The organism is Pseudomonas juntendi (assembly GCF_021560075.1).
Lineage (GTDB): Bacteria > Pseudomonadota > Gammaproteobacteria > Pseudomonadales > Pseudomonadaceae > Aquipseudomonas > Aquipseudomonas juntendi.
The window spans coordinates 508,207-564,028 of the sequence record NZ_CP091088.1; the positions used below are offsets into that span (position 1 = coordinate 508,207).

56 protein-coding genes, 1 tRNA gene, 1 pseudogene and 1 riboswitch (1 of these 59 cut by a window edge) are annotated in these 55,822 nt (G+C 63.1%); of the genes and pseudogenes, 36 read left to right on the forward strand and 22 right to left on the reverse strand.

All coding sequences use genetic code 11. The features are described 5' to 3' along the window. The 9 genes from secY to bfr all read left to right on the forward strand — a co-directional run. Window positions 1-870, forward strand: partial view of a preprotein translocase subunit SecY gene (secY, locus tag L1P09_RS02290; protein WP_003257108.1) — the 3' portion only. Its footprint begins 462 nt before the window's first position; only the last 870 of its 1,332 coding nucleotides appear in the window; the start codon falls outside the window, past its left edge; its stop codon occupies window positions 868-870. 28 nt (window positions 871-898) lie between these two features. Next, on the forward strand, window positions 899-1,015 hold the full coding sequence (gene rpmJ / locus L1P09_RS02295; protein WP_002555468.1) for a 50S ribosomal protein L36: 117 nt from the start codon (window positions 899-901) through the stop codon (window positions 1,013-1,015). A gap of 131 nt (window positions 1,016-1,146) precedes the next feature. After that, window positions 1,147-1,503 carry a 30S ribosomal protein S13 gene (rpsM, locus tag L1P09_RS02300; RefSeq protein ID WP_009681976.1) on the forward strand — a complete coding sequence of 119 codons (357 nt, stop codon included), beginning with the start codon at window positions 1,147-1,149 and terminating at the stop codon, window positions 1,501-1,503. A gap of 18 nt (window positions 1,504-1,521) precedes the next feature. Further along, window positions 1,522-1,911 (forward strand): 30S ribosomal protein S11, encoded by a 390-nt coding sequence (gene rpsK / locus L1P09_RS02305; protein WP_003255454.1) that lies wholly within the window; start codon window positions 1,522-1,524, stop codon window positions 1,909-1,911. A 15-nt stretch (window positions 1,912-1,926) separates the two neighbouring features. Further along, on the forward strand, window positions 1,927-2,547 hold the full coding sequence (gene rpsD / locus L1P09_RS02310) for a 30S ribosomal protein S4 (RefSeq protein ID WP_009681977.1): 621 nt from the start codon (window positions 1,927-1,929) through the stop codon (window positions 2,545-2,547). Between the two features lie 22 nt (window positions 2,548-2,569). Then, window positions 2,570-3,571, forward strand: a complete 1,002-nt coding sequence (locus tag L1P09_RS02315; RefSeq protein WP_003255452.1) for a DNA-directed RNA polymerase subunit alpha — start codon at window positions 2,570-2,572, stop codon at window positions 3,569-3,571. A 42-nt stretch (window positions 3,572-3,613) separates the two neighbouring features. Then, window positions 3,614-4,000, forward strand: a complete 387-nt coding sequence (gene rplQ, locus L1P09_RS02320; RefSeq protein WP_003255451.1) for a 50S ribosomal protein L17 — start codon at window positions 3,614-3,616, stop codon at window positions 3,998-4,000. A gap of 172 nt (window positions 4,001-4,172) precedes the next feature. Beyond that, entirely contained in the window at window positions 4,173-5,612 is a 1,440-nt protein-coding gene (locus L1P09_RS02325; protein WP_235768401.1) for a catalase, read from the forward strand. Window positions 5,613-5,774: 162 nt separating this feature from the next. After that, window positions 5,775-6,239, forward strand: a complete 465-nt coding sequence (bfr, locus tag L1P09_RS02330) for a bacterioferritin (RefSeq protein WP_009681979.1) — start codon at window positions 5,775-5,777, stop codon at window positions 6,237-6,239. A 135-nt stretch (window positions 6,240-6,374) separates the two neighbouring features. Here bfr and uvrA read toward each other — a convergent pair whose 3' ends face one another. Next, a complete protein-coding gene (gene uvrA, locus L1P09_RS02335) occupies window positions 6,375-9,209 on the reverse strand; it encodes an excinuclease ABC subunit UvrA (protein WP_009681965.1) in 2,835 nt (944 codons plus the stop codon). Between the two features lie 129 nt (window positions 9,210-9,338). Between uvrA and L1P09_RS02340 the strand changes: the two genes are divergently transcribed. From L1P09_RS02340 to L1P09_RS02380, 9 genes are all read left to right on the forward strand, one after another. Continuing rightward, window positions 9,339-10,733, forward strand: coding sequence for an MFS transporter (locus tag L1P09_RS02340; RefSeq protein WP_009681966.1), 1,395 nt, complete (start codon window positions 9,339-9,341; stop codon window positions 10,731-10,733). A 9-nt stretch (window positions 10,734-10,742) separates the two neighbouring features. Next, entirely contained in the window at window positions 10,743-11,291 is a 549-nt protein-coding gene (locus L1P09_RS02345; protein WP_009681967.1) for a single-stranded DNA-binding protein, read from the forward strand. A gap of 382 nt (window positions 11,292-11,673) precedes the next feature. Continuing rightward, window positions 11,674-14,742 carry a formate dehydrogenase-N subunit alpha gene (gene fdnG, locus L1P09_RS02350; RefSeq protein ID WP_235768403.1) on the forward strand — a complete coding sequence of 1,023 codons (3,069 nt, stop codon included), beginning with the start codon at window positions 11,674-11,676 and terminating at the stop codon, window positions 14,740-14,742. After that, window positions 14,742-15,692 (forward strand): formate dehydrogenase subunit beta, encoded by a 951-nt coding sequence (gene fdxH, locus L1P09_RS02355; protein WP_009685687.1) that lies wholly within the window; start codon window positions 14,742-14,744, stop codon window positions 15,690-15,692. Before fdnG ends, fdxH begins: the two co-directional genes overlap by 1 nt. Beyond that, window positions 15,689-16,345, forward strand: a complete 657-nt coding sequence (locus L1P09_RS02360; protein ID WP_009685688.1) for a formate dehydrogenase subunit gamma — start codon at window positions 15,689-15,691, stop codon at window positions 16,343-16,345. Before fdxH ends, L1P09_RS02360 begins: the two co-directional genes overlap by 4 nt. A gap of 4 nt (window positions 16,346-16,349) precedes the next feature. Continuing rightward, window positions 16,350-17,270, forward strand: coding sequence for a formate dehydrogenase accessory protein FdhE (gene fdhE / locus L1P09_RS02365; RefSeq protein ID WP_009685689.1), 921 nt, complete (start codon window positions 16,350-16,352; stop codon window positions 17,268-17,270). Window positions 17,271-17,432: 162 nt separating this feature from the next. Further along, entirely contained in the window at window positions 17,433-18,860 is a 1,428-nt protein-coding gene (selA, locus tag L1P09_RS02370) for an L-seryl-tRNA(Sec) selenium transferase (protein ID WP_009685690.1), read from the forward strand. After that, window positions 18,857-20,779 carry a selenocysteine-specific translation elongation factor gene (selB, locus tag L1P09_RS02375; RefSeq protein WP_235768935.1) on the forward strand — a complete coding sequence of 641 codons (1,923 nt, stop codon included), beginning with the start codon at window positions 18,857-18,859 and terminating at the stop codon, window positions 20,777-20,779. Before selA ends, selB begins: the two co-directional genes overlap by 4 nt. Before the next feature lie 6 nt (window positions 20,780-20,785). Continuing rightward, window positions 20,786-20,881, forward strand: a tRNA-Sec gene (locus L1P09_RS02380). Window positions 20,882-20,916: 35 nt separating this feature from the next. Here L1P09_RS02380 and L1P09_RS02385 read toward each other — a convergent pair. After that, window positions 20,917-21,903, reverse strand: a complete 987-nt coding sequence (locus tag L1P09_RS02385; protein ID WP_390898577.1) for an asparaginase — start codon at window positions 21,901-21,903, stop codon at window positions 20,917-20,919. A 71-nt stretch (window positions 21,904-21,974) separates the two neighbouring features. Beyond that, window positions 21,975-23,417: an alanine/glycine:cation symporter family protein gene (locus L1P09_RS02390; protein ID WP_192441564.1), complete on the reverse strand. Its 1,443-nt coding sequence runs from the start codon at window positions 23,415-23,417 to the stop codon at window positions 21,975-21,977. A 178-nt stretch (window positions 23,418-23,595) separates the two neighbouring features. Between L1P09_RS02390 and L1P09_RS02395 the strand changes: the two genes are divergently transcribed. Continuing rightward, window positions 23,596-24,405, forward strand: coding sequence for a helix-turn-helix domain-containing protein (locus L1P09_RS02395; RefSeq protein WP_029885046.1), 810 nt, complete (start codon window positions 23,596-23,598; stop codon window positions 24,403-24,405). An 82-nt stretch (window positions 24,406-24,487) separates the two neighbouring features. Here the strand turns inward: L1P09_RS02395 and L1P09_RS02400 are convergent, their stop codons facing one another. Both L1P09_RS02400 and L1P09_RS02405 read right to left on the reverse strand, forming a co-directional pair. Then, a complete protein-coding gene (locus L1P09_RS02400) occupies window positions 24,488-25,264 on the reverse strand; it encodes a TSUP family transporter (protein WP_235768405.1) in 777 nt (258 codons plus the stop codon). A 22-nt stretch (window positions 25,265-25,286) separates the two neighbouring features. Then, entirely contained in the window at window positions 25,287-25,769 is a 483-nt protein-coding gene (locus L1P09_RS02405) for a TauD/TfdA family dioxygenase (RefSeq protein ID WP_235768407.1), read from the reverse strand. 364 nt (window positions 25,770-26,133) lie between these two features. On the opposite strand from L1P09_RS02405, the gene L1P09_RS02410 reads away from it, so the two are divergent. Together L1P09_RS02410 and L1P09_RS02415 are read left to right on the forward strand one after the other, a co-directional pair. Beyond that, entirely contained in the window at window positions 26,134-27,018 is an 885-nt protein-coding gene (locus tag L1P09_RS02410) for a sugar nucleotide-binding protein (RefSeq protein WP_080709155.1), read from the forward strand. Continuing rightward, window positions 27,011-27,943, forward strand: coding sequence for an NAD-dependent epimerase/dehydratase family protein (locus L1P09_RS02415; RefSeq protein WP_054913705.1), 933 nt, complete (start codon window positions 27,011-27,013; stop codon window positions 27,941-27,943). The genes L1P09_RS02410 and L1P09_RS02415 overlap by 8 nt, the downstream gene beginning before the upstream one ends. Window positions 27,944-28,244: 301 nt before the next feature. Here the strand turns inward: L1P09_RS02415 and L1P09_RS02420 are convergent, their stop codons facing one another. Beyond that, complete coding sequence (locus L1P09_RS02420; RefSeq protein ID WP_235768408.1) at window positions 28,245-28,469, reverse strand: winged helix-turn-helix transcriptional regulator; 225 nt, start codon at window positions 28,467-28,469, stop codon at window positions 28,245-28,247. Window positions 28,470-28,472: 3 nt separating this feature from the next. On the opposite strand from L1P09_RS02420, the pseudogene L1P09_RS02425 reads away from it, so the two are divergent. Next, window positions 28,473-28,713, forward strand: a pseudogene (locus tag L1P09_RS02425) (MFS transporter); the annotation flags it as partial. Here L1P09_RS02425 and L1P09_RS02430 read toward each other — a convergent pair. From L1P09_RS02430 to L1P09_RS02450, 5 genes are all read right to left on the reverse strand, one after another. Beyond that, window positions 28,701-29,384, reverse strand: a complete 684-nt coding sequence (locus L1P09_RS02430) for an OmpW/AlkL family protein (protein ID WP_009685701.1) — start codon at window positions 29,382-29,384, stop codon at window positions 28,701-28,703. The pseudogene L1P09_RS02425 and the gene L1P09_RS02430 overlap by 13 nt on opposite strands. 109 nt (window positions 29,385-29,493) lie before the next feature. After that, complete coding sequence (locus tag L1P09_RS02435; RefSeq protein WP_390898578.1) at window positions 29,494-30,060, reverse strand: DUF3299 domain-containing protein; 567 nt, start codon at window positions 30,058-30,060, stop codon at window positions 29,494-29,496. Window positions 30,061-30,069: 9 nt separating this feature from the next. After that, the gene (locus L1P09_RS02440) at window positions 30,070-31,335 is read right to left on the reverse strand and encodes an ABC transporter permease (protein WP_009685703.1); all 1,266 of its coding nucleotides are present in this window, start codon (window positions 31,333-31,335) and stop codon (window positions 30,070-30,072) included. After that, window positions 31,335-32,045, reverse strand: coding sequence for an ABC transporter ATP-binding protein (locus L1P09_RS02445; protein WP_029886262.1), 711 nt, complete (start codon window positions 32,043-32,045; stop codon window positions 31,335-31,337). Before L1P09_RS02445 ends, L1P09_RS02440 begins: the two co-directional genes overlap by 1 nt. A gap of 1 nt (window position 32,046) precedes the next feature. Continuing rightward, a complete protein-coding gene (locus tag L1P09_RS02450) occupies window positions 32,047-32,628 on the reverse strand; it encodes a DUF2796 domain-containing protein (RefSeq protein ID WP_235768409.1) in 582 nt (193 codons plus the stop codon). Between the two features lie 128 nt (window positions 32,629-32,756). Between L1P09_RS02450 and L1P09_RS02455 the strand changes: the two genes are divergently transcribed. Then, window positions 32,757-33,101: a hypothetical protein gene (locus L1P09_RS02455; protein ID WP_173887452.1), complete on the forward strand. Its 345-nt coding sequence runs from the start codon at window positions 32,757-32,759 to the stop codon at window positions 33,099-33,101. Between the two features lie 75 nt (window positions 33,102-33,176). Here L1P09_RS02455 and trxA read toward each other — a convergent pair whose 3' ends face one another. The 3 genes from trxA to L1P09_RS02470 are packed head-to-tail and all read right to left on the reverse strand — an operon-like array spanning window position 33,177 to window position 35,193. Then, the gene (gene trxA, locus L1P09_RS02460; protein WP_009685707.1) at window positions 33,177-34,049 is read right to left on the reverse strand and encodes a thioredoxin; all 873 of its coding nucleotides are present in this window, start codon (window positions 34,047-34,049) and stop codon (window positions 33,177-33,179) included. A 31-nt stretch (window positions 34,050-34,080) separates the two neighbouring features. Further along, on the reverse strand, window positions 34,081-34,740 hold the full coding sequence (locus L1P09_RS02465; protein ID WP_054904993.1) for a class I SAM-dependent methyltransferase: 660 nt from the start codon (window positions 34,738-34,740) through the stop codon (window positions 34,081-34,083). Beyond that, window positions 34,741-35,193 carry a YbaY family lipoprotein gene (locus L1P09_RS02470; RefSeq protein WP_054904994.1) on the reverse strand — a complete coding sequence of 151 codons (453 nt, stop codon included), beginning with the start codon at window positions 35,191-35,193 and terminating at the stop codon, window positions 34,741-34,743. Window positions 35,194-35,299: 106 nt separating this feature from the next. Here L1P09_RS02470 and nrdR point away from each other — a divergent pair, with 106 nt between their 5' ends. The 12 genes from nrdR (at window position 35,300) to L1P09_RS02530 (ending at window position 44,007) form a co-directional block, all read left to right on the forward strand. Further along, on the forward strand, window positions 35,300-35,764 hold the full coding sequence (nrdR, locus tag L1P09_RS02475) for a transcriptional regulator NrdR (RefSeq protein WP_009685710.1): 465 nt from the start codon (window positions 35,300-35,302) through the stop codon (window positions 35,762-35,764). Between the two features lie 2 nt (window positions 35,765-35,766). After that, on the forward strand, window positions 35,767-36,897 hold the full coding sequence (gene ribD / locus L1P09_RS02480) for a bifunctional diaminohydroxyphosphoribosylaminopyrimidine deaminase/5-amino-6-(5-phosphoribosylamino)uracil reductase RibD (protein WP_235768410.1): 1,131 nt from the start codon (window positions 35,767-35,769) through the stop codon (window positions 36,895-36,897). Between the two features lie 41 nt (window positions 36,898-36,938). Then, window positions 36,939-37,604, forward strand: a complete 666-nt coding sequence (locus L1P09_RS02485) for a riboflavin synthase (protein ID WP_009685712.1) — start codon at window positions 36,939-36,941, stop codon at window positions 37,602-37,604. 18 nt (window positions 37,605-37,622) lie between these two features. Next, entirely contained in the window at window positions 37,623-38,714 is a 1,092-nt protein-coding gene (gene ribBA, locus L1P09_RS02490; RefSeq protein ID WP_009685713.1) for a bifunctional 3,4-dihydroxy-2-butanone-4-phosphate synthase/GTP cyclohydrolase II, read from the forward strand. 91 nt (window positions 38,715-38,805) lie between these two features. After that, a complete protein-coding gene (ribH, locus tag L1P09_RS02495) occupies window positions 38,806-39,282 on the forward strand; it encodes a 6,7-dimethyl-8-ribityllumazine synthase (RefSeq protein ID WP_003255395.1) in 477 nt (158 codons plus the stop codon). After that, window positions 39,279-39,779 (forward strand): transcription antitermination factor NusB, encoded by a 501-nt coding sequence (gene nusB / locus L1P09_RS02500; protein WP_054904995.1) that lies wholly within the window; start codon window positions 39,279-39,281, stop codon window positions 39,777-39,779. Before ribH ends, nusB begins: the two co-directional genes overlap by 4 nt. An 18-nt stretch (window positions 39,780-39,797) precedes the next feature. Beyond that, window positions 39,798-40,766: a thiamine-phosphate kinase gene (gene thiL / locus L1P09_RS02505; RefSeq protein WP_009685715.1), complete on the forward strand. Its 969-nt coding sequence runs from the start codon at window positions 39,798-39,800 to the stop codon at window positions 40,764-40,766. Next, complete coding sequence (locus L1P09_RS02510; protein WP_009685716.1) at window positions 40,763-41,266, forward strand: phosphatidylglycerophosphatase A family protein; 504 nt, start codon at window positions 40,763-40,765, stop codon at window positions 41,264-41,266. Before thiL ends, L1P09_RS02510 begins: the two co-directional genes overlap by 4 nt. Before the next feature lie 16 nt (window positions 41,267-41,282). Further along, a complete protein-coding gene (locus L1P09_RS02515) occupies window positions 41,283-42,026 on the forward strand; it encodes a substrate-binding periplasmic protein (RefSeq protein ID WP_054904996.1) in 744 nt (247 codons plus the stop codon). Between the two features lie 129 nt (window positions 42,027-42,155). Further along, window positions 42,156-42,773 (forward strand): GTP cyclohydrolase II, encoded by a 618-nt coding sequence (ribA, locus tag L1P09_RS02520; RefSeq protein ID WP_029886268.1) that lies wholly within the window; start codon window positions 42,156-42,158, stop codon window positions 42,771-42,773. Next, the gene (locus tag L1P09_RS02525) at window positions 42,770-43,189 is read left to right on the forward strand and encodes a hypothetical protein (protein ID WP_054914242.1); all 420 of its coding nucleotides are present in this window, start codon (window positions 42,770-42,772) and stop codon (window positions 43,187-43,189) included. The genes ribA and L1P09_RS02525 overlap by 4 nt, the downstream gene beginning before the upstream one ends. Then, window positions 43,189-44,007 carry a cobalamin-binding protein gene (locus L1P09_RS02530; RefSeq protein WP_235768412.1) on the forward strand — a complete coding sequence of 273 codons (819 nt, stop codon included), beginning with the start codon at window positions 43,189-43,191 and terminating at the stop codon, window positions 44,005-44,007. The genes L1P09_RS02525 and L1P09_RS02530 overlap by 1 nt, the downstream gene beginning before the upstream one ends. Here the strand turns inward: L1P09_RS02530 and L1P09_RS02535 are convergent. The 8 genes from L1P09_RS02535 to L1P09_RS02570 all read right to left on the reverse strand — a co-directional run bounded on the left by L1P09_RS02535 (window position 43,979) and on the right by L1P09_RS02570 (window position 53,309). Further along, window positions 43,979-45,850: a TonB-dependent receptor domain-containing protein gene (locus tag L1P09_RS02535; protein WP_235768414.1), complete on the reverse strand. Its 1,872-nt coding sequence runs from the start codon at window positions 45,848-45,850 to the stop codon at window positions 43,979-43,981. The two genes, L1P09_RS02530 and L1P09_RS02535, sit on opposite strands and share 29 nt — an antisense overlap. A 141-nt stretch (window positions 45,851-45,991) precedes the next feature. Then, window positions 45,992-47,887, reverse strand: coding sequence for a 1-deoxy-D-xylulose-5-phosphate synthase (dxs, locus tag L1P09_RS02540; RefSeq protein ID WP_054906293.1), 1,896 nt, complete (start codon window positions 47,885-47,887; stop codon window positions 45,992-45,994). Window positions 47,888-47,994: 107 nt separating this feature from the next. Further along, window positions 47,995-48,882: a (2E,6E)-farnesyl diphosphate synthase gene (gene ispA, locus L1P09_RS02545; protein ID WP_009685725.1), complete on the reverse strand. Its 888-nt coding sequence runs from the start codon at window positions 48,880-48,882 to the stop codon at window positions 47,995-47,997. After that, the gene (locus tag L1P09_RS02550; protein ID WP_009685726.1) at window positions 48,879-49,121 is read right to left on the reverse strand and encodes an exodeoxyribonuclease VII small subunit; all 243 of its coding nucleotides are present in this window, start codon (window positions 49,119-49,121) and stop codon (window positions 48,879-48,881) included. The genes ispA and L1P09_RS02550 overlap by 4 nt, the downstream gene beginning before the upstream one ends. A 197-nt stretch (window positions 49,122-49,318) precedes the next feature. Further along, window positions 49,319-49,969, reverse strand: coding sequence for a 3,4-dihydroxy-2-butanone-4-phosphate synthase (gene ribB, locus L1P09_RS02555; RefSeq protein ID WP_054904362.1), 651 nt, complete (start codon window positions 49,967-49,969; stop codon window positions 49,319-49,321). Window positions 49,970-50,049: 80 nt separating this feature from the next. Beyond that, a riboswitch (FMN riboswitch) is annotated at window positions 50,050-50,191 on the reverse strand. 95 nt (window positions 50,192-50,286) lie between these two features. Continuing rightward, window positions 50,287-51,189, reverse strand: coding sequence for an alpha/beta hydrolase (locus tag L1P09_RS02560; protein WP_290129230.1), 903 nt, complete (start codon window positions 51,187-51,189; stop codon window positions 50,287-50,289). A gap of 81 nt (window positions 51,190-51,270) precedes the next feature. Next, a complete protein-coding gene (locus L1P09_RS02565; RefSeq protein ID WP_235768416.1) occupies window positions 51,271-52,617 on the reverse strand; it encodes a HAMP domain-containing sensor histidine kinase in 1,347 nt (448 codons plus the stop codon). After that, the gene (locus tag L1P09_RS02570; protein ID WP_029886276.1) at window positions 52,617-53,309 is read right to left on the reverse strand and encodes a response regulator transcription factor; all 693 of its coding nucleotides are present in this window, start codon (window positions 53,307-53,309) and stop codon (window positions 52,617-52,619) included. The genes L1P09_RS02565 and L1P09_RS02570 overlap by 1 nt, the downstream gene beginning before the upstream one ends. Window positions 53,310-53,490: 181 nt before the next feature. Here L1P09_RS02570 and L1P09_RS02575 point away from each other — a divergent pair, with 181 nt between their 5' ends. Beyond that, window positions 53,491-55,668: a TonB-dependent siderophore receptor gene (locus L1P09_RS02575; RefSeq protein WP_235768418.1), complete on the forward strand. Its 2,178-nt coding sequence runs from the start codon at window positions 53,491-53,493 to the stop codon at window positions 55,666-55,668. The last annotated feature ends 154 nt before the right edge of the window (window positions 55,669-55,822 follow it).

Here is a 55,822-nt window from a genome sequence, read left to right on the forward strand (position 1 = left end):
GCCGTCTCCACCTTCGTGGCGGGCGCGATGTTCATGATGTGGCTGGGCGAGCAGATCACCGAGCGCGGTGTGGGCAACGGTATCTCGATGTTGATCTTCGCGGGTATCGTTGCCGGTCTTCCGAGAGCAATCGGGCAGTCTTTCGAGTCTGCACGCACAGGCGATATCAACATTTTCGCCCTGGTCGCAATCGGTTTGCTGGCAGTAGCGATTATCGGTTTCGTGGTGTTCATTGAGCGTGGTCAGCGTCGTATCGCCGTTCACTACGCCAAGCGTCAGCAGGGCCGCAAGGTCTTCGCTGCGCAGACCAGCCACTTGCCGTTGAAGGTGAACATGGCGGGGGTTATCCCGGCCATTTTCGCGAGCAGCATTTTGCTGTTCCCGGCTTCGCTGGGTGCCTGGTTCGGTCAGTCCGAAGGTATGGGCTGGCTGCAGGACATCTCGCAGTCGATCGCTCCTGGTCAGCCGTTGAACATTCTGCTGTTTAGTGCAGGGATCATTTTCTTCTGCTTCTTCTACACAGCGTTGATGTTCAACCCGAAAGACGTAGCGGAAAACCTGAAGAAGTCCGGTGCCTTTATTCCGGGTATCCGTCCTGGTGAGCAGTCGGCACGCTACATTGATGGCGTACTGACCCGTTTGACCATGTTCGGTGCTCTTTACATGATGGCCGTCTGCCTTCTGCCCCAGTTCCTGGTGGTGGCAGCAAATGTGCCGTTCTACCTTGGCGGGACCTCGTTGCTGATTGTGGTAGTGGTTGTGATGGACTTCATGTCCCAAGTACAATCGCACCTCGTTTCGCACCAGTACGAATCCCTGATGAAGAAAGCCAACCTGAAAGGCTACGGTGGCAGCGGCCTGCTGCGCTGATACGCCCCTAAGGTTCGAGGAGTCGGTAATGAAAGTTCGTGCATCGGTGAAAAAGCTGTGCCGTAACTGCAAGATCATCCGTCGCGAAGGCGTCGTACGAGTGATCTGCAGCGCGGAACCGCGTCACAAACAGCGCCAAGGCTGAGTGTGATCTGCGCTTCAAACCCAGCAGCTAGTGTGCTGCTGGGTTGATTATTCGTTTCTACAGCGATATTATCTCGCGCCCTATTTCTTGGCTTCCGGGGCGTAGGTAGCTGTCAATTGGAGTCCCACTGAATGGCCCGTATTGCAGGCGTCAACATTCCAGATAACAAGCATACTGTTATCTCGCTGACCTACATCTATGGTGTCGGTCGCACAACTGCACAGAAGATCTGTGTAGACGCTGGTGTAAATCCAGCCGCAAAGATCAAGGATCTGAGCGACGAGCAAATCGAAACCCTGCGTGGCGAAGTCGCGAAGTTCACCACTGAAGGTGACCTGCGTCGTGACGTCAACATGAAGATCAAGCGCTTGATGGACCTGGGTTGCTACCGCGGCCTGCGTCATCGTAAAGGTCTGCCGGTTCGCGGTCAGCGCACCAAGACCAACGCACGCACCCGTAAGGGCCCGCGTAAGCCGATCCGCAAGTAATCGCCCAGGAATATAGACATGGCAAAACCTGCTGCTCGTCCTCGTAAAAAAGTTAAAAAGACAGTGGTTGATGGCATCGCCCACATCCATGCATCTTTCAACAACACCATCGTGACCATCACCGACCGTCAGGGCAATGCTTTGTCCTGGGCGACCTCCGGTGGTTCGGGTTTCCGTGGTTCGCGCAAATCCACCCCGTTCGCAGCTCAGATTGCTGCTGAGCGTGCTGGTCAAGCTGCGCTGGAATACGGTCTGAAAAACCTCGACGTAAACGTCAAGGGTCCAGGTCCAGGTCGTGAGTCCGCCGTTCGTGCATTGAACAGCTGCGGCTACAAGATCGCCAGCATCACCGACGTGACGCCTATCCCGCACAACGGGTGCCGTCCGCCGAAGAAGCGTCGCGTGTAATCAGGAGACAGAAGAATGGCACGTTACATTGGTCCAAAATGCAAACTGTCTCGTCGTGAAGGCACTGACCTGTTCCTGAAGAGCGGCGTTCGCGCTCTGGAATCGAAGTGCAACATCGAAGCAGCCCCAGGTATCCACGGCCAGCGCCGTGGCCGTCAGTCCGACTACGGCACCCAGCTGCGTGAGAAACAAAAAGTTCGTCGTATCTACGGTGTTCTGGAGCGTCAGTTCCGCGGTTACTACCAAGCTGCTGCCTCGAAAAAAGGCGCAACCGGTGAGAACCTGCTGCAACTGCTCGAGTGCCGTCTGGATAACGTCGTTTACCGTATGGGCTTCGGCTCGACTCGTTCCGAGTCCCGTCAGCTGGTTTCGCACAAAGCGATCAGCGTCAACGGTAAGACTGTAAACATTCCATCCTACCAAGTTCGTCCGGGTGACGTGGTCGCGGTTCGCGAGAAGTCGCTGAGCCAGCTGCGCATTGTTCAAGCCCTTGAACTCTGCGCCCAGCGTGGCCGCGTTGAGTGGGTTGACGTGGATGCTGCCAAAAAGTCGGGCGTTTTCAAGAACGTTCCTGCTCGCAGCGACCTGTCTGCCGACATCAACGAGAACCTGATTGTCGAGCTCTACTCCAAGTAAGGGCTAGAAAATAGGTGCATCCATGCAGATTTCGGTAAATGAGTTCCTGACTCCCCGCCATATTGATGTGCAGGTAGTCAGTCCGACCCGCGCCAAGATTACGCTCGAGCCTCTCGAGCGTGGTTTCGGCCATACCCTGGGCAACGCGCTGCGCCGCATCCTGTTGTCCTCCATGCCTGGCTGTGCAGTAGTCGAGGCCGAGATCGATGGCGTACTCCATGAGTACTCCGCGATCGAAGGTGTTCAGGAAGACGTCATTGAAATCCTGTTGAACCTGAAAGGCCTGGCTATCAAACTGCACGGTCGTGACGAAGTTACGCTGACCTTGTCGAAAAAGGGTTCGGGGGTGGTTACCGCTGCCGATATTCAGCTGGATCACGATGTCGAGATCGTCAACCCCGATCACGTAATCGCGAACCTGGCGTCGAACGGCGCCCTGAACATGAAGCTCACTGTAGCTCGTGGTCGTGGTTACGAGCCGGCCGACTCCCGTCAAACCGACGAAGACGAAAGCCGTAGCATTGGCCGTCTGCAGTTGGACGCTTCGTTCAGCCCGGTGCGTCGTATCGCCTATGTGGTCGAGAACGCCCGTGTTGAACAGCGTACCAACCTGGACAAACTGGTCATTGATCTGGAAACCAACGGCACCCTGGACCCTGAAGAGGCTATCCGCCGCGCTGCGACCATCCTGCAACAGCAGCTGGCCGCGTTCGTCGACCTCAAAGGTGACAGCGAGCCTGTCGTAGTCGAGCAGGAAGACGAGATCGATCCGATCCTGCTGCGTCCGGTTGACGACCTGGAACTGACTGTACGTTCGGCCAACTGCCTGAAGGCGGAGAACATCTACTACATCGGCGACCTGATTCAGCGTACCGAAGTAGAGCTGTTGAAAACTCCTAACCTCGGCAAGAAGTCCCTGACTGAAATCAAGGACGTCCTGGCCTCTCGTGGTCTGTCTCTCGGCATGCGCCTCGACAACTGGCCGCCTGCAAGTCTTAAGAAAGACGACAAGGCGACCGCCTGATCGTCGTAATCACCGAACGTAGTGTTTGGTAAGGAATGAATCATGCGTCATCGTAAAAGTGGACGTCACCTGAGCCGTACCAGCTCTCACCGCAAGGCTATGTTCCAGAACATGGCAGTGTCGTTGATCGAGCACGAGCTGATCAAAACCACCCTGCCGAAAGCCAAGGAACTGCGCCGCGTTGCCGAGCCGCTGATCACCCTGGCCAAGGAAGACAGCGTTGCTAACCGTCGTCTGGCCTTCGACCGTACCCGTTCGAAGTCCGCTGTTGGCAAACTGTTCAACGACCTGGGCAAGCGCTACGCCACCCGTCAGGGCGGCTACCTGCGCATCCTGAAGTGCGGTTTCCGCGCTGGCGACAACGCGCCTATGGCGTACGTCGAGCTGGTTGATCGTCCTGTCGGCGGTGCTGTAGAAGCTGCTGAGTAAGACGTTCTGTCTGCTACAAAGAACCGGGCCTAGTGCCCGGTTTTTTGTGGCTGCAACTATTGTTTATTTCTATTGATACAAGTCATCTAATGAATTTGTTCTCGTAGTCCGGCTCATCGATACTCTCCCCATAGCCGATCAGCCGGCGTTCCAAGACCGATAAGGAGAGCCCATGAGCAAGACTCTTACCACCGCCAGCGGTGCACCAGTAGCCGACAACCAGAACTCCCGCTCCGCCGGCCCACGTGGCCCATTGTTGCTCGACGACTTCCACCTCATCGAGAAGCTCGCCCATTTCAATCGCGAGAATATTCCGGAGCGCCGCGTACACGCCAAGGGTTCGGGTGCGTACGGCACCTTCACCGTCACCCGCGATATAACGGCCTACACCAGCGCCAAGCTTTTCGGCGAAATCGGCAAGCAAACCGAAACCTTCCTGCGTTTTTCCACCGTCGGTGGCGAGCGTGGTTCAGCCGATACCGAGCGTGACCCGCGTGGCTTCGCTGTAAAGTTTTATACCGAAGAAGGCAACTGGGACATTGTGGGCAACAACACCCCCGTGTTCTTCATTCGCGACCCGTTGAAGTTCCCGGACTTTATCCACACCCAGAAGCGCCACCCACAGACCAACCTCAAGAATGCCCAGATGATGTGGGACTTCTGGTCGCATTCGCCTGAAGCGCTGCATCAGGTAACCATTCTGTTCTCGGATAGAGGCATCCCGGATGGCTATCGCCATATGCACGGCTTTGGCAGCCACACCTACAGCCTGATCAACCAGAAAGGCGAGCGCACCTGGGTGAAGTGGCACTTCAAGACCCAGCAAGGCATCAAGAACCTCGCCCCCGCAGAAGCGGCGCGCCTGGCCGGTACCGATCCGGACTATGCGCAGCGCGACTTGTTTGCAGCCATCGAGCGTGGTGACTACCCGCGTTGGACCGTGTGCATGCAGGTCATGAGCGAAGCGGAGGCGGCGAGCCGTAAGGAAAACCCGTTCGACGTCACCAAAACCTGGTCGCAGAAGGACTACCCGCTGATCGAGGTGGGGGTGCTGGAGCTTAACCGGAACCCGCTCAACTATTTCGCTGAAGTCGAGCAAGCAGCGTTTGGGCCTAGCAACATGGTGCCTGGCGTTGGTCTGTCACCCGACCGCATGCTGCAGGGCCGCGTATTCGCCTACGCTGACGCCCACCGCTACCGTGTCGGTACCAACCACCAGCAACTGCCGGTGAATGCACCGCGCTGCGCTGTGAACAGCTACCAGCGCGACGGCTCCATGGCGACCGGCAGTTATGGTGCGGCGCCGAATTACGAGCCTAACAGCTACGCCGACGCACCCAAGCAGTCACCGCGTCACGCTGAACCTGGACTGGCGCTCACCGGTGCAGCGGACCGCCATGATCACCGTGAGGACAACGACTACTACAGCCACGCCGGCGCGCTGTTCCGCTTGATGAGCAACGAGCAGAAGGCGCTGCTGATCAGCAACATCGCCGGGGCGATGGCAGGGGTCAGTGACGATGTCATCCAGCGCCAGTTGCAGTATTTCTTCATGGCTGACCCGACCTATGGCGAAGGTATCGCCAAGGCGTTGGGCGTGAATCTCGCTTAACTCGAAGTGATAAGAAGAACCGCCCTCATTTGGGCGGTTTTTCAATGAATATCACTACTGTTTAGCCGATTTTTTGCCCGGATTGCGCCTTTTCCAGTGACCTTCGGCAAAAGCTGGTTCACACTATGCGGCATAGAAGCTTCCACATGGAGAAACAGGGCGATGCAAGGCCATCCGGACGTAATCAACTACCTCGTCACGCTGCTGAAGGGCGAACTGGCGGCACGCGACCAGTACTTCATTCATTCGCGCATGTACGAAGACTGGGGCCTGTCCAAACTCTACGAGCGCATCAACCACGAGATGGAAGAAGAGGCGCAACACGCTGATGCGCTGATGCGTCGTATCCTCATGCTGGAAGGTACGCCTGACATGCGTGCAGACGACCTGGAAGTCGGCAGCACCGTGCCGGAAATGATCGAAGCCGACCTCAAGCTTGAATACAAAGTGCGCGCTGCGTTGTGCAAAGGCATCGAGTTGTGCGAATTGCACAAGGACTATGTCAGCCGCGACATTCTGCGTGCGCAGTTGGCCGACACTGAAGAAGATCATACCTACTGGCTGGAAAAGCAGCAGGGGCTGATCAAGGCCATTGGCCTGGAGAACTACCTGCAATCGCAGATGTAGTAGCCGGGGGGCTGCTTTGCAGCCCATCGCGACACAAGGCCGCCCCTACAGGCGAGAGCGCAACCCAAAGGTTCATGCGATCGCCTGTAGGGGCGGCCTTGTGCCGCGATGGGGCGCAAAGCGCCCCCAAAAGCCTTAGGCCCGATCCCGCTCCAGCAGCGGTTTCAAGTAATGCCCGGTATACGACTGTTTCATCTCGCTCAGTTCTTCCGGCGTACCGCAGGCAATGATCTGCCCACCCTTGGAGCCACCCTCTGGCCCCAGGTCCACCAGCCAGTCGGCCGTCTTGATCACATCCAGGTTGTGCTCGATCACCACCACGGTGTTGCCGTGGTCGCGCAGGCGGTGCAGCACGTCCAGCAACTGCTGAATATCGGCAAAGTGCAGGCCAGTGGTCGGCTCGTCGAGGATATACAGGGTCTTGCCGGTGTCACGCTTGGACAGCTCGCGGGATAGCTTGACCCGTTGCGCCTCTCCACCGGAAAGGGTGGTCGCCGACTGCCCCAGCTTGATGTAGGACAAACCCACGTCCATCAGTGTTTGCAGCTTGCGCGCCAACGCCGGCACCGCATCGAAGAACTCGCGGGCATCCTCGATGGTCATCTCCAGCACCTCGTGGATGTTCTTGCCCTTGTACTTGATCTCCAGGGTCTCGCGGTTGTAGCGCTTGCTCTTGCACACGTCGCAGGGTACGTAGATGTCCGGCAGGAAGTGCATTTCCACCTTGATCAAGCCATCGCCCTGGCAGGCCTCGCAGCGGCCGCCCTTGACGTTGAACGAGAAGCGCCCAGGGCCATAACCGCGTGAGCGCGACTCGGGCACGCCGGAGAACAGCTCACGGATCGGAGTAAAAATGCCGGTGTAGGTAGCCGGGTTCGAGCGCGGGGTACGGCCAATCGGGCTCTGGTCGATATCCACGACCTTGTCCAGGTGCTGCAGGCCGTCCATGCTGCTGTGGGGCGCCGCCTCGATGCTGCTCGCGCCATTCAGGGCGGACGCTGCCAGCGGGTACAGGGTGTTGTTGATCAGCGTCGACTTGCCCGAGCCAGATACCCCGGTCACGCACGTCAACAAGCCAATCGGCACCTCGAGGTCAACATTCTGCAGGTTGTTGCCGCGTGCCCCCTTCAGCTTGAGTTGCAGCTTCTTGTTGCGCGGCGTGCGCTTGGCGGGCACGACGATCTTCTTGCGCCCCGACAGGTATTTGCCCGTCAGCGAGTCAGGATGGTCCATGACCTCCTGCGGCGAACCCTCGGCAACGATCTGCCCGCCATGTACGCCCGCACCTGGGCCGATGTCCACTACGTAGTCCGCCAGGCGGATGGCGTCTTCATCATGCTCCACCACAATGACCGTGTTACCCAGGTCGCGCAGGTGATTGAGCGTCGCCAGCAGGCGGTCGTTGTCGCGTTGATGAAGGCCGATCGACGGTTCGTCGAGAATGTACATCACCCCCACCAGGCCTGCGCCGATCTGGCTGGCCAGGCGGATACGCTGGGCCTCGCCCCCCGACAAGGTGTCGGCACTGCGGTCCAGGGTGAGGTAGTCGAGGCCGACGTTGACCAGGAACTGCAGGCGTTCGCAGATTTCCTTGAGGATTTTCGAGGCAATTTCGCCGCGGCGGCCGGTCAGGGTCAGTTCGGCAAAATAGCTGCTGGCATCGCCAATGGGCAGGTTGGTGACCGCCGGCAGGGTTTTCTCGCCAACCCACACGTGGCGCGCTTCGCGACGCAGGCGGGTGCCGCGGCAGTCCGGGCAGGGCTGGGTGCCGAGGAACTTGGCCAGTTCTTCACGCACGGTGGCCGATTCGGTCTCGCGGTAGCGGCGCTCCAGGTTCGGCACAATGCCTTCGAACGGGTGCGAGCGCTTGACGATATCGCCGCGGTCGTTGAGGTACTTGAAGTCGACACTGTGCTTGCCGCTGCCTTGCAGGATCACCTTCTGGTGTTCGGCAGACAGCTCGCCAAACGGCTCTTCCAGGCTGAAGCCGTAGTGTGCCGCCAGTGAGCCGAGCATCTGGAAGTAGTACACGTTGCGGCGGTCCCAGCCGCGGATGGCGCCCTCGGCCAAGGTAAGCTCGGCATTGACCAGGCGCTTGGTGTCGAAGAACTGCTTCACACCCAGGCCGTCGCAAGTCGGGCAGGCACCCGCCGGGTTGTTGAAGGAAAACAGCTTGGGCTCCAGCTCGCTGATCGCGTGGCCGCACACCGGGCAGGCGAAACGGGCGGAGAAGATCGTCTCTTCGCCTTGCTCGTCGTCCATCGGTGCCACCAGGGCAATCCCGTCGGCCAGTTTCAGCGCAGTTTCGAACGATTCGGCCAGGCGCTGCTGCAGGTCGGCGCGCACCTTGAAGCGGTCTACTACCACATCGATGCTGTGCTTCTTCTGCTTGTCCAGCTTGGGCAACTCATCAAGCTCATAGAGCTTGCCGTTGACCCGGGCGCGCACGAAACCCTGCGCGCGCATTTCATCGAACACTGCCAGGTGCTCGCCCTTGCGCTCGCGCACCACCGGCGCCAGAAGCATCAGCTTGCTGCCTTCGGGGCGCTCCAGCACCAGGTCGACCATCTGGCTGACGGTTTGCGCCTCCAGCGGAATGTCGTGGTCCGGGCAGCGTGGGGTGCCGACGCGGGCGTACAGCAGGCGCAGGTAGTCGTAGATCTCGGTGATGGTGCCGACCGTCGAGCGCGGGTTATGCGACGTCGATTTCTGTTCGATGGAGATTGCCGGGGACAGACCTTCGATGGTGTCGACGTCGGGCTTTTCCATCATCGACAGGAATTGCCGGGCGTAGGCCGACAACGATTCCACGTAGCGGCGCTGGCCTTCGGCGTACAGGGTATCGAACGCCAGCGAAGACTTGCCGGAACCGGACAGGCCGGTGATCACGATCAGCTTGTCCCGGGGCAAGGTCAGGTCGATGTTCTTCAGGTTGTGGGTACGTGCCCCACGAATCAGGATCTTGTCCACTGCGGCCTCGCTTGGCGGGCATAAACAAAGAATTATACGGCCCCCTGCCAGTACGCGGCAAAGCGTCGCGTAGATGCCGTCAAGCTGTCGGACTGATAGAATCGCCGCCGGTTCACACGAGGTTACGCCATGCATGACACCCACAACGAGCGCATGAGCAGCAGCGAAACCCGCGCTGCTGGTGGCCTGGCCCTGGTCTTTGCCTTTCGTATGCTGGGCATGTTCATGGTCTTGCCGGTACTGGCCACCTACGGCATGGACCTGGCCGGTGCCACACCTGCGCTGATTGGCCTGGCCATCGGGGCCTATGGCCTGACCCAGGCGGTATTGCAGATTCCGTTCGGGATGATTTCCGACCGCATCGGGCGGCGCCCGATCATCTACCTGGGGTTGGTGATCTTTGCCCTGGGCAGTGTCCTGGCGGCCCAGGCCGACTCTATCTGGGGGGTGATCGCGGGGCGCATCCTGCAAGGTGCCGGGGCAATTTCGGCTGCCGTCATGGCGCTGCTCTCGGACCTGACCCGTGAACAACACCGGACCAAGGCCATGGCCATGATCGGCATGAGCATCGGCCTGTCGTTTGCCGTGGCCATGGTCGTCGGGCCACTGCTGACAAGTGCTTTTGGTTTGTCAGGATTGTTCCTTGCCACTGCCGGGCTTGCCCTGGTCGGCATCCTGCTGATCGCCTTCGTCGTGCCCAGTACCCACAGCCTTCTGCAGCACCGCGAGTCGGGTGTGGCGCGCAAGGCACTCGGCCCGACCCTGCGTCATCCGGACCTTTTGCGCCTGGACGTGAGCATCTTCGTGCTGCATGCCGTCCTCATGGCCAGCTTCGTCGCGCTGCCCCTGGCCTTCGTCGAGCGTGGCGGGCTGCCAAAAGAGCAGCACTGGTGGGTCTACCTGACCGCACTGTTCATCTCATTTTTTGCAATGGTGCCGTTCATCATCTACGGCGAAAAAAAGCGCAAGATGAAGCGTGTGTTGGCCGGTGCAGTCAGTGTCCTGCTGCTGACAGAGATATACTTCTGGGAGTGGGCTGACGGTTTGCGCGGACTGGTGATTGGCACCGTGGTATTCTTTACCGCATTCAACCTGCTGGAGGCCTCGCTGCCTTCGCTGGTGAGCAAGGTGTCGCCTGCCGGTGGCAAGGGCACGGCAATGGGGGTTTATTCCACCAGCCAGTTCCTTGGTGCGGCACTGGGTGGAATTCTGGGTGGCTGGCTGTTCCAGCACGGTGGGTTGGACACGGTATTCCTGGGCTGCGCGGTGTTGTGTGCAATCTGGCTGATCGTCGCGTTGTCCATGAACGAGCCGCCGTATGTGACCAGCTTGCGCATGCCGCTGACGCCAGAGGCAGCCCGGGAAGCCGGCCTGACCGAGCGACTGATGGCCGTGCCGGGTGTGACCGACGCTGTGGTGGTTGCTGAAGAAGCGGCCATCTATATCAAACTGGATACGAAAATTTTGGACCGTGCGACCCTCGAGCGACTGGTGAATCCAGCCTCTTCGGCGTGCGAAGCCTAGGAGAACGTTATGGCCCGTGGGGTTAACAAAGTCATTCTGGTCGGCACTTGTGGCCAGGATCCCGAAGTCCGCTACCTGCCCAACGGTAACGCCGTGACCAACCTGAGCCTGGCTACCAGCGAGCAGTGGACTGACAAGCAGTCGGGCCAGAAGGTCGAGCGTACCGAGTGGCACCGTGTGTCGCTGTTCGGCAAGGTTGCCGAAATTGCCGGCGAGTACCTGCGTAAAGGTTCGCAGTGCTACATCGAAGGCAAGCTGCAGACCCGCGAGTGGGAAAAAGACGGCATCAAGCGTTACACCACCGAGATCATCGTCGACATCAACGGCACCATGCAGCTGCTCGGCGGGCGCCCGCAGGGCCAGCAGCAAGGCGGTGATCCGTACAACCAGGGTGGCGGCAACTACAACCAGGGTGGTGGTCAACAGCAGTACAACCAGGCCCCGCCGCGCCAGCAGGCCCAGCGCCCGCAACAGGCCCCTCAGCGCCCGGCGCCACAGCAGCCAGCGCCTCAGCCGGCTGCAGACTTCGATAGCTTCGATGACGATATTCCGTTCTGATCAGAACATCAGGCGGCTAGCGAAACCAGAAACCCAGGGCCTTGGCCCTGGGTTTTTTTATGAATGCGGCAGGCCAGCGCAGTCACCTCAGAGGGTGCTTTCACCACCCAGTTCTTCAAGCGCCACCCGGGTGAACTGCGCATCCAGCTCCGGCGTTGCGCCGCTGATGATGCTGATGACGACTGAGCGGAGTTATGTAGTCCATTTCCGAAAGTGATGAGCCCTGTAACCCGGCATAGTGCTCTCTACCTGACACATGTCATCGCACCTTCTCGATTCTTGACTAGTCTTATCCATTGGCGAGCAGAATTTGGCTCGCCACCGTGACTACCAAGAGGCGCCGGCAATGTTTCGTGCGTCCAAACCTGATCAGGAGTGCACGATGGACCTGAACCGTCGGCAATTCTTCAAGGTCGCCGCTATCGGCCTTGGAGGCTCGAGCCTGGCGGCGTTGGGCATGGCCCCCACGCCAGCCTTTGCCGAGCAGGTGCGCCACTTCAAGCTGGCGCACACCAAAGAGACCCGAAATACCTGCCCGTACTGTTCGGTCGGCTGCGGCCTGATCCTGTACAGCCAGGGCGATGCGGGCAAGAACGTCAAACAGAACATCATTCATATCGAAGGTGACGCCGACCACCCGGTCAACCGTGGCACCCTCTGTCCGAAAGGTGCCGGCCTGCTGGACTTTATCCACAGCCCGAGCCGCCTGCAGTACCCAGAGGTGCGCAAGCCTGGCAGCCAGGAATGGGTACGGGTCAGCTGGGACGAGGCCCTGGACCGCGTTGCCGACCTGATGAAGCAGGACCGTGACGCCAACTTCATCGAGAAGAACGCCCAGGGGCAAACCGTCAACCGCTGGCTCACCACCGGTTTTCTCGCTGCCTCCGCCGCCTCAAGCGAGGCGGGCTACCTGACCCACAAGGTCATCCGCGCAACAGGCATGCTGGGGTTCGATAACCAAGCACGTGTCTGACATGGCCCGACGGTGGCAAGTCTTGCCCCGACGTACGGCCGTGGCGCCATGACCAACCACTGGTCAGATATCGCCAACGCGAATCTGGTCCTGGTGATGGGTGGCAACGCAGCAGAAGCGCATCCGTGCGGCTTCAAATGGGTGACCGAGGCCAAAGCGCACAACAAGGCGCGGCTTATCGTGGTCGACCCGCGATTTACCCGAACGGCTTCGGTGGCCGACTACTACGCGCCAATCCGTACCGGTACCGACATCGCCTTCATGGGTGGGCTGATCAACTACCTGCTGAGCAACGACAAGATCCAGCACGAATACGTGCGCAATTACACCGACGTGTCTTTCATCGTCAAAGAGAACTATGGCTTCGAAGACGGGCTGTTCAGCGGCTACGACGAGGCCAAGCGCGTGTATGCCGACAAGTCCGGCTGGGGTTATGAGCTGGGTGAGGATGGCTACGCCAAGGTCGACCCGACACTGCAGCACCCGCGCTGCGTGTTCCAGCTGATGAAGAAGCACTACAGCCGCTATACCCCGGCGTTGGCGAGCATGACCTGTGGCATGCCGCAGGACGCCATGATGAAAGTCTGGGAAGAGATCGCCAGCTGCTCGGTCCCGGGCAAGACCATGACGATTCTTTACGCCCTGGGTTGGACGCAACACTCGATCGGTGCGCAAATCATCCGCAGTGCCGCCATGGTGCAGTTGCTGCTGGGTAACGTGGGCATGCCCGGTGGTGGGGTCAACGCGTTGCGCGGCCACTCCAACATCCAGGGCCTCACCGACCTTGGCCTGCTGTCCAATTCGCTGCCGGGCTACCTGACGCTGGCCGGCGATGCCGAGCAGGATTACGCCGCCTATATCGACAAGCGCGCCTCCAAACCGCTGCGCCCGGGGCAGCTGTCTTACTGGCAGAACTACGGCAAGTTCCATGTCAGCCTGATGAAGGCCTGGTACGGTGCCAACGCCACGGCTGAAAACAACTGGGGCTATGACTGGCTGCCCAAGCTCGATGTGCCGGCTTACGATGTGCTGCGCATGTTCGAGATGATGGGCCAGGGCAAGGTCAACGGCTACATGTGCCAAGGCTTCAACCCCATCGCCGCGCTGCCGGACAAGAACCGCGTTACTGCGGCTTTGGCCAAGCTCAAGTGGCTGGTGGTCATGGACCCGCTCGCCACCGAAACCTCGGAGTTCTGGCGCAACATGGGGCCGTTCAACGACGTGGACACGGCCAATATCCAGACCGAAGTGATCCGCCTGCCCACCACCTGCTTCGCTGAGGAAGATGGCTCGCTGGTCAACAGCAGCCGCTGGCTGCAGTGGCACTGGAAAGGTGCCGACGGGCCGGGCGAAACCCGCACCGACGTGCAGATCATGAGCGAGCTGTTCCTGCGCCTGCGTCAGCGTTACCAGACCGAGGGCGGTACCTACCCTGATGCGATCATGAACATCAGCTGGCCGTACAAGATTGCTGATGAGCCATCCCCCGAGGAATTGGCCAAGGAAATGAACGGCTGGGCGGTCACCGACCTTACCGATGCTGCCGGTGCAGCCCTCAAGGCTGGCCAGCAATTGTCGGGCTTCGGTCAACTCAAGGACGATGGCAGCACGGCATCGGGGTGTTGGATCTTTGCCGGCTGCTGGACCGAGCAGGGCAACCAGATGGCTCGCCGCGACAACAGCGACCCGTACGGCATGCACCAGGTGCAGAACTGGGCCTGGGCTTGGCCGGCCAACCGCCGCATTCTCTACAACCGTGCCTCCAGCGACCCGCAAGGCCAGCCTTGGGATCCGGAAAAGAAACGCCTGGTGTGGTGGAACGGCAAGACCTGGACCGGAACCGACGTGCCCGACTTCAAGGTCGACTCGCCACCCGAGGCGGGGATGAACCCGTTCATCATGAACCCCGAGGGCGTGGCGCGGTTCTTCGCCATCGACAAGATGGCCGAAGGCCCGTTCCCCGAGCACTACGAGCCGTTCGAAACGCCGATTGGCATCAACCCGCTGCACCCGCAGAACAAGAAGGCGATCAGCAACCCGGCCGGGCGCATCTTCGACTCGGTATGGGACACCCTCGGCAAGCACGATGAATTCCCGTACGCGGCGACCACCTACCGGCTGACCGAGCACTTCCACTTCTGGAGCAAGCATTGCCGGCTCAACGCCATCGCCCAGCCCGAGCAGTTCGTCGAGATCGGCGAGGTGCTGGCCAATGAAAAAGGCATCAAGGCTGGCGACCGGGTGCGGGTGTCGAGCAAGCGTGGCCATATCGACGCGGTGGCGGTCGTGACCAAGCGGATTCGCCCGCTGCAGGTCAACAACCAGACCGTGCACCAGATCGGCATTCCGCTGCACTGGGGCTTCACCGGCGCAACCCGGCATGGCTACCTGACCAACACCCTGGTGCCATTCCTGGGTGACGGCAACACGCAGACGCCAGAGTCCAAGTCGTTCCTCGTCAAAGTGGAGAAACTCTGATGGCCAGCCAAGACATCATCGCCCGCTCGGCCACCACCACCGTGCCGCCCTCGGTACGCCAGCAGCAGGAAGTCGCCAAGCTGATCGACACCACCAAGTGCATCGGCTGCAAGGCTTGCCAGGTGGCGTGTTCGGAGTGGAACGAACTGCGTGACGAGGTCGGCCACAACCACGGCACCTACGACAATCCCCAGGACCTCACTGCCGAGACCTGGACGCTGATGCGCTTTACCGAGCACGAGCGCGACGACGGCAACCTGGAATGGCTGATCCGCAAGGACGGCTGCATGCATTGTGCCGAGCCAGGCTGCCTCAAGGCGTGCCCAAGCCCAGGGGCGATCATCAAGCATGCCAACGGTATCGTCGACTTCAACCAGGACCACTGTATTGGCTGTGGCTATTGCATCACCGGCTGCCCGTTCAACATTCCGCGCATCTCGCAGAAAGACCACAAGGCGTACAAGTGCACCCTGTGCTCCGACCGCGTGACCGTGGGCCTGGAGCCGGCCTGTGTGAAAACCTGCCCGACCGGGGCAATTGTGTTCGGCACCAAGGACGAGATGAAGGTGCATGCCGCCGAACGCATCGTCGACCTGAAATCGCGTGGCTACGACAACGCCGGGTTGTATGACCCGGATGGCGTCGGCGGTACCCACGTGATGTACGTGTTGCACCATGCCGATACCCCCAAGCTGTATGCCGGCCTGCCGGACCAGCCGGTGATCAGCCCGCTGGTAGGGTTGTGGAAGGGCTTTACCAAGCCCCTGGCGTTGCTGGCGATGGGCGCAGCGGTGCTGGCCGGGTTCTTCCACTATGTGCGGGTCGGGCCACAGCGGGTGGAGGAGGACGAACACCCGGCCGCGGCCGACCCGAGCGTGCAGACAGTGGACCCTGCAGTGCATGTCTATGATCCGAGCAAGCCCGGTGGGCAAGGGGAGCAGCGGCCATGAACGACAACAAACCCATCTTGCGCTACAACGCCAACGAGCGCAGCAACCACTGGCTGGTGGCGATCCTGTTCTTTCTCGCCGGGCTGTCGGGGTTGGCGCTGTTTCACCCGGCACTGTTCTGGCTCAGCAACCTGTTTGGCGGTGGGCCGTGGACGCGCATCCTGCACCCGTTTCTGGGGGTGGCGATGTTCGTGTTCTTCGTTGGCCTGGTGGTGCGGTTCTGGCGGGCCAACTTCATCACCGCGAATGATCGCCTCTGGCTGCGGCGGGTTGACCGGGTAATGCGTAACCAGGAGGAGGGCGTACCGCCAATCGGCAAGTACAACGCCGGGCAGAAGCTGCTGTTCTGGACTCTGCTGGTGTGCATGCTGGTCTTGCTGGTCAGTGGTGTGGTGATCTGGCGAGCGTATTTCAGCCACTGGTTCGGCATCGAGGTAATTCGCCTGTCGGCGTTGCTGCATGCACTGGCGGCCTTCGTGCTGATCCTCAGCATTATCGTGCACATCTACGCCGGTATCTGGATCAAAGGCTCGATTGGCGCCATGCTGCACGGCTGGGTAAGCCGCGCCTGGGCACGCAAGCACCATGAACTGTGGTACCGCGAGGTGACTGGCGACAAGCCGCCGAGTCATCACGGACGAAAAGAAGGATGAGCGCGTGAGCACGATACTCGAACCTGGGCAGATCGAAGCGTCGGCGGTGATGCCGCCGTTTCTGCACCTGCCGCCGGCCAACCTGTTTGAAGTGCGGGCTGCGCGTTTGGACACGCTGGCCCAGGGCAATGCCCTGGGCGACTACCTGAGGCTGGTTGCGCGGTTGTGCCGTGTGCAGCAGCAGCTTGTGGATAACCCCCCTGGCGCCCTGCCGGTGGCTGAGGCGCGCCAGCGCCTGTGCATAAGCCATGGTTTGCCGCCGCTGGCGGCAGACAGCCTGGTACGTGACGGGGCTTGGCTGGTCTGGCTGCAGGCCTTGCTCGGTCACTTTGGCGACGAACCCCAGGGTCCGTTGGCGGAGGCCTTGCAGGTGCTGCGTGGTAGTGATGACAACCAGCGCAAAGGCTGGGGGTTCGCGTTGCTGGCAGGGCAGTATGACGCGGTGCCGCCCGCACTGGTGCCATTGCTCGGGGCTGCGTTGCAGGCGGCCTGGTCCAGTTGGCTGCTGGCATTGCCGGCGCCTGAACTCAAACCCGCTGGCAGCTTGGCCCAGTGCCCGGCCTGCGGCTCGCCGGCGATGGCCGGGGTGGTACGCAACCGTGGCAAGCACAACGGCCTGCGCTATCTGGTGTGCGCGTTGTGTGCCTGTGAATGGCATGTGGTGCGGGTCAAGTGCGTGTACTGCGAGTCGAGCAAGGACTTGCGCTATACCAGCCTTGAGAATGACCGCCATCTACCCGGCAAGGCGCCCCTGCGGGCCGAGTGCTGCCCGGGGTGTGAAAGCTACCTCAAGCAGAACTACCTCGAAAACGACGCAGCGGCCGAGCCCTTGGCCGACGACCTGGCCAGCCTTGCGCTGGACATGCGCCTGGACGAGGAAGGCTTTCATCGCCTGGCGCCCAACCTGATGCTTGCGCCCGGTTAGTGGGTGAGTGTCTACAATGAAAAACCGAGTCGCCTGCTTCGCGGGTGAACCCTTTCCCACAAGACTTGGTACAGGATCATACACCTGCGCAGGCTTTTGTGGGGGCGGGCTCACCCGCGAACAGGCCAGTACCGACGACGGATCAATCCTAGGTAGTACCGCATGTCCAACAGCCTCGCCAGCGACACCCCACGCTTGCCGTCCATCGACACCCTCCTGCGCCATCCGGCCTGCCTCCCACTGATCGACCGCCACGGCCGCGATGCGGTGTTGAGCGCCCTGCGCCAATTGCTGGACGACCTGCGGGAGCCCGCGCGCAGCGGCCAGCTCAGTGCCGCCGAGCTGTCTCTCGAGATCCTTCTGGGCCGCGCCGGCGAACGTCTGGCCGCCCAGCAACGCAGCCAGGTACGCCGAGTGTTCAACCTCACCGGCACCGTGCTGCATACCAACCTCGGCCGTGCCCTGCTGCCGGAAGAAGCCATCGAGGCGATGCAGACCGCCGCCCGCTACCCGCTCAACCTGGAATTCGACCTGGCCAGCGGCAAGCGTGGTGACCGCGACGACCTGATCGAGGGCCTTATCCGCGAGCTGACCGGCGCCGAGGCGGTTACCGTGGTCAACAACAATGCCGCGGCGGTACTGCTGGCGCTCAACAGCCTGGGTGCGCGCAAGGAGGGCATTATCTCGCGCGGCGAACTGATCGAGATCGGTGGCGCCTTCCGCATCCCGGACATCATGGCCCGCGCCGGGGTGAAGCTGCACGAGATCGGCACCACCAACCGCACCCATGCCCGCGACTACGAGGCTGCCATTGGCCCGCGAACCGGGTTACTGATGCGCGTGCACTGCAGCAACTACAGCATTCAAGGTTTCACCACCCAGGTGCCCACCGCCGAGCTGGCGCGAATCGCCCACCAGCATGACCTGCCACTGCTCGAAGACCTCGGCAGCGGTAGTTTGCTCGATCTCACCCGCTGGGGCCTGCCGGCCGAGCCCACGGTGCGCCAGGCCCTGGCTGATGGCGCCGATCTGGTGACCTTCAGTGGCGACAAGCTGCTGGGCGGCCCGCAGGCCGGGATCATCGTCGGGCGCAAGGCATTGATCGCCAGGATCAAGAAAAACCCGCTCAAGCGTGCGCTGCGGGTCGACAAGATCACCCTGGCCGCACTCGAAGCGGTGCTGGCGCTGTACCGCAACCCGGACCGGTTGGCCGAGCGCCTGCCCAGTTTGCGCTTGTTGACCCGTGGCCAGGCCGATATCCAGGCCCAGGCCGAACGCCTGCTGCCAGACCTCCAGGCCCGCCTTGGTGCGCAATGGGTCGTCAGCGTAGAACCTGCGTTGGGCATGATAGGCAGTGGCAGCCAGCCGGTTGCGCGCCTGCCCAGTGCCGCGCTGTGCCTGCGCCCACAGGTGTCGAAGAAGTTGCGCGGGCGCAGCCTGCATGTGCTGGAGCGGGCCCTGCGGGGCCTGCCAGTGCCGGTGCTTGGTCGCATCGACGACGACGCGCTATGGCTGGACCTGCGCCAGCTGGACGACGAAGCCCAATGGCTGGCGCAATTGCCGGCGTTGCAGTTGGGGCCGGTGCAGTGATCGTTGGTACCGCCGGCCACATCGACCATGGCAAGACCGCACTGCTGAAGGCACTGACCGGCCAGGCCGGTGACCTGCGCCAGGAAGAGCGTGAGCGGGGCATGACCATCGACCTGGGTTACCGCTACGCGGTGCTGGCCGAAGGTGCACCGCTGACGGGCTTCATCGATGTGCCGGGCCACGAGCGGTTTATCCACAACATGCTGGCCGGGGCCCATGGCATAGACGTGGTGCTGCTGGTGGTGGCGGCAGACGATGGCGTCATGCCGCAGACACGTGAGCACCTGGCAATCATCGAGCTGTTGGGTATCCCCCAGGCACTGGTGGCGATCAGCAAGTGCGACCGCGTCGAGCCGGCGCGCCTGGCCCAGGTGCAGGCGCAGGTCAGTGAGCTGCTGGCGCCAGGGCCCTATGCCGGGGCGCGGCAGTTCCCGGTGTCGAGCCTTGGCGGGGAGGGCATCGACGCGTTGCGCCAAGCCTTGCTGAAGGCGCAAACCGCTGTGCGGCAACGCAGTGCGCAAGGCGGTTTTCGCCTGGCTATCGACCGCGCCTTCGCCGTTACCGGTGCGGGGGTGGTGGTGACTGGCACGGCGCTGGCCGGCCGGGTGAGTGCCGGCGATACCCTGGTCCTGGGCAAGGCCGGCAAGGCGGTGCGGGTGCGGGGCCTGCATGCACAAAACCAGGCCGCGCAGGTAGCGCAGGCCGGCCAGCGAGTAGCGCTCAATATCGCAGCCGAACGCCTTAGCGCGGAGCAAGTTCACCGTGGCGACTGGCTGCTGCCGCAGTGGCTGCACGCGCCCAGTGTTCGGGTGGATATCGAGTTGAACCTGCTGCCGGGCGAGCTGCGGGCGTTCGAGCACTTCAGTGCCGTGCATGTGCACCTCGGCACCCAGGACGTGACGGCCCGTGTCGCGTTGCTGGAAGGTGAAACCCTGGCCGCCGGCCAGCGCATGTTTGCCCAGTTACTGCTCAATGCGCCGTTGCAGGCCGTGCATGGCGACCGCCTGGTACTGCGTGACCAGCGTGCTCAGCGCACCTTGGGCGGCGGCAGGGTACTCGATCCGTTTGCCCCCAGCCGCCAGCGCCGCAGCCACGAGCGTCTACGCCAGCTGCAGGTGCTGCGGGATGCCCAGGGCCTGGAGCAGGCGCTGCCGGCACTGCTGGCCAGTGCCCCCGGTGGTATCGACCCACAGCGCCTGGAGCGGCAGTTCAATCGCCTGCGCGAAACCTGGCAGCTACCGGCGAACGTGTTGGTGGTGGCCACGCGACAGGGCCAGCTGCTGTTCGCCAGCGCCCAATGGCAGGCGCTGAAACGGCAGGTGCTGGCGCAACTTGCCCGCTTCCACGAGCAAGAACCCGATCAGCTGGGCCCCGACCGTGACCGCCTGCGGCGCTTTACTGCATTGCCGTTGGAGCGGCCTGCGTTTGTCAGCCTGCTTGAGGAACTGCTAGAGGAAGGGGTGATTGCCGCCAGTGGGCCCTGGCTGCATTTGCCGGATCACAAGGTCCAGTTGAGTGAAGCCGACGAGGCACTTTGGGCGCGCCTGCAGCCCAGGTTGCTGGCGGGGCAGTTCGATCCGCCCTGGGTCAGGACATTGGCTGCAGAAGAGAACTGCCTTGAAGCCGACGTTCGTTTGTTGTTGCGCAAGCTGGCGCGTTTGGGCGTGGTGCACCAGGTGGTGCGCGACCTGTTCTACCCCGCAGCGACGCTACAGCGCATGGCAGAGCTGCTGCTGGGGCAGGCGGCTGGCACTTCATTAGTGCAGGTTGCTGCATTTCGCGATATGTTGGGCATCGGTCGCAAGCGCAGTGTGCAGATTCTGGAATACTTCGACCGCATCGGCCTGACCCGCAGGATGGCCGAGCAGCGTCACATTCGCGCTGACAGCGCCCTGGCCCAGCAGTACGCCAGGCACTGAGTTCAAGGAAGGCAATCGCGCCCGGTGGCGCGGCCGGGCTTCAAACCCGGTTGGGGACGGCAGCCGTTCCCGGGCAGGTTCGACTCCCGCTGCCTTCCGCCATCTTCTTTTCTTGCCCGGGCGAGTGCGGGTAGTGCCTACGCCCGCTCCCCACACAGGTCCAGGGCAAACCAGCGTTCTGCTGACTCCACATCCAACCCTGCACCCAGCAGCGCAACCATCTTGCCCAGCGCCGCCTCGCGGGTCATGCCGCCGCCACTGACCAGGCCCGCGCTACGCAGTCGGTTGCCTGCCGCATAGGTATCGAATACCACCGAGCCTTCAGGGCATTGGCTGATTGCCGCCAGCAGCACACCGCGCTGGCGCGCTGCGCGCAGTACCTCGAGCAACGCCAGGTCATCCGACGGCCCGGTACCACTGCCATAGCACTCCAGCAGCAAGCCCTGCACGCCGCTGCCCAACAAGGCCTGCAGATGGCTGGCCTGCAGCCCGGGGAACACAGGCACGACCGCCAGGTTGACCGGCTGGCGCGGCTGGCGGTAATCCAGCTCGGCCGGGATGGCTGCCGCACGCTGGCTGTCGCGATGCCGCGGCAGGGCAACGAACGCATCGAACGCTTCACTGCGCAACTTGGTAGCCCGGCAACCGTGCACCAGCTGCCCATGGAAGTACAACTGCACGCCGTCTTCCAGCCCTTGTTCGAACAGGCGCAGCGCGCCACACAGGTTGGGCCAGGCGTCGCTGTCGGCAGCGCCGGCCGGCAGCATCGAACCGGTCAGCAGTACCGGCACGGGCAAGCCCAGCAGCAGGAACGACAAGGCAGCCGCGCTATAGGCCAGGCTATCGGTGCCGTGCAGCACCAGCACCCCATCATGGCCAGCATCCACCGCCGTGACGATGGCATCACGCATGGCCAGCCAGTTGTGCTGTTGCATGTTGGCGCTGTCCAGCAGCGGGTTCAGCTCTTGCAGGGTCCACTGCAGCTGGGGGGCATCGGACAGTTGCGCGAAGTGTTCACGCATCCGCCCGTCGAAACCGCCGGCCGGTGCCAGGCCCTCCGGGGTTTCGAGCATGCCGATGGTGCCACCGGTATAGAGAACGAGAAGATTCTTGACTGCACGCATGGAAAGCATCCGTGGCGGTGAGCGGAGAAAAAAGCCGCCCACGGACGGGGCGGCTTTGGCAGGGCAGGGTATCAGCGCTGTGGCTGGGCCTGGACGGCTGCTTTGTCAGCGGCTGTTTCCAGCTGAGGGTTGGCTGGCCATGCGTTGCGGTCCAGGTCCAGGTCGGCGAACTTGGTCGAATCGAACACTGGCTGCTTGATACCGGCCTTGCGCTGCTCGTCGTAGTCGCGCATCACCCGCAGGCCAATCTTGAACAACAGGGCCAGGGCGATCAGGTTGACGAAGGCCAGGCAGGTCATGGTGATGTCGGCGAAGGCGAACACGGTCGACAGGTCTTGCATCGAACCCCACACCACCAGCGCCAGTACCAGGCCACGGAACACCATCAGTACCACGCGGTTGCGGCTGAGGAACTGCAGGCTGTTCTCGCCCAGGTAGTAGTTGTAGAGAATGCAGGTGAACACGAACAGCGACAGCGCAACGCTGACGAATACGCGGCCCCAGTCACCCACCACCGCGGCCAGCGAGTTCTGGGTCAGGACAATGCCGTCGCCCTCGAAGCCTGGGGTGTAGAAGCCCGACAGCAGGATCAGCAGTGCGGTGCAGGTGCAGATCACGAAGGTGTCGAGGAACACGCTGAAGGCCTGGACCACGCCCTGCGCGCCCGGGTGTTTCACTGCCGCCACGGCGGCAACGTTCGGTGCACTGCCCAACCCTGCTTCGTTGGCGAACACGCCCCGCTTCACGCCCATGACGATGGCGCTGCCGAGCAGGCCGCCAAACGCAGGGTCAAGGCCGAAAGCGCTCTTGAAGATGGTTTCCAGCATGGCGGGTACGTGGTCGATCTGGGTGCCGATCACGTACAGGGTCACGCCGATGTAGGCCAGGGTCTTGACCGGCACCAGCAGGTCCGAGACCGCCGCGATGCGCTTGATGCCACCGATGAAGGTGATGGCCAGCAGCACGGCCAGCACCAGCCCGGTGTGGCTCGGCTTGAAGTCGAAGGCATTCTGCAGCGAATGGGTAACGGTGTACGACTGCAGGCCGATGAAGGCGAAGCCGTAGGTCACCAGCAGCAGGATCGAGAACACGATGGCCATGCTTTTCAGCTTCAGGCCATGCTGGATGTAGTAGGCCGGGCCGCCACGGTACAAGCCGTCGCCATCGGCGCGTTTGTACACCTGGGCCAGGGTACATTCGAAGAAACTGCTGGCCATGCCGACCAGGGCAGTGACCCACATCCAGAACACCGCGCCAGGGCCGCCCAAGGTCACGGCAATGCCGACCCCGGCGATGTTACCGGCGCCCACGCGGCCAGCCAGGCTCAGCATCAGGGCCTGGAAGGAGCTCAACTGGCCTGCCTGGCCACGCAGCGATTCCTTGAACACGGCGAACATGTGGCCGAAATGGCGGAACTGTACGAACCGCGAACGGATGGTGAAGTAACCGCCGAGACCGACGATCAGCACGATGAGGAGTTTCCCCGAGAGGAAATCGTTGAGTGCTTCGAGCATTGGAAAATGACCTCGATTCTTATTCTTCGTGTGGATTGATCAGCGGACGGCAGGCGCACCGCTATTCGTTGGGGCGCATGGTTGGCCATGACAAGAGTCGTTACAATTTCGCGGGTTGCTCTGACTTGATGCGACTTGATGCTACAATGGCGTCATTCGCGTCACCTGGATTCCGCACATGAGTGAGCATTTCGCTACCAACCTCAAACTGGCTTGCAGCCACTACCGCTCTATTTCCGAAGTTTGCCGCCAGCTCTCGATCAACCGAGCGCAGTTCAACAAGTACCTCAGCGGGCAGAGCCGTCCGACGGCTTTCAACCTGAAACGCATCGGTGATTTCTTTGGCGTCGAGGATTACGAGCTGAACCTGCCTGCCGAGCAGTTCGCCCGCCTGATCGGTGCCCGCGTCTCCACACTGGCCGAACAACCCAGCGACCCGATCAGTGAACTGTTCCGCCCGCTGCATGAGCACGCCGGCAACCTGTCGCGGTATTGCGGCTATTACTTCGAGTATTCGAACTGCATGTCGGTGCCCGGCACGATCCTGGTGTCGCTGGTGCACCTGTGGGAAGAGCGGGGGCGTTTCCTGTTCGAGCGCCAGGAGCGGCAGGAGCGCTCCAGCGCCACGGACCTGCATGCCGAAGTCCGTTGCCGCTATCTGGGCGCGGCGTTTCAGTTGCAGGACCGAGTGTTCCTCATCGACTACGAGTCGCTGACTTTCAACGAAATGAGCCAGACCATCCTGATTCCCAGCTTCAAAAGCCGGATCACCCGCCTGAATGGCCTGAAGGCCGGGGTTTCCAGCGGCGACCGGCGCAACCCGGCCTGCACACGGGTGGTGTGGGAGTACCTGGGTGAGGAGATCAATCGCATCAATGCCTACCGACAGGTCAAACTGTACCGCCCGGATGATCCGCGTATAGATGATGACGTCAGGGAACGTCTGAGCGTGGGGCCGTTGCGCAACAGTTTGTTTGAGATTGAATAGACAGGATGGCTGTACTCGGCATGCCACTGCCGCTCTATCGGTTTGACCGATGACTGGAATTGAATTCAGGCCCGCTGAGTACTCATAGGCGGTGCAACCATTGCGCCACCGGATGATCAGTACTGAGCATCAACTTGGTTGCCATCAGGCAGCACACGGCGATCAGCAGCGGTTTCACCAGCCGCGGCCCGAAGTGGAGCGCACACCGCGCGCCCAGCTGCGCACCAATGATGGCGGACACGGCCATTATCAATGCCAAAGGCCAGACGATCGCCCCACTGCATGCAAACACGGTCAGGGCTCCCAGGTTGCAGCAAGCATTCAGGAGTTTGCTTCTGCAAATTGCTTGCATGAGCGGCTGTCCCAGCAGCAGGGTGCATGCGACCATGAAAAATGAACCGGTACCTGGCCCGAAAATACCGTCATAGAAGCCGATGGCTGGCACTACCGCCAGTGTGAATGCAACGCTCGACAGCCGTTGCTTGCGCTCCTGACCACTCAACGTGGGAGTGAACGCAAAGTAGGCGGCGACCGCGATCAGCATGATGGGAACGACAGATTCCAGGACATACCTGTCGAGCATGCTGATTGACATGGCGCCAGTGACGCCTCCAGTAAAGGATAGGCAGGCCATAGGCCAGTCTGCTCGCCAATCGATCATTCGTTTTCGAGCAAACGCCCAGACGGCTGACGCACTGGCTGAGGAAGCTTGAAATTTGTTAGTGGCCATTGCTGCCAATGGGTCGATGCCTGCGATGAATAGAGCGGGAAGAGTGAGGAGTCCGCCGCCGCCTGCTATTGCATCGAAGAAACCGGCAAACAGCGCGACGGCTGCTAGCGCTATATAGATCGAATCCATTTTCAATTGTGCTCCATTTTCACTAGCCACGTACTATCAACGGGTCTTGCTGCAGGATTAATGGCCGCGCATCTGGCGAATACCCAAACAGCCTGATCAGTAGTCGCCTTTTATCTTTGATTGTGTCGCGTGCATGCAGGGCCTGGCTGTTGTTGATTAACAGCGCAGAGGTGGGCTGCAGAACGAATTCGTAACAATCTGCCTGATTCAATAGATCTTTCAATGACCAGTAGGCTTGGCGCGCCAATTGGCTAGCTTTTTCGTGCACAGAGTACCGATAACTGTTGTAGCGCAAGGTGAAGTCACCTCGAGGGTCGAACTGGATGATGGAATGTTCTAGCATGTCCTCGCTGTCGTCCTTGACGAAACATTCACTGCGACTGAAACAGAATGATTTCGATGAAAGCGCCAGTGCTTCAAGGCCGTTCAGTTTTGCAATTACATTGCGTACCGGTATCAATTTTGTCGGCTCTTGGGATGGGTTCCATCGGGCCGTCAGAATCAAGGCGCTGGGACATCTGGGCCACCCATCGCACCGACTTGGCGGGCTGCGCAGTCCAGAAAATTGGCTTGCTGGTCATTGAGCTCGAACTGGATGACCTCAGTCGATCGTTGAGGCACGTTCCCTATCATTGTTTTTTTCCTTGTATGTAGGGGGAGGTGGAACTTTTTGTGAGTTCGCCGTTAATTTAGCCAGAGAATCTTACGCAGTGATGCAGGACCTGCTCCCTTGGTCATGTGAGGAATGTCCTCGGCGGTGGTAGGAATAGCCCTACGTATCCACCTCCGCCCCAGGGTTGGACTTCCCCGCCCGGAAACCGCAAAATGACCCACTTTCCTTAATCAACCTCTCCGGATCTGCTGACTCTATGCGTATGCGCCTAATGCTGTTGGGTGGTGGCAATGCCCTCGGGCAAGCGCTGATTCGTCTTGGGGCCGAGGAGGACATCGCATTCCTGGCGCCGCGCCCGCCCGAGAGCGGCTGGACGCCGGCGAGCCTGACCCAGTTGCTTGACGACCATCGCCCCGATGCCCTGGTGAACCTGGCCTATTACTTCGACTGGTTCCAGGCCGAGTCGGTCAGCGAGCCGCGCCTGGCGCAACAGGAGCGGGCAGTCGAGCGGCTGGCAGAGCTGTGCCAGCACCACCAGATCACCCTGGTGCAGCCTTCCAGCTACCGGGTATTCGATGGCTCGCGGGCCACTGCCTACAGCGAGAAGGACGAGCCCGTACCCCTGGGGCTGCGGGGCCAGGCCTTGTGGCGGATCGAGCAGAGCGTGCGGGCGGCGTGCCCGCAACATGTACTGCTGCGCTTTGGCTGGTTGCTGGACGAAAGCATCGATGGCTCGCTCGGTCGTTTCCTCACCCGTGCCGAGCAACCGGCCGAGTTGCTGCTGGCCGATGACCGGCGCGGCAACCCCACACCTGTGGACGATGCGGCCCGGGTGATCCTGTCTGTGCTCAAGCAACTCGATTGCAACGCGCCGCTATGGGGGACCTACCATTACGCCGGCAACGAGGCGACCACGCCGCTGGTGTTGGGCCAGGCGATCCTGGCCGAGGCCGGCCAATATCGCCAGCTGGCAGTGCAGGCACCCACGGCGCAAGCGCATGCCGCGCGGCCGGATGCCAGCGAAGAGCCGCAGCATGCCGTATTGGCCTGCAAGAAAATCCTTCATACCTTTGGCATCAAGCCGCGTGCCTGGCGCGCCGGCTTGCCGCCCCTACTGGACCGTTTCTACCGCCATGGCTGATGCCCCCATCCTGATCACCGGCGGTGCCGGCTTCATTGGTTCCCACCTGTGCGATGCGTTGTTGGACAAAGGCTACGCCGTACGCATTCTCGATGACTTGTCCACTGGCCGGCGGGACAACCTGCAGGTCGACCACCCACGGCTGGAACTGATCGAAGGCGATGTCGCCGATGCTGCTCTGGTCATGCGGGCTGCGGCAGGTTGCAGTGCCGTGGTGCACCTGGCCGCAGTGGCTTCGGTGCAGGCCTCGGTCGAAGATCCGGTGCGTACCCACCAGAGCAATTTCATCGGCACCCTCAATGTTTGTGAAGCCATGCGCGTGCACGGTCTGCGCCGGGTGGTGTTCGCCTCCAGTGCCGCCGTGTATGGCAACAATGGCGAGGGCGAGTCGATCGCCGAGGATACGCCCAAGGCACCGCTGACGCCCTATGCCGTGGACAAGCTGGCCAGTGAGCAATACCTGGACTTCTACCGCCGTCAGCATGGGCTGGAGCCGGTGGTGTTCCGCTTCTTCAATATCTTCGGGCCTCGCCAGGACCCGTCCTCGCCCTATTCCGGGGTTATCAGCATCTTCTGCGAGCGTGCTGTGCAGGGCCTGCCGATCACCGTGTACGGGGATGGCGAGCAGACCCGCGATTTCCTGTATGTAGGCGACCTGGTGCAAGTGATGGTGCAGGCGCTGGAGCAGCCGCAGGTCGAGGAGGGTGCGGTGAACATCGGCCTCAACCAGGCAACGTCGATCAACCAAATGCTCGCGGCGCTGCAGAAAGTCGTGGGCAGCTTGCCAGCGGTGACCTACGCGGCGGCGCGTGCCGGTGATATTCGTCATTCGCGGGCCGATAACCAGCGCTTGCTGGCGCGGTTTGCATTCCCGCAGGCTACGCCGATGGTCGAGGGGCTGGCCCGGCTACTGGGTAAAAGCTGAAGTCACGGGCCAAGCGATGCCCTGCCTGCACGGCCTGTAGGAGCAACTGTCTTTCTCAAAATGTGAAAAGCCTGCGCGATCCATTGTGGGAGCGGGCGTGCCCGCGAAGCAGGCGACGCGGTGTCTGGCACCGGCTGCGCCGGTGTTCGCGGGCACGCCCGCTCCCACAGGAACCGTGTGATCTTCGAGTCCTGCATTTTGGCTGTTGATCTACACCCTCTTCGGCTGAGGCAACACCAGATCCCTCTCTCAAGACACAAGCGGCCTTGTGTCGCGACAGGGCTGCGCAGCAGCCCCGGGATCAGCCATGGCGCACCACCTTGCGCACGCAGTCCTCGGGGTTCAACATCCGCCCATCCAGGCTTCTCACCTGTAACGGTTCCAGCAAACCGCTTTCCACCAGCCACTTGAGCCGTGAGGCGAGGATGGTCTTCGCCAGCCCCAGATTCTTCTGAAACTCACTGAAGCCACGCAGGCCATCAAAACCATCGCGAAGGATCATCAGCGCCCAGCAATCACCCAGCACCTCCTGGCGCTGTTGCTGCTGACGCTTTCATGGCTGCCCACGGCCATGCTCGGGCAATCCGTGATGGCCTTTGTCCTTGGCGTGCTGATGCTGGATTTTGCCGTGCAGGCAATGCATGTCACCAACCAGACGGTGTTGCTGGCCGGGCATGGCCATCAGCGCGGCGGCCCTGGCTTATTGGCTGTGGCTGCAACGCGCAAGGGCGGCCGGAGCCGCCCTGCAGTGTTCCGGTCAGAACTTGTAGCCTAGGCCGACCATGTACACCCATGGGTCGACATCCACGTCGACCTTGGTCTTGCTGTAGCCCAGCGCGGTGGGGCCGTTGACGCTGGCCTTGGTGTCGATGTCCACATACCAGACCGCGGCGTTGACCAGCAGGTTGTCCGTGAGCATGTAGTCCATGCCCAACTGGCCGGCGATACCTACCGAGTCTTGCAGCTTCAGGTTACTGAAGCCCTGCTGCTTGCGGGCGCTGCTGAGGTCTTCATCGAAGAACAGGGTGTAGTTGATACCGACGCCGGCATACGGCTGGAACTTGGAGTTCGGTTCCATCGGGTAGTACTGCAGCGACAGTGTTGGCGGCAGTTGCTTGATGTCGGCCAGCTTGCCGTCCAGCCCGCCACCCAGGCCTTTTACGCCTACGGTGTGCTTGAACGGCGTAGCCGCCAGCAGCTCCAGGCCAACGTGGTCGGTGAGCATGTAGGCGAAGGCCAGGCCCAGCTGGGTGTCGCTGTCCAGTGTCGCCTTGGTGCCCGAAACCTTGTTGCCGTCGAATTTCAGGTCGCTGCTGCTCTCATTCGGCGCAGTGGTGATTGCACCGGCGCGAACGATGACATCACCCGCCTGGTGGGCGTGGGCAACAGGGGCGGCGAAGGCCAGTGCCGCGAATGCGGCCCCGAGCAAGGACTTGTTCATGGAAGCTCCCAGAGGACGTTAATAATCGAGTAGTCCAATGGTACGGATGGGTCTAAACAGAATGTTTGACCCAGCTCAACGAAGCGTCTTCATGAACCGGTAATAGCGCTCACTTCAGCTCATAAGCGTAGATTTTGTCGGCCTCCATCTGGTAGCCGGCATCGGCCAGTTCGCTGCTGGAGGCTTTGACCTGCATCTTTCCCTCGATCCAGTAGGGTTGATAAAGGTCTTCGACGCGCACGCCCATTTCGCTGAAAATGTGCACGATCTGGTTCGAGGGCGGTGGCGGCACATGGATGCACGCGCCGTAGTAAGGCACCAGCAGAAACTCGGTGGTGCGCCCCTCCTCGCTGACTTCCAGCGGCACGATATACCCGGGCAGTTTGACCTGCTGGCCATCGAGGCTTTTCACCACCGGCGCGTTCGGCGCCTGCTGCCGGGCTGCTGGCGCAGACTCGGCGGCCAGCGCGTTGCTCAATTGCGACATGTCGTGCAAGGGGGTGAGTTGCGGTGGAATGACCGGGGCGCCTTCCGGGATCAGCGCTGGCCAGTCGAGCTCCTTGGGTTCGGCGGCCCACAGCGGCATCGCTGCCGCAAGCAGCAGGATCAGCAGCGTTCGCAGTGTCGGCTTCTTCGCGGGTGAACCCGCGAAGCAGGCGGTGAGGTGTTTGGTCATTACGCGCACTCATAGGTGTATGGACAGGCCATCGGCCAACGACTGCCGATAGGCGCGCCACGCTGGCACGCTGCCCATCAGCAGTGCAGCCCCCAGGATGATAGCCAGCAAGCTCCATTCATGAGCGCTCGGCAGCGCCAGCGGCAGGTACAAACCATAGTTGGCCTGTACATACCCCTGTGCCAGGGCGATACCCGCATACAGCAAGCCCAGCCCGGCGACGATGCCGACTGCCGCCAGTGACAGCGCCTCCAGCACCAGCAGCCCGGCGATATGCCACGGCCTGGCCCCTACGGAACGCAAGATCGCCATCTCCCGGCGGCGTTCGTTGAGGCTGGTGAGAATGGCCGTGAGCATGCCGATCAGGCCCGTGAGCACAACGAACAGAGAAACCACGAACAAGGCTTGTTCGGCCGTGCCCATCAGGCTCCACAGCTCCTGCAAGGCAACGCCAGGCAGGATCGCCAGCAGCGGTTCGTTGCGGTACTCGTTGATTTCCCGCTGCAGGCTGAACGTGGCGATCTTGTTGTTCAGGCCCAGCATGAACGCCGTGATGGCGGCAGGTTGCAGGTCCATGCTGCGTGCTTGCTCGGCGCTGATGCGCCCGGCGCCACGTGCCGGCACGCCATTGTGCCAGTCGATATGGATCGCCTCCATGCCGCCCAGGCTGATGTGCAGGGTGCGGTCGACCGGTGTGCCGGTACGCTTGAGCACGCCCACCACGGTGAACGGTTTGTCGTCATGCTTGACCAGGCTGATTGCGGCCACACCGTGCGCCAGCACCAGCTTGTCCCCCAGCTTGTAATGCAGTGCCTCGGCCACTTCGGCACCCAGTACCACCTCGAACGGGTCACTGGCGAATTCGCGGCCCTGGCTCAGCTGCAGGTGCTGTTTGCGGCCGTACTGGTAATGCTCGAAGTAGTCGGCAGTGGTGCCCATTACCCGGTAACCGCGGTGCGAGTCGCCCAGCGAGATCGGAATCGCCCACTTCACCCGTGGGTCATGGGCGTAGTGCTGAAAGCTGTCCCAGCGGATGTTGTTGGTGGCGTTGCCGATCCGGAATACCGAATACAGCAGCAGGTTCACCGAACCGGAGCGCGCGCCCACGATCAGGTCGGTACCGCTGATGGTACTGGCGAAGCTGGCACGGGCCTCGGTCCGCACCCGCTCCACGGCCAATAGCAGGCATACCGACAGGGCGATGGCAAAGGCCGTGAGAAAAGCGGTGAAACGGCGGTTGGCCAGGCTGGCCAGGGCAAGGCGGAGCAGGTACATCAGGCCTCCACGGGCTTGGCGGCACGGTTGAGTTCGGCCAGCGACAGGTGGCGATCGAACAGCGGCGCCAGGCTCTGGTCGTGGCTGACGAACAGCAGGCTGGCACCAGCGGCCCGGCACTCATCGAACAGCAGGCGGATGAACACCTCACGGGTGTCGGCGTCCAGCGCCGAGGTCGGCTCGTCGGCGATCACCAACTCGGGTTGACCGATCAGCGCGCGGGCTGCGGCAACCCGCTGTTGCTGGCCTATCGACAGGCTGTCGGCACGGCGCGCCAGCAGTGCCGGGTCGCCCAGCCCCAGGTGGGCGAGCAGTTCGCCTGCCGCCTGGTGGACACTGCCATGGCGCTGGATGGCCCGTTCCGCCCGGCTGCGGGAAAAGCGGCATGGCAGTTCGACGTTCTCCCTAACCGACAGGAAGGGCAGCAAGTTGAACTGCTGGAAGATATAGCCGGTGTGGTCGACGCGGAACCGGTCGCGTGCACCTTGGCCCAGCGCGGCCAGGTCCTGGCCAAGCAGCCGGATTCGCCCTTGGTCCGCTCGGTTCACCCCGCCCAGCAGGCCCAGCAGGGTGGTCTTGCCACTGCCGCTGGGGCCTTTGAGAAACAGGGCCTCACCGGCTTGCAGGCGAAACGCCGGGATGTCCAGCAGCGGCGCCTGGCCGGGCCAGGCGAACACCAGGTCCTGCAGGTCAATCAGTGCCTGATTCATCTCAGAACGCGACCATGGCCTTGGCGGGCGAGGTTTCAACGCCTTTCTGGCCGTTGGGGCCGATTAGCTGCACGTTGATTTTTTGCGTGGCCGGGAAGGCTTTGTACAGGGGGGCCAGGTCCAGCTGGGTGAGTTTCTCCGGGGTGGCGCATGTCAGCTGGTAGTGGGCATTGATATCGCTGTGCATGCGGCCCTTCTCATGCTCGTCACCGTCGTCGTCCGCTTTGGCGGCGTCACCGAACAACGGGCTTTCCAGCGCTTGCTGGTCTTCCTTGCAGCCGGCTGCCGAGGCCAGGCCGAACAGCTTCAACGGTTGTTCCAGCTGCTGGCGCACCGCGGCAACCTTGGCCTTGTCGGCGTCGCTGCTGGCAGCGTGCTCGAAACCAACCAGGTTCATGGCGGGGCTGTCCAGCTCCAGTTCCAGAGTGTTGCCTTCGAGCACGACATTGAGCTTGGCCACGCCGTGTTCATGCGCGCCCAAGGTGCCATGGGCGTGGTCGTGATCATGGTCATGGTCTTCGTGGGCATGGGCCACGGCCAGTGGCAGCAAAGCGAAGGGCAGGGCGAGCAACAGGCGACGCATGAGAGGCTCCGGGGCGGGCTGGGTGATTGGGTTATGTTATAACAACTTTTCTGCGTCCTGCCAGCCCGCATGGTGCAGGTTTCATCTTGCGGTAGCATGGGCCATCGACCTTGCTCAAGGAATGCATCGTGAGAATTCGTGGACAGATTGGGGAATGGCCGGTGGACCTGACCATCGAGCTTGAGCCTGAAGAGTGGGCGCAGTTGGGGCGGCAGATCGAGGTGCCGGCGGCGGCGCATGCGGTTGCGGCGGCCCCGGTGGCTGCGCCACGGCAGGATGACGGGCAATGGACGGCGGCGCGCGAGGTGTTGCGCCTGGCGGGGCAGATGAGCGGGCCGCAATTGCTCGACCGGCTGGAAGGGCTGGCCGGCAGTACAGCGGCGGGCAAGCGGCTACTGGTGCGTTTGCGCCACAGCAGTGAGGTGAAGGTGGAAAACGGTGGGGATGCACCGGTTTATCACTGGGTTGGATAAACCGGTGTTAAGGTCCACCTTGTGGGAGCGGGCGTGCCCGCGAACGGGCGCGAAGCCCTCGCCACCAGCTTCAGGTCAGAACATCGCCGCCGACAGCTTGCGACGATAAACCCCAACCAGCGGGTGATCGCCACCCAGCAGTTCAAAGACCTGCAGCATCGCCTTCTGCGGCAGCCCATTGTCATAGCTGCGGTTACGCTGGAATAGCTTCAGCAACCCTTCCAGCGCCGCCTCATACTGCTGGCGTGCCAACTGCTGGACGCTCAGCTGGTAGGCGGCTTCATCATCCTCGGGGTTCTGGGCCAGGCGGCTTTTCAGCTCCGCCACTTCCGGCAGGCTGGCCGCTTGGCGCAGGAAGGTCAGCTGGGCCTTGGCGCCGGCCAGTGCGGCCTTGTGCTCATCGCTCTTGACCGCGTCCAGTACCACCTGCGCTTCCCCCAGCTCGCCACGTTCGGCCAGGCAACGGGCGTACAGGATCAGTGCCTCGGCATTGCTGTTGTCTTCACCCAGCAGGGCCTGCAACAGCGCTTCTGCTTCGGCGAAACGGCTTTCGGCGAACAGCGCCTTGGCCTGCTCCAGCGGCGATGCCTGCGGTGCGGCAGGCATTTGCACGTGCGGCTCGAGCATGGCGCGGATCGCCGATTCCGGCTGGGCACCGGCAAAGCCGTCCACCGGCTGGCCGTCCTTGAACAGCACAACGGTCGGCAGGCTGCGAATGCCGAACTGGGCGACCACCTGTTGTTCCACGTCGCAGTTGATCTTGGCCAGCAGCAGTTCGCCCTGGTAGCCCTCGGCGATCTTCGCCAGCAAGGGCATCAGTGCCTTGCATGGCGCACACCACTCGGCCCAGAAATCCACCAGCACCGGTTTGTGGAAGGAGTTCTCGATCACCAGCTGCTGGAAGGTGGCATCGGTAGCGTCGAAAATGTAAGGCGTGTCTTGGCTCATTGCGCTTCTCGCAAACTCGTGAATACCACCACTATAAGGTGTCGCGGCTGGCGTGGTACAGGCTGACCCGGCGGAATTCGTGCGGCTCGGCCAGGTCGGGCAGGGTCAGCGCTTCAAGCACCCCCAGCTGCTGGTAGAGCGGGTGGCTGAAGTCGCGTACCCGCGAGTCGGCCACCAAGGCCTGGCGACCACGGCCAAGAAAAGTATCCAGAAGCGGCAGGTTGGCACGGTCGTACAGCACGTCGGCGACCAGGATCAGGTCGAAGCGGTCGTCCTCGGCGAAGAAGTCGTCGCTGTAGCCCAGTTGCACACCGTTCAGTGCGGCATTCGCGCGGCAGGCTTGCAGGGCCAGTGGGTCCAGGTCGCAGGCCACCACCTCCCGGGCACCCGCGCGGGCGGCAGCGATGCCGGCAATGCCGGACCCGGCGCCAAAGTCCAGCACCCGCTTGCCGGCCACCCATTCCGGGCGCTCGGCCAGGTAACGGGCCATGGCCAGGCCACTGGCCCAGCAGAAGCTCCAGTAGGGCGGGTCTTCCAGAATGCGCCGGGTTTCGTCGCTGCTGAAGGCGCGGTCCATGTTCTGGTCGTCGATCAGCCACAGTTTCAAGGCGCAGCCGGGCAGTTCGCTGACGACCAGCCGCGCTTCACCGATCAGGCCGCTGAGTGCCTGCTGCAGGGCGAGCGGTGCCACTCAGGGCGCCTTCTCGAAACGTAGCGGCCCGGTGGCCTGGGTCTGCGCCTGGGTGATGCGCAGCGGCGGCAGGTGCATGATCAGCTGGCCGGAGCGGCTGGCGCGGCCACGCAATTCCACGCGTGCGCCGGCCGGGAAGGCTTCGGGGTTGAAGCGCAGTTGGTAGGGCAGGGCCTGGCCGGTAGCGGTCAGGTTGCTGCTGGCCAGCAGGCGTTGCGGGCGGTCGCGTTCGTCGATCACCAGCAACGCCAGTTCCACGTCGGCGCCGGCCGGGATTTCCAGCAAAGTGCCGCTCAACTCGCGCTGGTAGGCCGGAAGCGGGCCGGGCGCTTCGGCGGTTTTGGCCACGTGGGCCGGTGCCGGCGCAACGGAGGTATCGGTCTTCGGCCTGTCGCTGCCGCAGGCGGCGAGCAGGGCGGCGCAGCACAGCACGACGAGCGCTCGGTAGTGCATGGAGGAGTCCTTAACGGGCAGATTTCCCATGGATGTTAACCCCTTTGGCTTGTCTTGCCAGTGCAATGCGCTACCATGGCCCTCCCTTTTTTTGTTGCCTGCCACCATGCACTGTCCCTTTTGCGGTGCCAACGACACCAAGGTCATCGACTCTCGCCTCGTCGCCGAGGGCGAGCAGGTGCGCCGCCGCCGCGAATGCGTGGCCTGTGGCGAGCGCTTCACCACCTTCGAAACCGCCGAGCTGGTGCTGCCCCGGCTGATCAAGCAAGACGGCACGCGCCAGCCTTTCGACGAAGACAAGCTGCGTGCCGGCATGCAGCGGGCGCTGGAAAAACGCCCGGTCAGCGTCGAGCGCCTGGAAGCGGCGCTGGCGCACATCAAGAGCCGCCTGCGTGCCACTGGCGAGCGCGAAGTCAAGTCGCTGGTGGTGGGTGAAATGGTCATGGCCGAGCTGCGCAAGCTCGATGAGGTGGCCTACATCCGCTTTGCCTCGGTGTACCGGCGCTTCCAGGACCTCGACGAGTTCCGTGAAGAAATCGACCGCCTGGCCCGCGAGCCGGCCAAAGAGTGAACATGCCCAGCCAAGCCGCGATTCTTGACGCCCACTACATGGCGCGTGCGCTGGAGCTGGCGCGCAAAGGCCTGTTCACCACCCACCCGAACCCCCGCGTAGGCTGCGTGATCGTGCGCGACGGCGAAGTGGTCGGGGAGGGCTGGCACGTGCGCGCCGGTGAGCCCCATGCCGAAGTGCATGCCCTGCGCCAGGCCGGGGAACGCGCCCGTGGCGCGTGTGCCTATGTCACCCTGGAGCCTTGCAGCCACCATGGCCGCACGCCCCCGTGCGCCGAAGCGCTGGTCAAGGCGGGTGTGGCCCGGGTGGTAGCGGCCATGCAGGACCCTAACCCGCAAGTGGCAGGGCGGGGGCTGCGGCGCCTGGCCGAGGCCGGCATCGAAGTAGCCAGTGGTGTGCTCGAGGCCGAGGCCCGCGCCCTGAACCCGGGCTTTCTCAAGCGCATGGAGCATGGCGTGCCGTACGTGCGCGCCAAGCTGGCCATGAGCCTTGACGGCCGTACCGCCATGGCCAGTGGTGAAAGCCAGTGGATCACCGGCCCGGCCGCGCGCTCGGCCGTGCAGCGCCTGCGCGCCCGCTCCAGCGTGGTGCTGACCAGCGCCGCCAGCGTGCTGGCCGACAACGCGCGCATGACCGTACGGGGCAGCGAGTTGGGCCTGGATGCCGAAACCACCGCCCTGGCCCTCAGCCGCCCACCACTGCGCGTGTTGGTCGATGGCCGCCTGCGCCTGCCGCTGGATGCGCCATTCTTCCAGGCCGGGCCGGCCCTGGTGGTAACAGCTGTCGCAGATGACCCCGGTTATGCCGCTGCCGGCCACGAACTGCTCTGCCTGCCGGGTGACAATGGCCAGGTCGACCTGGCGGCGCTGCTGCATGCCCTGGGCGCGCGTGGCGTCAACGAAGTGCTGCTGGAAGCCGGTGCCAGCCTGGTCGGTGCCTTTGCCCGCCTTGGCCTGGTGGACGAGTACCAGTTGTTCGTCGCTGGTACCTTCCTCGGCTCCCATGCCTGCCCATTGCTGGACTGGCCAATGGAGCGGATGAGCGAAGCACCGCGGCTGAAAATTACCGAAATGCGCGCAGTGGGCGATGACTGGCGGGTCACAGCCGTGCCCCTGCCGGCGCCCGGCGTATAATGCCGGGCTTGCCCCGTGCAAACCGTTTTGAGGAAGACCCCATGTTCACCGGCATCATCGAATCCATTGGCAGCATCCGCAGCCTGACCCCCAAGGGCGGCGACGTTCGCGTCTACGTCGAAACCGGCAAGCTGGACCTGGGTGACGTCAAGCTGGGCGACAGCATCGCCGTCAACGGCGTGTGCCTGACCGCCGTGGAACTGCCTGGTGACGGCTTCTGGGCCGACGTCAGCGTCGAAACCCTCAAGCGCACTGCCTTCATCGACCTCAAGAGCGGCAGCAAGGTCAACCTGGAAAAAGCCCTGACCCCTACCACCCGCCTTGGCGGGCACCTGGTCAGCGGCCATGTCGACGGGGTGGGTGAAATCATCTCGCGCAGCGATAACGCCCGCGCCATCCAGTTCCGCGTACGCGCACCGAAGGAGCTGGCCAAGTACATCGCCCACAAGGGCTCGATCACCGTCGACGGCACCAGCCTGACGGTCAACGAAGTCAATGGCGCCGAGTTCGAGCTGACCATTGTCCCGCACACCCTGTCCGAAACCATCATGGCCGACTACCGCGCAGGGCGTCGGGTGAACCTTGAGGTCGATCTGCTGGCCCGTTACCTGGAGCGCTTGCTGCTGGGTGACAAGGCCGCCGAACCGAGCAAGGGCAGTGGCATTACCGAAAGCTTCCTGGCCGCCAACGGCTTCTTGAAATCCTGATTGAGAAGGGGGTGCCGCGTGGCGCTCAACAGCATCGAAGAACTGGTCGAAGACATCCGCCAGGGTAAAATGGTCATCCTCATGGATGACGAAGACCGCGAGAACGAAGGCGACATCATCATGGCCGCCGAGTGCTGCCAGCCCGAACACATCAACTTCATGGCCAAGCATGCCCGTGGCTTGATCTGCATGCCGATGACCCGTGAGCGTTGCGAAACGCTGAAGCTGCCATTGATGGCGCCGCGCAACGGCTCGGGCTTCGGCACCAAGTTCACCGTGTCGATCGAAGCCGCCGAAGGCGTCACCACCGGCATCTCCGCCGCCGACCGCGCGCGCACCGTGCAAGCCGCTGCTGCCCGGGACGCCAGGGCCGAAGACATCGTCAGCCCTGGCCACATCTTCCCGCTGATGGCCCAGCCTGGCGGCACCCTGGCGCGTGCCGGCCACACCGAAGCGGCCTGCGACCTGGCGCGCATGGCCGGTTTCGAGCCAAGCGGCGTGATCTGCGAAGTGATGAACGACGACGGCACCATGTCGCGCCGCGCCGAGCTGGAAGTCTTTGCTGCCGAGCATGGCCTGAAGATCGGCACCATCGCCGACCTGATCCACTACCGCATGATTCACGAGCGCACCGTGCAACGGGTGTCCGAGCAACCGGTAGAGAGCGAGCTGGGTGAGTTCAACCTGGTCACCTACCGCGATGCGGTGGAGGGCGACGTGCACATGGCCCTGACCCTGGGCAAGATCTGCGCTGAAGAGCCGACCCTGGTGCGGGTACACAACATGGACCCGCTGCGCGACCTGCTGCTGGTCAAGCAACCGGGCCGCTGGAGCCTGCGTGCGGCCATGGCGGCCGTGGCCGAAGCCGGCAGCGGCGTGGTCCTGCTGCTGGGCCACCCGCTGGACGGCGACGTGCTGTTGGCGCACATCCGCGAAAGCGCCGGCGACCTACCGGCCAAGGCACCGACCACCTACAGCACCGTGGGTGCTGGCTCGCAGATCCTGCGCGACCTCGGGGTGCGCAAGATGCGCCTGATGAGTTCGCCAATGAAGTTCAACGCGATATCCGGATTCGATCTGGAAGTTGTAGAATACGTGCCCTCCGAGTGACTTGAGGCGGCAATGACGCCCCCAGCTCGAGTCCAGACCCCTGTCGAGGCCGCTTGCAAGCGGCCTCGCTCTTGAATATGAGAATATCGGAATGACCCTGAAGACCATCGAAGGTACCTTCATCGCCCCCAAAGGTCGCTATGCTTTGGTGGTTGGCCGCTTCAACAGCTTCGTTGTCGAAAGCCTGGTAAGCGGTGCCGTTGACGCCCTGGTTCGCCACGGTGTCAGCGAAAGCGACATCACCATCATCCGTGCCCCGGGTGCATTCGAAATTCCGCTGGTGGCACAGAAGGTCGCCCAGCAAGGCGCCTACGACGCGATCATCGCCCTGGGCGCCGTGATCCGTGGCGGTACCCCGCACTTCGAATACGTGGCGGGCGAATGCACCAAGGGCCTGGCCCAGGTGTCCATGGAGTTCGGTGTTCCGGTGGCCTTCGGCGTACTGACCGTCGATTCCATCGAGCAGGCCATCGAGCGTTCCGGCACCAAGGCTGGCAACAAAGGTGCTGAAGCTGCCCTGTCCGCTCTGGAAATGGTCAGCCTGCTGGCGCAGTTGGAGGCCAAGTGATTAGCGACGAAAGCGATCGTTTCAACCCGCGCGATCCAAAACCTGCGGATGCCGGCAAGCCCTCCAAGAGCGCCAAGCGTCGCGAAGCCCGCAAGCTTGCGACCCAGGCCCTCTATCAATGGCACATGGCCCAGCATTCGCTGAACGAGATCGAAGCGCAGTTCCGGGTGGATAACGATTTCACCGATGTCGACGGTGCCTACTTCCGCGAGATCCTGCATGGGGTCCCGGCAATCAAGGACGAAATCGACAAAGCGCTGGCCCCGTGCATGACCATTGCCCTGGACGAGCTCGACCCTGTGGAACTGGCCGTGCTGCGCCTGTCCACCTGGGAGCTGATCAAGCGCATCGACGTACCGTACCGTGTGGTCATCAACGAAGGCGTGGAGCTGGCCAAGGTCTTCGGTGCTACCGACGGTCACAAGTTCGTCAACGGTGTGCTCGACAAGCTTGCCCCGTCCCTGCGTGAAGCAGAAGTCAAGGCGAACAAGCGCTGATCCCGGCGCTGCCTGGCCATGGGTGAATTCGAGCTGATCAACCATTACTTCGCCGCCGCGCCCTGTGCGCAAGGCGGCGAAGGCGTGGCCCTGGGGATCGGCGACGATTGCGCCTTGCTCGACCTTCCCCCCGGTGAACAATTGGCGGTGTCGACCGACACGCTGGTGGCCGGGGTGCATTTCCCTGCCGTGTGCGACCCGCAACTGCTGGGCCAGCGGTCGCTGGCCGTTGCGGCCAGTGACCTGGCCGCCATGGGCGCCACCCCGATCGGCTTCACCCTTGCCCTGACCCTGCCAAGCGTTGGCCCGGACTGGCTTGCAGCCTACGCCAACGGCCTGAGCCGCATGGCGCACCGCTGCCGCATGAGCCTGATCGGCGGCGACACCACCCGTGGCCCATTGAGCATCACAGTGACCGTGTTCGGCCGGGTGCCGGCTGGCCAGGCGTTGCGCCGCAGCGGTGCGCGGCCAGGCGACTTGCTGTGTGTTGGCGGCACCCTGGGCAAGGCCGCCGGTGCCTTGCCGCTGGTACTGGGCGAGCGCCAGGCGCCCGCCGAGCTGGCCGAGCCGCTGCTGGCCCATTACTGGTCGCCGATGCCGCAGCTCACCCTGGGTACATGGCTGCGGGGCAGGGCCACGGCGGCGCTCGACGTCTCCGATGGCCTGCTAGCCGATTGCGGGCATATCGCCAAGGCGTCCGGGGTGGCACTTGAGGTGAACCTGGCCCAGGTGCCAGTGTCTCCTGCCTTGCAGGCATTCCTCGGCCACGAGGCGGCACTGCAGGCAGCACTCACCGGTGGCGATGATTACGTACTGGCCTTCACCTTGCCGCCTGCAGCACTGCCGCCCCTGGCCGAGCTTGGCTTCATCGAGGTACACACCATTGGTCGTGTGCTGCAAGGTCGCGGTGTGACCCTGCGCGACGCACAGGGCCAGGACATCACCCCCGCCCAGCGGGGCTATCAACACTTTAGGGAGACACCGTGACCGATCACCCCAACCAGGTGCCTGCGGAGTTCGTTCCGCCTTCGGTCTGGCGCAACCCATGGCACTTCATCGCGTTCGGCTTTGGTTCCGGCACCTTGCCCAAGGCACCGGGTACCTGGGGCTCGCTGGTGGCCATACCGTTCATCCCCCTGTGGCAGATGCTGCCCGACTGGGGCTACTGGCTGTTGCTGGGCATCAGCATGCTGTTCGGCATCTGGCTGTGCGGCAAGGTCGCCAATGACTTGCGTGTGCACGATCATGAAGGCATTGTCTGGGATGAAATCGTTGGCATGTGGATCACCCTCTGGCTGGTGCCGGAAGGCTGGCAGTGGCTGCTGGCAGGGTTCCTGATGTTCCGTTTCTTCGACATCCTCAAGCCGTGGCCCATCCGCTGGATCGACCGCCATGTGCACGGGGGCGTCGGCATCATGCTCGACGATATCCTGGCCGGTGTGTTCGCCTGGCTGGGCATGCAGGTTCTGGTATGGGCGGTTGCCTGAAACAGGGAGCGCGTGAATGGCCATGAGGGTTGTGCTGCTGGCGATGCTGCTGAGTGTCGCCCCGTGGGCGGTGGCTGCCGAAGGCCTGCCAAAGCAGATCCAGCTGGTCAGCGAGGAGTGGATCGACTACACCAATGCTGACGGTACCGGCGTTGCCTGGGACGTTCTGCGCAAGGTGTTCGAGCCGGCCGGGGTCAAGGTGGTGACCCAAAGCGCACCCTACAGCCGCGCGGTCGGGCTGGTGAAACGTGGCGAGGCGGATGCCTGGGTCGGCTCCTACAAGGAAGAGAACGACGACAACCTGTACCCGCGCTGGCACTTCGATATGGATCATATCTATGCGCTGGGGCTGGCCAGCAAGCCTGTGCCCACGTCGCAGAATGTGGGCAAGTACCGCTTGGCCTGGGTACGTGGCTACGACTACGGCAGCTACTTGCCCGATGTGCATGAGTTCCGTGAAATCCAGCGCCGCGAAGGCATTCTGCCGATGCTGGAGCATGACCGTGTGGACTTCTACATCGATTCCCAGACTGAAGTCGATTACGTACTGAACCAGTCATCGCAGCCCGAACGCTTTCGCCGCACCCACGTGGCCGAGCTGCCGCTGTACCTGGCCTTTGCCCGCAACGACCAGGCCAAGGCCCTGCGCGACCTGTTCGACAAGCGCATGGCCGAGCTGGTACGCAGTGGCGAGCTGAAGCCGATTTTCGAGCACTGGCGGCAACCGTATCCGTTCACTGCGGATAGCAAACCGCACTGAGGCCGGGCCTGCCTGGCCTAAGTATCGAACTTTTCGATCTTACCCCGCGGTATTCAGCCAGCCCATAGTGTGCAACCTGCTGATACAATCGGCTCACGAGATATGTCCCACTTTTTCCAGGAGCACAACGTGCCCGTCGTCTTTGTTGCCGCCTCTAAACTCCCGACGCCCTTCGCGACCTTCACCATGCATGGCTTTCTTGATGAAGCCACCGGCCGGGAGCATGTGGTGCTCAGCCTGGGTGACATCGCGGATGGTCAGCCGGTGCTGGGGCGCCTGCATTCCGAATGCCTGACCGGCGATGCCCTGTTCAGCCAGCGCTGCGACTGCGGCTCGCAGCTGGAGGCCGCACTGCAGGCAATCGCCCGCGAGGGCCGCGGCGTATTGCTGTACCTGCGCCAGGAAGGCCGTGGCATTGGCCTGCTGAACAAGATTCGTGCCTACGAGCTGCAGGACGGCGGGGCGGACACCGTGGAAGCCAACGAGCGCCTGGGTTTTGCCGCCGACCAGCGTGACTACGCCATGTGCCTGCCCATGCTCGAACACCTGGGCGTGAAGGCACTGCGGCTGATGACCAACAACCCACGCAAGGTCAAAGCCCTGACCGACATGAGCATCGTGGTCGCCGAGCGTGTACCGCTGCATACCGGGCATAACCCGCACAACCGCTACTACCTGGCAACCAAGGCCGGCAAGCTTGGCCACATGCTGGGCAACGAACACCAGGGCGAGGTGCCCCAGGCGTGACCCGCGCCCAGGTCAAGCGGCGGCTGGCGCTGGCCTGGTGGCAGTACCTGGCGGTGGGCCTGCTGCCGCTGCCGGTCATGAGCTGGGCTTTTGGCGGCGGTGAGGCGCTGGTGCCGATTCTGGCCATGCCGTTGTTCATTGCCGGCGCGGCCACCATGTTCCTCAGCCTGCCACGTTTCGGTGCCTACAAGCGTGCACTCATCGCCACCTCGAAAGCCCTGGGTACTGCTGAAGAGCCTGCCGCGTGGATCGAGCTGGCACGGGTACGGCGCCTGGCCATGTTGTACGCCTGCTTCCCGGCCTGGGTCGCAGCGCTGTCTGTAGGGGTCGGTCTTGAAGCGGTGCCGCAGATCCTGTTGGCGATATCCACCGTGGTGGTGTTGTCCCTCTACCGCATTCCACGACAGCTCGGCTGATGCGCCTGCTGCCTGGCCTGCTGGCACTGTTCGCCTGTGCCGCGCTGGCTGGCGAACCCTTGCGAGTGGTCAGCCTGGCGCCTTCGATGACGGAAATCATGCTCGAACTGCAGGCCGATGACCTGCTGGTGGGTGTGCTTGATGGGGGCGAACGGCCAAATGCGTTGCGCGATTTACCCTCGGTAGGCCGCCAAGGCCAGCTGAACATGGAGCGCCTGCTGAGCCTGCGCCCCGACCTGTTGCTGCTGTGGCCAGGCAGCGTGACGCCGGCGCAACGCGAGCAGCTCAAACGCCTGGGTATCACGACCTTCAGCGCCGAACCCCATGACCTGGACCAGCTGATCGAGCAGATCGCCGCGATTGGCGAGCGCGTCGGCCGTGCCGAGCAAGGGCAGCAGTATGCCCGGGCCCTGCGCGAGCGGTTGCGGCAACTGCGCCAGCAGTACCGACGTGACGAGCCCTTGCAGGTGTTCTACCAGGTGTGGGATCGGCCTTTGTACACCCTTGGTGGCCGCCAGGTGGTGAGCGACGCATTGGCCGTATGCGGGGCGCGCAATGTGTTTGCCGACCTCAGCCAACCGGCGCCGCAGGTGAGTGTGGAGTCGGTGTTGCTACGCAACCCCCAGGTCATCCTGGCCAGTGACCAGGCGCAGTTGACCGGCTGGCTGGCCTGGCCGCAGTTGCGCGCCGTTGCCCACGCCGGTTTGCTGGTGGTACCCGACAAAGGCCTGGAGCGCCCGAGCGGGCAAATGATTGAAGCCACCGCCCGCTTGTGTGCGTTGCTGGCCGCTAAAGCCCCGGCGTCCACGTCACGCTGAACAGCACCGTGCGGCCTTCTTCGCGGTACGGGTAGTAGGCCCCTTCGTAGCTGTACAGGGCGCGGCTATAGCGGCGGTCCAGCACGTTATCCAGTTTGGCTTCCAGTTTCACTTCGTCGCTGGCAGCCCAACTGCCACGCAGGCCCAGCAAGCTGTGGCCACCGATGAGGTTACGGTTGGCCTCATCGTCATAGCTGCTGCTGACGGCCTGCCAACTGGCGCCCGCGCTGAAACGCCCGAAGTCCCGGTCCAGGTCCAGGCTCAACGTGCGCCGGGCGCGGCGGGCCAGGGTGTGGCCAGTGTCGCGGTCACGTGGGTCGATCAGTGCCATGCCCAACTGGGCGTGCCAACTCGCCCACTGCTGGGACAGGGCCATTTCCAGGCCGTTGATGCGTGCCGAGGCGACGTTGCGCGGGATCGAGTCCTGGCCAAATACGATGGCGTCGCGCAGGTCGGTCCGGTACAGCGAGGTCTCCAGGCGGGTGGTGGTCGCCAGCTGGCTGCGCCACTGCAGCTCATAGCTTTTCGAGTGCTCTGGGTCCAGGTTCGGGTTGCTGTATTGCGGGTAATACAGGTCGTTGAACGTCGGTGCGCGGAAGCCTTCGCTGTAGGACAGCAGCACATCGTTATCCGCGTTCAGCGGCACGGTCAGGCTGCCACTCCAGGTGGTCTGGCCGCCAAACTGCTGGTTGCGGTCGTGGCGCACGCCCAGCTCGGTGGAAAACTGCTCGCCCTGGTAGCGGTGCTGGGCAAATACCGCCCGGTTCCAGCGGCTGTCTTCGGTGAAGTCGGTACTGGCATGGACACGGTCTTCATACCAGTCCCCACCGATCAGCAATGTGTTTTGTTCGCCCAGGGCGAGGTCGTTCTGCCAGGTCAGCTGATCGCGGTAGGTGTTGAATACGAAGCGCTCGGCGCTCAGCTTGTCACGCTTGTCGTCGCGGTTCTCGCTGTGGGCCAGTTCCAGGCGCGAGCGCCAGGCATCGTTGAGCTGCGCAGCGAAATAGCTGACCAGGCTGCTGACGCTGAAGTCCGTGTAGGGCTTCTGGCCGAAGCTCTCGAAGGTTACCGGGTCGAACCCCCCGAACGGGTTGTCGTATTCACTGCGGCCACGGCTGTCGAGCAGGTTGACCCCGGCCTCGAAGCGCTCGCTGAAGGTGTGGCTCAGGCTCAGGTTGAAGGACTGGTTACGGTAGGCATCATGGTCGCCGTCACTGGCGAAGGATGGGCCAGTCGAGTCGATGCCGGCTGTTTCATCCAGGCTGGCACCGAGGTTGAAGCGGGTCGCGTCGTTGCCGCCGGAAAGCCCCAGGCTACGCTGGACGGTCTGGTGGCTGCCTGCCGCGATGCGCAGCCGCGGCTGCAGGCCGGGCGTGTTGCTGCGGCGGGTGAAGATCTGGATCACCCCGCCGATGGCATCGCTGCCGTACACCGCCGAGCGCGAGCCACGCAGCACTTCCACCCGTTCGATCTGGTCAACGTCGAGGAACTGCAGGCCGCTGTCGCCCGAAGTGGCGTTGGCAATACGTACGCCATCCACCAGCACCAGGCTTTGCGCCGCCTTGGTACCGCGTATGAAGATGCCCGGGAGGCTGCCACGGCCGCCAGTGGGGGCCACTTGCACGCCGGGTACGCGGCTTAGCAGGTCGGTGACGCTGGTGGGTTGCAGGCGGTCGATGTCGGCGCGGGTGAAGACCGTGTTGGCGGCGCTGGTGGCGGTGCGCGACTCGACCTGGCGGCTGGCGCTGATCAGCACGTCGGGGAGCTTCAGCGCGTCATCGCGTTCGGCGGCGATTAACAATGTGGGGGCGCAGAGTAGCGCGGCACAGGCAGATTTCTTCATAAGCAGTACCATTTTGCGAGGGCTGCGCCCTCGATCGCGACACAAGGCCGCTCCTACCGGTATTGCACAAACCGGTAGAGCGGCGCGGTCTCTGTAGGAGCGGCCTTGTGTCGCGAAAGGGCCGCAAGGCGGCCCCGGGGATTACAAGCCGAGCTTGGCCATGCGGGCTTTCACCGAAGCCTCAATCCCGGCCGCATCCAGCCCGCACTCGGCCAGCATCTGCGCCGGCTTGGCATGTTCGACGTAGATATCAGGCAGGCCCAGGTGCAGCAGCGGCTTGACCACGGCCTGGCTGGCCAGGAACTCGCCTACCGCAGCGCCAGCGCCACCCATGATGGCGTTCTCTTCGACGGTGACCAGCAGCTCATGGCTGCCAGCCAGTTCCAGCACCAGGGCTTCGTCCAGAGGTTTGACGAAGCGCATGTCGACCACGGTGGCATTGATCTGCTCGGCAACCTGCATGGCCTCTGCCAACTGCACGCCGAACACCAGCAGGGCGACTGTCTGGCCTTGGCGGCGGACCACGCCCTTGCCGATTTGCAGCGGCTCTAGGTCGCCGCTGATCGGCGCGTTCGGGCCGGTGCCGCGGGGGTAGCGCACGGCAGCCGGGCCGTTGTACAGGTGGCCGGTGCTGAGCATCTTGCGCAGCTCGTTCTCGTCGCTGGGGGTCATCACCAGCATGCCCGGGATGCAGCGCAGGTAAGACAGGTCGTAGCTACCCGCATGGGTCGGCCCGTCTTCGCCCACCAGCCCGGCGCGGTCGATGGCGAACAGCACATCGAGGTTCTGCACCGCCACATCGTGGATGAGCTGGTCGTAGGCGCGCTGCAGGAAGGTGGAGTAGATCGCCACCACGGGCTTGCTGCCCTCGCAGGCCATGCCGGCTGCCAGGGTGACGGCGTGCTGCTCGGCGATCGCCACATCGAAGTAGCGTTGCGGGTAGCGCTCGCTGAAATCGACCAGGTCGGAGCCTTCTTTCATCGCCGGGGTGATGCCCACCAGGCGGTTGTCGGCAGCGGCCATGTCGCACAGCCACTGGCCGAACACCGCGGAGTATTTCGGCCCGCTGGGCTTCTTCGGCGCGACAGGCTTGTCGGCGGGCTCCAGCTTGGTGATGGCGTGGTAGCCGATAGGGTCGAGTTCGGCGGGGGCGAAGCCCTTGCCCTTCTTGGTCACCACGTGCAGGAACTGCGGGCCCTTCAGGTCACGCATGTTGCGCAAGGTGGCGATCATGGTCGGCAGGTCATGGCCGTCGATCGGGCCGATGTAGTTCCAGCCCAGCTCTTCGAACAGTGTGCCCGGCACCAGCATGCCCTTGGCGTACTCTTCGGTGCGCCGGGCGATTTCCCAGGCACCGGGCAGGCGCGACAGCACTTTCTTGCTGCCTTCGCGCATGCTGGCGTAGGTGCGGCTGGACAGGATCTTGGCCAGGTAGTTGGACAGGCCGCCGACATTGCGCGAAATCGACATGTCGTTGTCGTTGAGGATCACCAGCATGTCGGCATTGACTTCCTGGGCGTGGTTCAACGCCTCGAAGGCCATGCCGGCGGTAAGGGCGCCATCACCGATCACGGCGATCGACTTGCGCGCGCTGTTCTGCAGGCGGGCGGCAATGGCCATGCCCAGCGCTGCGCTGATCGAGGTACTGGAGTGGCCCACGCCAAAGGTGTCGTACTCGCTTTCGCTGCGGCGCGGGAAGGCGGCGATACCGTCCTTCTGGCGCAGGCTGAGCATGCGGTTACGGCGCCCGGTCAGAATCTTGTGCGGGTAGGCCTGGTGGCCCACGTCCCACACCAGCCGGTCGTCCGGGGTATCGAACACGTAGTGCAGGGCGATGGTCAGTTCGATCACGCCCAGGCCGGCACCAAAATGCCCACCGGTCTGCCCCACGGTATACAGCAGCTCCTGGCGCAACTCGTCGGCCAGGGTCTCCAGGTCGGCTTCGGCCAACCGGCGCAGGCCGGCAGGCGTGTCAGCGCGGTCGAGCAACGGCGTGACCGGGCGTTCGCGGGGAATCTCTTGAAACGTCGTGGGCATCAGGCGAGTCGTTATAGGTGTGTGAAGACGCGGCAGTTTACCCCATTGTGGGAAAAGTGCCCATTCGACCACTGCTTGTGACACCCCAATGGCGCGGGTATCCGTGCTTAGTTGCGGCGCTCGACGATATAGCGCGCCAGTGCCCGCAGCGGCTCGGCTTTTTCGCCGAACCCTTCCAGTGCGACCAGCGCCTGGTCGCGCAGTTCGATCGCATAGGCCTTGGCCGCGTCCAGGCCCAGCAGGGCCGGGTAGGTCGGTTTGTCACGGGCGATGTCTGCCCCTTGGCGTTTACCCAGGGTGGCGGTGTCGCCTTCCACGTCGAGGATGTCGTCCTGAACCTGGAATGCCAGGCCAATGGCCTGTGCATAAGTTTGCAGGGCGTCCAGTTGCTGCTGGCCGGCACGGGCGCTGGCCAGTGCACCCAGGCGCACGCTGGCTTCGATCAGGGCGCCGGTCTTGTGCCTGTGCATGAATGCCAGTGCCCGCTGGTCGAGCTTCAGCCCGACCGAGCCAAGGTCGATGGCCTGCCCGCCCACCATGCCGGCTGGGCCGGCGGCCGTGGCCAGGGCCTGGACCATGGCAAGGCGAACGCTGTCGGCCTGCGGGCTGAGGTGCGGATCGAGCAGGGCGCTGAACGCCAGGCTCTGCAACCCGTCACCGGCCAGGATGGCGCAGGCTTCGTCGAAGGCCTTGTGCGTGGTGGGCTGGCCCCGGCGCAGGTCGTCGTCATCCATGGCAGGCAGGTCGTCATGCACCAGCGAGTAGGCATGGATCAGCTCCACCGCACAGGCCGCGCCGTTGGCCTGTTCGGCCGGGGCACCCAGGGCTTCGCACGCGGCGTAGGCCAGCAGTGGCCGCACGCGTTTGCCGCCGTTCATCACGCTGTAGCGCATGGCGGCATAGAGGCGTTCGAGTTCTTTGGTCGGGGCGACGAACAGCGGTTCGAGGGCTGCATCCACCCGCCTCTGGCAACTGGCCTGGTAGCTGCCGATCATGCTTCGGGCTCCGCGTCGAAGGGCTGGGCAGCCAGCTCGCCGTCACGCTCCAAAAGAATTTGCACCTTCTGCTCGGCCTGGGCCAGGGCACCTTGGCATTCTCGGGTCAGCGCGATGCCTTGCTCGAAAGCGGCCAGCGACTCTTCCAGCGACAACTCGCCGTTCTCCAGGCGCTCGACCAGTGTTTGCAGGTCTGCGAGGGATTGCTCGAAATCAAGGGAGGATTTTTTGCGGGCCATGGCGACTGTCTCGGAGGCATTCAGAACGGCGCGACACTAGCAGAGCGGGGCGGGGGGAGCAAACTTCCGGGGCCGTGAGGTTGGTTTCACAGGCCCTTTCGCGGGCACGCCCGCTCCCACAGGTCCATCACAGCCTTCAAGCGCTGCGCCATACCTGTGGGAGCGGGCGTGCCCGCGAATTGCCCCAAAGTGGCTTATCAGGCCGGCTCGGCTTCCAGCGCCACCATCGCCTCCCGGTACCGCGCCAGCTCTTCGATGGTCAGCACCGGCAAATTGTACTGCCGCGCGTACACTGCCACCTGTTCGCCACGGGCCATGGTCCCGTCCGGGTTCATCAGTTCGCACAGCACCGCCGCCGGGCGCAGGCCGGCAAGGCGGGCCAGGTCCACCGAGCCTTCGGTATGCCCACGGCGGGCCAGCACGCCGCCATTGCGCGCACGCAGCGGGAATACATGCCCCGGGCTGACGATATGACGCTGTTCGGCGCTGGAACGCAGTGCCGCAGCAATGGTGGTGAGGCGGTCCTGGGCAGAAACCCCGGTGGTGATCCCTTCGGCCGCCTCGATGGTGACGGTGAAGCCGGTGCCATGGCGGGCCTGGTTGTTCTGCACCATGGGCGCCAGCTGCAACGCATCGACGGTGGCTTCGTCCAGGCACAGGCAGACGATACCGCTGCAATCGCGAATCATCATGGCCATGGTTTGCAGCGTAATGTTTTCGGCGGCGGCAATGATGTCCGCCTCGTCTTCGCGGTCGTCATCGTCCAGCAACAGGACAGGGCGCCCAGCCTTGAAGGCGGCGATGGCGGCGGAAACATTGGGGTAGTGCGCGTGGTGCTGGGTGGACATGAAACGCTCCTCGTGAATGATCGATGAACGTCTCGGGGCGAACAAAATGCGTGCGCAGGGGCGCCCGGATGGCCCCCGCCTGACGCCTTCTTTCATCCGGACTATGACCGTCGGCTCTGGAGTTGCACCAGATCTGCTGACCCCCGGCATGGCCGGGGCGCTCGCGGGCTCATCTTTCGATTTACCGCCGGTGGGGACTTTCACCCCGCCCTGAAGACCGCCACAGCATACCGCACGTGGCCACCCCGCTGGCAAGCCGCGGTTCTACGACCTTTGGCGGTAGCGTGGGGCGGGCGTTGTGGAAGGTGCTGACAGGCTTACCGCGACATCCCATCAATCACCTGCTTCAGCGAGGCCGGCAACATTGGCCCATGCCCCAACCCGGCAAACCGCTCGAAACGAACCTGCAAGCCTGGCACCCTGGCCAGGCTTGCCACCAGCTCACGCGCCGGCCGCTCGACATCGCCTTGCACCTGCGTGCGCGGGTTCGCCGGCTCTTCACTGCCACGCATCAGCAACAGCCGCGGCCGGCTGCTTCCCAGGCGCTGTTCGAGCCCCTGCGCCTCACCCGCGATCGCGCCGTCGTGCCACCATAGCGAAGGGCTGGCAGCCGCATAGTCGCTGAATGAGCAAGGCCGGGTGAAAAGCGCATGCAAAACGGCCAGCCCGCCATAGGAATGCCCCCACAATGTCTGCCGTTGCAGGTCGATCGGTGCCACATCTGCCACCATCGCACGCATGCGCCCGGTCAGCAGGTCCAGGAAAACGTCGGCACCGCCACTGGGCGCTCCGGTCAGTGGGTCAAGCTGCTCAGCCTGGCCAGGCACCGCCGGGGTGTAATCCCGGGTGCGCCCGGCACGGTCGATACGCTGCTCGGTCTGGTACCCCACCGCCACCAGCAATGGCGCCTGCCCTGCGGCAAGCCGGCCCAGTTGCTGGCCATCCAGTGCCCCCAGCGCGGCATTGCCATCGAGCATCCACAGCACCGGGTAGCCCGCCGCTGGCGCCGGCTGGTTCGGTTTGCCGACCCACAGCCGGTAATGCCGCTGGCCGTCGGCCGAGTCCAGGTCGAGCTGAGTGAAGCGGTAGGCCAGGTCATGGCGCTGCAGCAGTGAGGTGTCCATCTTCTGCTCATGGTCGGGCTGCGCAAGGGCAACATGAGCAGCAAGCGGCTGTGCCAGGCACAGTGCCATCGTCACGGCCAGGGTCAACTTGCTCATCAGGCATCTCTTCAGGGGTTTGCAGGCGCGCAAAGCGGGAACAGCAGGATGATAATCAGTCCTGATTGAGGGTAAAGCGCATTAACTTTCTAAACAGTCCCGGGCCGCCGGCAAGGTCATGTGCAGGCATAGGCCAGGGTGGGCATTGCTGGCCCACAAGCGGCCACCCTGCAGTTCGATGGCGCGGCGGGCGATGGCCAGGCCCAGGCCAAAGCCAGCGCCACTTTCGGTCAGCCGCTGGTAAGGCTGGAAGATGCGCTCCAGGTCGGCGTGCGCGACCCCCGGCCCCTGGTCACTCAGGCGCAGGTGCCAGTAATCCCCCTCGCGCCAGCCATCCAGGCTGACCCGGCCTTCGGCGGGCGAGTGGCGAACGGCATTGCGGATCAGGTTTTCCAGGGCCTGGGCCAGGCTGTCGAGGTTGGCCTGCACCCGGCACGCGGTGCCCAACGAACAAGGCAGGCGGCTTGGCGCCCAGCCACTTTCGAAACAGGCGTCCTGGCACAAGGCTTCCCAGACGGCCACCATCAGCACCGGCTCGGTCGGCAGGCTGGGCTGTTCGGTGTCCAGCCAGGCCAGGTCCAGGGTGTCCTCCAGCAGCTTTTGCATGTCGGCGACTTCGCGGTCCAGGCGCTCGCGCAACTGCGGCGGCGGCAAGTCGCTGTCATGGGCGATGCGCAGCCGCGCCAACGGCGTACGCAGCTCGTGGGACAGCGTACGCAGCAGCAGGCGCTGTTGCTCCAGGCTCTGGCGCAGGCGTACCGCCATGTGCTCGAAGGCTTGGGCCAGCTCACCCAGCTCATCGCGGCGCTCCTGCAACGGCAGCGCGGGGCTGTCGAGGTCGTCGGCGCGCAAGGCGTCGGCCCGGTCCCGCAGGCGGTTCAGGGGAACTACCAGATGGCGGTACAGGGCCAGGCCCAGCAACAGGGCAAGCAGGGTGGGGGCGACCCCATGGGTGATCAGGTGGGTCCAGGGTGTAAGGCCAGTGGGTAGCAGGCGTTCGGGTAATTGCATCACCAGCCGGCCGTTTTCGGGGTGTTGCGGGAACGCGATACTGACGTACGGCAGTTCGTCCTGCAGGCGCCGGCTCATGGGCCAGTTCAGCTTGCGCATGAAGGTAAGGTGGCTGGCCTCCTCGGCGCTCAGTGGCGTGGTGCCCAGGCTTTGCAGGTGGGGGCCGATCAAGGCTGCCCAGGTGCCTTCGGTACGTTGCAGCTGCCTGCGCCAGGCTTCGGCGCCCGTGGCGCCGCCTTGGTTCCAGGCGTGTTCGGCCTGTTGCGCGTAGCGCGCCAGGTATTGCTGGTCAGCCGGCGACAGGAAGTAGGTACTGCGTTCCACCGACAGCCCCCAGGTCCAGATCAGCCAGGTCAGCAGCAGACAGAAACCGACCTGCAACAGGGCCAGTTTCCACAGCAGGGGGTGCCGCCGCATCAGGGCTGGTCCGTGTCTATCAGGATGTACCCTTGGCCCCTGACCGCCTGGATCTGCAAGTGCTGGGCGCTGATGTCGGCCAGCTTGCGGCGCAAGTTGCACACATGCACATCCAGGCCACGGTCCAGGCGCGTGTAGGCGCGGTGCAGCACGGTCTGGTAGAGGAAAGGTTTGCTCAAGGCCTCGCCGGGGTGAGCCCGCAGCGTGGCCAGTAGGCGGAATTCGGATGCGGTCAGCCCGGCAGGCCTGCCTTGGTGAAGGGCGTCCTGGCGTTCATGGTCCAGCATCACTGCCCCCCCATCGGCCCGCAACGCCGGCCCGCGGTCGAGCGCCACGCGCCGCAGCAGGGCATCGACCCGGGCGTCGAGTTCGGCCAGGCTGAACGGCTTGGGCAGGTAATCGTCCGCGCCCCGGGTGAAGCCACTGATGCGATCCTGTTCGGCCCCCAGCGCCGACATCAGCATCACTGGCACCGCTTGCTGGTGGCGCAGTTCGTCCAGCAGGCTGAGGCCGTCGATGCCCGGCAGCATGATGTCCAGCAAAACCAGGTCGAAGCGTGATTGCCGTATGGCATTCAGGGCCTGGCTGCCATTGGCGCAGGCCAGCACCTGAAACCCACGGTTGAGGAAATGGCGTTCCAGGTCCTGGCGCAGGCGTGGGTCGTCTTCGGCAAGGAGCAGTGAGGTGGGCACGTTGAGCCTTGAATGAGAATTTCTATCAGTTAGCCATCATCCCATTGACCGTGGGGCGAGGGCAACGCCGCAATGTGTTAAGAAGGTTAATCATGCTGCACCCCGGTTTTCGCTCCGGTATCTTCCGCAAAAAGCAATTTCTGTCGTTTGCGAATTATTATCAATTGGGCAAGGGTGTGTCATGAGCGGTTTGAACAGTGTGGGGGGCCCGCGACGGGTTCGGGGCTGGCTGGTAGTAGGGCTGCTGGCGCCCTTTTCGGTGTCGGCACTGGCTGAAACGGTAGCGACGCAGGCGGCCGGTGGTGGCAACTCGCTCGACCTGCCGGCACTGACCATCGAGGGCAACCGCCTGTACGACATGCTGCCTTCGGAGCAAACCGGCGGCTACAGTGTCGATGCTGCAACCGTGGGCACCAAGACCCCGGCGGCGCTCAAGGACATCCCGCAGTCGATCACCGTGTACACCCAGGATTACGTCAAGGATCGCCAGTTCGTGCACCTGGATGACCTGGCCAAGTACACCGCCGGCCTGCGGACCCTGACCAACGACAGTGGCCGCTCGTCCATCTATGCCCGTGGCTACGAGTACAGCGAGTTCAATATCGACGGGCTACCGGCGCCCATGGCCAGCATCTTCGGTACTGTGCCGTCGTTGGCAGCGTTCGACCGGGTCGAAATCATGCGCGGCCCGGCGGGGCTGTTCAGCAGCACCAGCGAGCTGGGCGGCATCGTGAACATGGTGCGCAAGCGCCCCACCGCCGAGTTCCAGGGCCACGTCGAAGGCAGCTATGGCACATGGGACACCAACCACGAAGAACTCGACCTGAGCGGGCCGCTGGACGATGCGGGTCGTGTGCGTGGGCGCTTCATCGCTTCGCGTGATGACACCAATGGCGAGGTCGACTACAACGCCAACACCAGCAATAGCTACTATGGTGCCCTGGACATCGACCTGAGCGACGCTACTGCCGTGTCGTTCGGCCTGATGCACGAAGTGAAGAACATCACCCCGCATAATGGCTACCCGGCCACCTTGTCGGGTGAGGTGCCCGACTTCAGCCATTCACGCTTCCTCGGGGCCGACTGGAACTACTTCGACGGCAAGACCACCGACCTGGTCGCCGAACTGACCCACCGCTTCGACAACGGCGGTTACGGCCGTATTGCCGCCCGTGGCTCCCACCGCGACACCCAGTACCTGTACGCCTTCACCGCCACCAACGCCACTACCGGTGGCAATTCCGAGCGTGCCAGCGCCCGCGATTTCACGCAGGACACCTACTCGCTGGACGCCAGCTACAGCCAGCCGTTCGAGACCTTCGGCCAGGTCAGCGAGTTCGTGGTCGGCAGCGACTACAAGAACTACGACACCGAGTACCTCAATGGCACGACCAACCTGGGCGCCATCAACGTCAACACCTACTCGCCAAAGCAGTTTGCCAAGCCGTCGCCCAACTACAGCACCGAAACCGGTATGCAGGAAGAGGAATATGGCCTGTACTCCAAGGTTACCTTCCGCCCCGTCGAGCGCCTGGCGTTGATCGCCGGTGGGCGTTTCAGCTGGTACCGCGGTGACTTCTACACCACCACCCTCGGCAGTGGCGCCAGCACCAACGACAGCAAGCGCGTCGACGGCCACTTCACCCCCTACGGCGGCGTGGTCTACGACCTCACCGACACCCACGCGCTGTACGCCAGTTATTCGCAGGTGTTCAAGCCGCAGTCAGCCACCGACAGCAGCGGCCGGGTGTTGAAGCCCCGGGAAGGCGAGCAGTATGAATTCGGCTTGAAAAGCAGCTACTTTGGGGGCGACCTGAACACGCGGTTGTCGGTATTCCGCCTGACCGACAAGCACCGTGCTACCACCCTGTACGACGCCGATGGCGTGGCGACCACCGACTCGGTAGCCGCCGGTAAAACCCGGGTCAAGGGCGCGGAAGTGGAAGTAAGCGGCAAGCTGACACCGAACTGGGAACTGCTGGCCGGCTACACCTGGATGGAAACCGAAACCGTCGAGGGCGATGCCGAGACCACGTTCTTCATCATGCCGCGCAACCAGGCCTCATTGTGGAGCAAGTACACCATCAGCCGAGGCCCGTTGAGCGGCCTGGCAATCGGGGGCGGTATTTCGGCGATGAGCAACTTTTACGCCGAGAACGGTGGCGTGCGCATCGATGCGCCAGGGTATGCCACGGTGGATGCGATGCTGTCGTACCCGGTCACTTCGCAGCTGACCGCCACATTCAACGTCAACAACCTGTTCGACCGCGATTACTTGTCGCGCGTGGGCTCGACGTCGACCTTCAACTTCTATGGGCCGTCGCGCAGCATGATGGTGGGCGCGCGCTATGACTTCTGAGGGTTGCTCTGGCTGAAAGCGCTCTGCCCGGGCGGGCGGGCGAGTATGCGGGGGCATTAAAAAGCCGGCTTGTGGCCGGCTTCTCGGGGACGCTTCCGACTAATTTATGGTAAGCCGCAATCGCCTTAACTGTGTGGCCACAAGGGCCTGGAAG

What these genes read in the sequence shown, in the direction of transcription:
- rpmJ (WP_002555468.1), top strand. Translation starts at nt 899, where the DNA reads ATGAAAGTTCGTGCATCGGTGAAAAAGCTGTGCCGTAACTGCAAGATC.
- rpsM (WP_009681976.1), top strand. Translation starts at nt 1,147, where the DNA reads ATGGCCCGTATTGCAGGCGTCAACATTCCAGATAACAAGCATACTGTT.
- rpsK (WP_003255454.1), top strand. Translation starts at nt 1,522, where the DNA reads ATGGCAAAACCTGCTGCTCGTCCTCGTAAAAAAGTTAAAAAGACAGTG.
- rpsD (WP_009681977.1), top strand. Translation starts at nt 1,927, where the DNA reads ATGGCACGTTACATTGGTCCAAAATGCAAACTGTCTCGTCGTGAAGGC.
- L1P09_RS02315 (WP_003255452.1), top strand. Translation starts at nt 2,570, where the DNA reads ATGCAGATTTCGGTAAATGAGTTCCTGACTCCCCGCCATATTGATGTG.
- rplQ (WP_003255451.1), top strand. Translation starts at nt 3,614, where the DNA reads ATGCGTCATCGTAAAAGTGGACGTCACCTGAGCCGTACCAGCTCTCAC.
- L1P09_RS02325 (WP_235768401.1), top strand. Translation starts at nt 4,173, where the DNA reads ATGAGCAAGACTCTTACCACCGCCAGCGGTGCACCAGTAGCCGACAAC.
- bfr (WP_009681979.1), top strand. Translation starts at nt 5,775, where the DNA reads ATGCAAGGCCATCCGGACGTAATCAACTACCTCGTCACGCTGCTGAAG.
- L1P09_RS02340 (WP_009681966.1), top strand. Translation starts at nt 9,339, where the DNA reads ATGCATGACACCCACAACGAGCGCATGAGCAGCAGCGAAACCCGCGCT.
- L1P09_RS02345 (WP_009681967.1), top strand. Translation starts at nt 10,743, where the DNA reads ATGGCCCGTGGGGTTAACAAAGTCATTCTGGTCGGCACTTGTGGCCAG.
- fdxH (WP_009685687.1), top strand. Translation starts at nt 14,742, where the DNA reads ATGGCCAGCCAAGACATCATCGCCCGCTCGGCCACCACCACCGTGCCG.
- L1P09_RS02360 (WP_009685688.1), top strand. Translation starts at nt 15,689, where the DNA reads ATGAACGACAACAAACCCATCTTGCGCTACAACGCCAACGAGCGCAGC.
- selA (WP_009685690.1), top strand. Translation starts at nt 17,433, where the DNA reads ATGTCCAACAGCCTCGCCAGCGACACCCCACGCTTGCCGTCCATCGAC.
- L1P09_RS02385 (WP_390898577.1), bottom strand. Translation starts at nt 21,903, where the DNA reads ATGCGTGCAGTCAAGAATCTTCTCGTTCTCTATACCGGTGGCACCATC.
- L1P09_RS02390 (WP_192441564.1), bottom strand. Translation starts at nt 23,417, where the DNA reads ATGCTCGAAGCACTCAACGATTTCCTCTCGGGGAAACTCCTCATCGTG.
- L1P09_RS02395 (WP_029885046.1), top strand. Translation starts at nt 23,596, where the DNA reads ATGAGTGAGCATTTCGCTACCAACCTCAAACTGGCTTGCAGCCACTAC.
- L1P09_RS02400 (WP_235768405.1), bottom strand. Translation starts at nt 25,264, where the DNA reads ATGGATTCGATCTATATAGCGCTAGCAGCCGTCGCGCTGTTTGCCGGT.
- L1P09_RS02410 (WP_080709155.1), top strand. Translation starts at nt 26,134, where the DNA reads ATGCGTATGCGCCTAATGCTGTTGGGTGGTGGCAATGCCCTCGGGCAA.
- L1P09_RS02415 (WP_054913705.1), top strand. Translation starts at nt 27,011, where the DNA reads ATGGCTGATGCCCCCATCCTGATCACCGGCGGTGCCGGCTTCATTGGT.
- L1P09_RS02430 (WP_009685701.1), bottom strand. Translation starts at nt 29,384, where the DNA reads ATGAACAAGTCCTTGCTCGGGGCCGCATTCGCGGCACTGGCCTTCGCC.
- L1P09_RS02435 (WP_390898578.1), bottom strand. Translation starts at nt 30,060, where the DNA reads ATGACCAAACACCTCACCGCCTGCTTCGCGGGTTCACCCGCGAAGAAG.
- L1P09_RS02440 (WP_009685703.1), bottom strand. Translation starts at nt 31,335, where the DNA reads ATGTACCTGCTCCGCCTTGCCCTGGCCAGCCTGGCCAACCGCCGTTTC.
- L1P09_RS02445 (WP_029886262.1), bottom strand. Translation starts at nt 32,045, where the DNA reads ATGAATCAGGCACTGATTGACCTGCAGGACCTGGTGTTCGCCTGGCCC.
- L1P09_RS02450 (WP_235768409.1), bottom strand. Translation starts at nt 32,628, where the DNA reads ATGCGTCGCCTGTTGCTCGCCCTGCCCTTCGCTTTGCTGCCACTGGCC.
- trxA (WP_009685707.1), bottom strand. Translation starts at nt 34,049, where the DNA reads ATGAGCCAAGACACGCCTTACATTTTCGACGCTACCGATGCCACCTTC.
- L1P09_RS02470 (WP_054904994.1), bottom strand. Translation starts at nt 35,193, where the DNA reads ATGCACTACCGAGCGCTCGTCGTGCTGTGCTGCGCCGCCCTGCTCGCC.
- nrdR (WP_009685710.1), top strand. Translation starts at nt 35,300, where the DNA reads ATGCACTGTCCCTTTTGCGGTGCCAACGACACCAAGGTCATCGACTCT.
- ribD (WP_235768410.1), top strand. Translation starts at nt 35,767, where the DNA reads ATGCCCAGCCAAGCCGCGATTCTTGACGCCCACTACATGGCGCGTGCG.
- L1P09_RS02485 (WP_009685712.1), top strand. Translation starts at nt 36,939, where the DNA reads ATGTTCACCGGCATCATCGAATCCATTGGCAGCATCCGCAGCCTGACC.
- ribH (WP_003255395.1), top strand. Translation starts at nt 38,806, where the DNA reads ATGACCCTGAAGACCATCGAAGGTACCTTCATCGCCCCCAAAGGTCGC.
- thiL (WP_009685715.1), top strand. Translation starts at nt 39,798, where the DNA reads ATGGGTGAATTCGAGCTGATCAACCATTACTTCGCCGCCGCGCCCTGT.
- L1P09_RS02515 (WP_054904996.1), top strand. Translation starts at nt 41,283, where the DNA reads ATGGCCATGAGGGTTGTGCTGCTGGCGATGCTGCTGAGTGTCGCCCCG.
- L1P09_RS02530 (WP_235768412.1), top strand. Translation starts at nt 43,189, where the DNA reads ATGCGCCTGCTGCCTGGCCTGCTGGCACTGTTCGCCTGTGCCGCGCTG.
- L1P09_RS02535 (WP_235768414.1), bottom strand. Translation starts at nt 45,850, where the DNA reads ATGAAGAAATCTGCCTGTGCCGCGCTACTCTGCGCCCCCACATTGTTA.
- dxs (WP_054906293.1), bottom strand. Translation starts at nt 47,887, where the DNA reads ATGCCCACGACGTTTCAAGAGATTCCCCGCGAACGCCCGGTCACGCCG.
- ispA (WP_009685725.1), bottom strand. Translation starts at nt 48,882, where the DNA reads ATGATCGGCAGCTACCAGGCCAGTTGCCAGAGGCGGGTGGATGCAGCC.
- L1P09_RS02550 (WP_009685726.1), bottom strand. Translation starts at nt 49,121, where the DNA reads ATGGCCCGCAAAAAATCCTCCCTTGATTTCGAGCAATCCCTCGCAGAC.
- ribB (WP_054904362.1), bottom strand. Translation starts at nt 49,969, where the DNA reads ATGTCCACCCAGCACCACGCGCACTACCCCAATGTTTCCGCCGCCATC.
- L1P09_RS02560 (WP_290129230.1), bottom strand. Translation starts at nt 51,189, where the DNA reads ATGAGCAAGTTGACCCTGGCCGTGACGATGGCACTGTGCCTGGCACAG.
- L1P09_RS02565 (WP_235768416.1), bottom strand. Translation starts at nt 52,617, where the DNA reads ATGCGGCGGCACCCCCTGCTGTGGAAACTGGCCCTGTTGCAGGTCGGT.
- L1P09_RS02575 (WP_235768418.1), top strand. Translation starts at nt 53,491, where the DNA reads ATGAGCGGTTTGAACAGTGTGGGGGGCCCGCGACGGGTTCGGGGCTGG.